The sequence below is a fragment of the Streptomyces sp. NPDC002144 genome, assembly GCF_053593695.1.
On sequence record NZ_JBSFDB010000017.1, the window covers coordinates 114,731 to 170,819 of the forward strand.

Consider the following 56,089-nt stretch of genomic DNA (forward strand, 5'->3'; position numbering starts at 1 on the left):
CGACGAAGTTGCGCATCTGGCGGGCGCGCAGCTCCAGCACCGCCGGATCGTCGGTCTCGCCCTCCACCCCGCAGTTCCACGACCGGTTGTGGCTCTCGCCGTCCCGGTTGTCCTCGCCGTTGGCCCGGTTGTGCTTGTCGTTGTAGGACACCAGGTCGTGCAGGGTGAAGCCGTCGTGGCAGGTGACGAAGTTGATCGAGGCCAGCGGGCGCCGCCCGTCGTCCTGGTAGAGGTCCGAGGAGCCGGTCAGCCGGGACGCGAACTCGGCGAGCGCGCGCTGCTCGCCCCGCCACAGGTCCCGTACCGTGTCGCGGTACTTGCCGTTCCACTCCGTCCACAGCGGCGGGAAATTGCCCACCTGGTAGCCGCCCTCGCCGACGTCCCAGGGCTCGGCGATCAGCTTCACCTGGGAGACCACCGGGTCCTGCTGCACCAGGTCGAAGAACGACGACAGCCGGTCCACCTCGTGGAACTGCCGGGCGAGGGTCGCCGCGAGGTCGAAGCGGAAGCCGTCGACATGCATCTCGGTGACCCAGTACCGCAGCGAGTCCATGATCAGCTGCAGCACGTGCGGGGACCGCATGAGCAGCGAGTTCCCCGTCCCCGTGGTGTCCATGTAGTAGCGGGGATCGTCGGTCAGACGGTAGTACTGCGGGTTGTCGATGCCCTTGAAGGACAGCGTGGGGCCCAGGTGGTTGCCCTCGGCGGTGTGGTTGTAGACCACGTCGAGGATGACCTCGATGCCGGCCTCGTGCAGCGCCCGGACCGCCGACTTGAACTCCAGGACCTGCTGGCCGCGGTCGCCCCAGGAGGCGTACGCGTTGTGCGGGGCGAAGAAACCGATCGTGTTGTAGCCCCAGTAGTTGTTCAGGCCCATGTCGACCAGCCGGTGGTCGTTCACGAACTGGTGGACCGGCATCAGCTCCAGCGTGGTGACGCCGAGCTCCACCAGGTGCTCGATGATCGCCGGGTGCGCGAGCGCCGCGTAGGTGCCGCGCAGCTCCTTCGGCAGCCCCGGGTGCCGCATGGTCAGGCCCTTCACATGGGCCTCGTAGATCACCGTCTCGTGGTAGCCGCGCCGCGGCCGGCGGTCGTCGCCCCAGTCGAAGTACGGGTTGACCACCACCGACGTCATGGTGTGCGGCGCCGAGTCCAGGTCGTTGCGCTCCTCGGGCGCGTCGAAGTGGTAGCCGTACACCTCCTCGCCCCAGCGGACCGAACCGCTGATCGCACGCGCGTACGGGTCGAGCAGCAGCTTCGCCGAGTTGCAGCGCAGTCCGCGTCCGGGGTCGTACGGCCCGTGCACCCGGAAGCCGTAACGCTGTCCGGGCATGATCCCGGGCACGTACGCGTGCCGTACGAACGCGTCGCTCTCGCGCAGTTCCACCGCCGTCTCCGAGCCGTCGTCGTGCAGCAGACACAGCTCTACTCGGTCCGCGGCCTCCGTGAAGACCGCGAAGTTGGTGCCGGCGCCGTCGTACGTGGCACCGAGCGGATACGCCTCGCCAGGCCAGACCTGCATGGATACGACTCTTTCAGGTGCAGAGCGCCCTCGTGGCGCCTTGGCGTCGAGTCTCCCGGAAACTGATGGAACCACCTATGACTTACGTCCCTCTTACCTCCCGACCAGTGCATAGGCGGTATGCCTGTTCCAAGGCTTACCTGTGGGGCAATCGAATACTCCCGTGACCGAGGGGGGAGTGGGGGAAATGTGCGCAAGATAGTGCACCGCCACCTGGGCAAGGTGGTGGCCGGTGCGGCAGTGGCGGTGGCCGGGACCGCCGTGATGGTCGGAATCACCCTTCCGGGGACCGCGGGGGCCGACGAGTCCGGAGGGGCCGCGGGCACGCGGACCGCCAGCCAGGCGGCCCAGGCGGACGGCACACCCGCGCCCGGGGTCGTCCAGCAGGCACCGGCCGAGGGGGACAAGGGCAAGGGCCTCGACCCGCTGACCGACGACGAGACCAAGCGGGTCGAGAAGATCGCGCTGAGCCCGCAGCCGCTCAACACCGGCGAGAACGTCCGGGGAGCCCGCGGACCGCAGCGCCTCACCGTCGAGCTGGCCGAGCCCGACACCGACCAGCCGGACAGCCTGACGGCGCCCCGGCGGGCGGACGTGACCTTCTACGACTACCGCGACGACAGTGTCGTCACCAAGACCGTCAACCTGGACACGGGCAAGGTCGAGGGGACCAGCACCCAGCACGACGTCCAGCCGCCGCTGAGCATCGCCGAGCAGACCGAGGCCGCCCGGCTGCTGATCGCGGACCCGCTGGGCGCGGGCCTGAAGGCCGACTACAAGGACGCCACCGGCAAGGAGCTCACCTCACCGGACCAGCTGACGCTGACCAGCATGGTGTTCCGGGCCACCCCGGGCATCCGGCCGGCCGCGCTCGACAAGTGCGGCGCGCACCGCTGCACCCGGCTGTTCCCGAAGGTCAAGAACGGCGCCTGGATCGACGCCCGGGACTTCGTGATCGACCTCAGTGCCCGCAAGGTCGTCAAGATCGGCTGACCCGGCCTCCGTCCACTTCTCAAACCCACATCTCCTGTAAGGGAGCCATTTCTTCATGCGCGTCAACAGAGACAGCCGTGCCCGCCAGGGGGCGCTGCGCAGGCGGGCCATGGTCGGCCCGCTCGCCGTCGGACTCGCCCTCGGCGGCACGGCGTCCGCCCCCGCCTTCGCCGACCACAAGGAGGCCGCCGCTCCGGCCGCCGCCCCGGCGTGCAGCGCGGCCTACCAGATCGAGCAGAAGCTCTCCACCGGGACGACCTGGCGCATGTGCTGGCGCTTCGAGAGCCGGTCCGGGGTCATCCTGGACGACATCTCCTACCAGCCGCCCGGTGAGTCCAAGCCGATCAAGGTGCTCAACAGCGCCAAGCTCGCCCAGATCGACGTGCCGTACGACGACGGCAGCATCGAGTACAACGACGTCACGGACTACAGCTTCGGCAACGGCCTGCTGAACCTCACGCCCGCCGAGTGCCCGGGCGGCACCATCAAGACCGTCAAGGTGCCCGAGCCCTTCTACTCGGACTCGCCGAACATCAAGGGCCTGTGCGCCACCACGCGCTCCCGCGGACACGCGTACCACATGCTCTCCGACGCCAACAAGACCTACCAGGCGCAGGGCAAGGACCTGCTGCTCTACACGGTCAACAAGGTCGGCTGGTACGAGTACATCACCGAGTGGCGCTTCCAGGACGACGGCACGATGACCATGAACGCCGGCGCGACGGGAAGCCTCTCGCCCGACGACTACGACGCGGGCGACGGCCGCGGCTGGCCCATCGGCAAGGGCGCCCGGGCGTACGCCACCAGCCACAGCCACAACATCTTCTGGCGGCTCGACTTCGGCCTCGACGGCTCCTCCAAGGCCAACGTCGAGCAGTACGACTCGGTCGTCAGCCCGCCGGTGGGCGGCCAGCAGGCGCCGACCAACAAGACGACGATGACCAAGGTCACCAAGGAACTGGCGGGCGACGCCAAGGACATGCGCTGGTGGCGGGTGGTCAGCACGGCCGGCAAGAACAAGGACGGTCACGCGCGCTCGTACGAGCTCGTGCAGGGGCCGACGGCCAAGTACCCGGGGCACAACTTCACCAAGCACGACTTGTACTTCACCGAGTACAACCCGTGCGAGCAGTACGCCAGCGGCAACCCGCTCAACTGCGGTGCCGGACACGGCAAGTCGGTCGACACCTGGGTGAACGGGCAGACCCTGACCCACCCGATCGTCTGGGTCAACGTGGGCTTCCACCACATAGCCAGGGACGAGGACCAGCAGCCGATGCCGGTCCACTGGCAGGGCTTCTCCATCGCCCCGCGCGACGTCACCGCTATGAATCCGCTCACTCCGGCCGCCCTCGCCGGTGAGAACGGGCACTGGCACTAACCCAGTTGAGAATCGACCTGCCCATCCGGCTGCACCGCCGCCCGCTCGCGGAGTACGCTTCCTTGATCGTTGACATGGGGTGTGCTCGGGGGAGTGGAAGGCGGTGCTTGGGTGGGCTCGGGAGGGCTGGAGCTGCCCCCTGGTGACGAGGGTCACGAGGGGAACTCCGCAGACGTCCCGCCCGGCACGGTGTCCCTGGCCAGGCCCATGGAGACCGGTTCCATCGGGCCGGAGCTGGACTGGAACGCCGAGGCCTGGCGTGAGGTGCGTACGCGCGCCCAGCGAGCCGGCCGCGCCTACATCTGGCTGAACCTCGTCGAACAGCGGCTGCGCGCGGTCGTGGCCGCTGTTCTGCGCCCCATCTACGAACCCGTCCACGGCGACGAGTGGGTGATCGCCGCAGCCGGACCGGCCGGCCAGGAGTGGGTGCAGCGGGCGGTCGCCGTACGCGAAGTCAGCCGCCGCAAGGGCTACTTGCTGGACCCGGCCGACGACAATGTCCTCAGCTTCCTCACCCTGCCCCAGTTGCGCGAGCTGATGGTGCAGCACTGGCCGTGCTTCGAGCCGTACATAGACGACCGCCGCGACGTCGAACTGGCCCTGGACGAGCTGGAGGTGACCCGCAACGTCGTCTCCCGCAACCGGGCCCTGTCCGAGGCCGTCCTGAACCAGGCCGAACGGGCCTCGGCCCGGCTGCTGGACATGCTCGGCGCGGCCGGCGACGTGCCCTCGGCCCGCCGGCTGCCCGTGGACGCGGTGGAGGACCTGGTCGGCGACCGGTACGCGGACGTGGTCGCCGTGCACCCCGACCGGGTGCGGCTGCTGCGCCAGTTCCCCGCCGAGGACATCTTCGGCGGTGCCCGCCGCCTGGACGCCGTGGGCATCGGCCTCAACCTGCTCGTGCAGAACTTCTCCGGCCGCCGACTGGTGCGCCTGGCCGAGGCGGGCTGCCGGGTGCGGCTGCTGTTCCTCAACCCGGCCTCCAGCGCCGTCAAGCGCCGCGAACGCGAACTGGGCATGAAACGCGGCGAGTTGAGCCGCTCGGTCGAGATGAACATCCTGCACATGCGCCGGGTGCGCTCCCGGCTGCGCGACCCCGGCGCCTTCGAGATCCAGGTCTACGACGAGACACCGCGCTTCTCCGCCTACCTCGTCGACGGCGACGGCTCGGACGGCATCGCCGTCGTGCAGTCCTATCTGCGCAGGTCCCGGGGGATGGAGGCGCCGGTGCTCGTGCTGCGCAATGGCGGCCGCGTGGTCAAGTCGGACGAGAAGAACGAAGGGGTCGACAACGGCCTCTTCCCGACATACCGCGAGGAGTTCGAGGCGACGTGGGCGGATTCGCGCCCGGTGTCGTGAACTGTCCCGAACGGTAAGCGGAACGCGGTCCCCTGATTGTCAGTGGCCCATGGGAAGGTGGAGACCACTGGGGGAAAGCACCACCAAGAAGGGGGGCCGCCCATGGGCTGGCACCGGGAGCTGCTGATCGGCTTCGACCTGGAGACGACCGGGACGGACCCGCGCGAGGCGCGCATCGTCACGGGGGCCGTGATCGAGGTCAGGGGCGGGCAGCCCCTGGGGCGCCGGGAGTGGCTGGCGGACCCGGGCGTGGAGATCCCGGCGGACGCGGTGGCGGTCCACGGGATCAGCAACGAACGGGCGGCCGCCGAGGGCCGGCCCGCCGACCGCGTGGCGGACGCCATCGCGGACGTCCTCACCACCTACTGGAAGAACGGCGTTCCGGTCGTCGCCTACAACGCGGCCTTCGACCTCAGCCTGCTCTCCGCCGAACTGCGGCGCCACGGACTGCCGTCCCTGCGCGACCGCCTGGGCGGCCTCGATCCCGCCCCCGTCGTCGACCCGTACACCATCGACCGCTGGGTGGACCGCTACCGCCGCGGCAAGCGCAACCTCGAAGCCGTCTGCACCGAGTACGGCGTCGCGCTCGACGCCGCTCACAACGCCTCCGCCGACGCCCTCGCCGCGGCCGGACTGGCCTGCGCGATAGCCGACCGTCACCCCAAGATCGCGGCCCTCGGCCCGGCGGAACTGCACCGCCGCCAGATCGAGTGGTACGCGCAATGGGCGGCGGACTTCCAGAGCTTCCTGCGCGGCAAGGGCGACGCCACCGCCGTGGTCGACGGCACATGGCCCTTGCGGGAGTTGACGGACGAGCCGGTGTGAGGGCCGCTCGGACCGGCGGGGGTCCCGAGACCGGCACCGGTGTGGGGGCCGCTCGGACCGGCGTGGGTCCCGAGACCGGCACCGGTGTGAGGTCCGTTCGGACCGGCGTGGGTCCCGAGACCGGCACCGGTGTGAGGTCCGTTCGGACCGGCGTGGGTCCCGAGACCGGCACCGGTGTGAGGTCCGTTCAGGCCGGCGCGGGTCCCGAGACCGGTACCACACGGGGCCGCGCGACCCGCTCGTAGTCCGCACCGGACATGCACAGCGACCGGTCCAGCCGGGCCGCGTTGAAGTACAGCCGCGGCCGCTCGACGACCTCCGGGTCGGCGACCAGCTCCAGTTCGGGATCGAAGCTGAACGGCAGCACGGTACCGGGCACCGCCCGCGCCAGCCGCTCGGCCGTCCCCGCGTCGCTGAAGCCGGCGTACCGGGCCGCGAACAGTGTCCGGACGGCGTCCAGGTCCACGCGCCGGTCCCCGGGAACCACCGCCAGGACGTGCCGGGTGGTGCGGCGGTCGACCTTCACCCGCAGCACGATGCACTTCGCGGCCTGCGACACCGGATGCCCGCGCAGCGCGCTGACGGTCTCGGTGGTGCCCTCAGGGGCGTGGTCGATCAGCGTGTAGTCGACGTGGGAGGCGTCGAGAAGGTCGATCAGACGCTGGTAGGTGTCGTGGTCCGGCATCGGATGTCCTTGTCGGGTACGGGGAGTCCGGTTTCGGGCGGGGCGGCGGCGGTGCGATGGGCGCGCTCGATCGCCTGACCCCAGTAGGTTCCGAAGACCATCAGGGCCGCGCCGAGCGCGGTGAGGGCGGTGAGCCGCTCGCCGCCGAGGGCGATGCCCACCGCGAAGGCCCAGACCGGCTCCGTGCCCAGCAGCAGGCTGGCCCGGCTGGCGGAGGTGCGCTGCACGGCCCAGGTCTGCGCGAGAAAGGCGAACACACTGCAGAACAGCGCGAGATAGACGAGCTGGAGCCAGGTCGCCGTACCGGCCCGGGCCAGGTCCGGCATGCCGGGGACGGCGACCGGCAGGAACAGGGCCGTGCCGACGAGGGTCTGCACGGTCGTCAGGTGCAGCGGACGCACGGCCCGGCCGACGGTCAGCCGACCCACGAGCGCGACATGCCCGGCCCGGACCACCGCGGCCCCCAGCATCAGCACATCGCCGAGCCGCGGGGCGTGAAACCCGTGACCGGACATCAGCAGCCCGACGGCCACGACACACACCCCGGCGGCGGCGAAGAAGACGGGAGGCGGCCCGCCGCGCCGACGGTCGAGGAGCGGGGTGAGCACGATGGTCAGGCTGATGATCAGCCCCGCGTTGGCGGCGCTGGTGTGGGCGACGCCGTACGTCTCCACGACCAGCACCGCGGCCTGCGTCAACCCCAGCGGCACGCCGAGCCGCAGCTCGTCGCGCGTCCACCGGCGCGGCCCCGGGCCCACGGCGACCAGGCCGAGACAGGCGAGCGCGGACAGGGCGTAGCGCGCGAACAGCACCACCAGCACGGGCAGGGCGGAGGTGGCCGTCTGGGCGGACAGATAGCTCGAACCCCAGACGACGGCGACCAGGAGAAGGACTGCATCGGTACGGCGGATGTCGGACATGGGCCCACGGTGCACCGGAACCGTCCATGAAGCCCAGTACCAGTTTCTTAAACGATCTTTTAGGAATCCTACATCGTGCTCCTAGACTGGACGTATGGACGAACGGCAACTGCGGATCCTGCGGGAGCTAGGCGAACTAGGCAGCGTCACCGCGGTCGCCGAGGCGCTGCTGGTCACCCCGTCGGCGATCTCCCAACAGCTGCGGCTGCTGCAGCGCGCGATCCCGGTGCCGCTCACCGAGCGCCAGGGCCGCCGGCTGGTGCTCACCGACGCCGGGCAGACCCTGGCGGGCGCGGCGATCGAGGTCGAGTCGGCACTGGAGCGGGCCCGGCACAGTGTGGAGGAGTTCCTGAACCGGCCCGACGGTGAGGTGTCGGTGGCCGCGTTCCACAGCGCGGGCGCGGCGTTCTTCCCGCTCCTGCTGCGCGCGCTCGACGGTCCGGACAACCCCGTCCTGGCCCTCGGGGACGAGGACGTGACGCAGAGCGACTTCCCCCGGCTCACCCGGGAGTACGACCTGGTCCTGGCCCACCGCCTGGACCACGCCCCGCCCTGGCCGGCCACGGTGATGGCGACGACGCTCCTGCGCGAACCCCTCGACGTCGCGATGCCGGCCGACCACCCACTCGCCGCCGGAGACCGGGTGACCCCTCGCGACGTGGCCGACCAGCCCTGGATCACCGTGCACGACGGTTTCCCGGTCATGGCCACCATCGAGGCGATCGGCGCGGCAGCGGGCCGCCGCCTCCACCTGGCCCACCGCATCAACGAGTTCGCGGTGGCGGCGGAGGCCGTGGCGGCGGGCGGGGGCCTGGCCCTGATGCCCCGCTGGACGACGCGCCCACATCCGGACCTGGTCCTCAAGCCCCTCAGCGGCGTACAGGCCAGACGCCACATCGACGCGCTCCACCGCCCGGAACGCACGGCCAGGGCGGCGGTCCGAAGAGTACTGGTCGAGCTGAGGCAGGCGGCGGGAACGATCCGGAACAGCGACGGAGACCCGCACTCGCCCCATGACGGACACCACCCCACCCATTAGGCGCTCAGAACGAATACCACCGCACCGCCTCGTCCCCGTCCCGCAACGACGCCACCCGCCGCTCGAACTCGGCCAACGCCGCCGGATTGCTCGGCGCATGCTGAGCCACCCACGCACAACTCGCCGTCTCCCGAGCCCCCCGCAGCACCGAGCACCCCTCCCACTCCCGCACATCCCACCCGTAAACAGCCACGAACCCGTCATAAGCCGCGGCAGGCAACCCGTACCGGTCCCGCGACAGAGCCATCACCACCAGATCGTGCTCCCGCAGATCCGCCGAGAACGTCTCCAGATCCACCAGCACGGGCCCGTCCGGCCCGACGTACACGTTCCGGGGCAACGCGTCCCCGTGGATCGGCCCCGGAGCCAGCCGCGGCGTCAACGCGGCCGCGGCCGCCGCGAACCCGTCCCGCCGCTCGCGCAGATACGCCGCATCCGCCGGATCGATGGCATCCCCCGCCAGCCGCAGCCACCGCTCCACCCCGCCCAGCAACTCCCGTGGCGGCAGGGCGAACGGGGGCGAGGGCAGTGCGTGCACCACCCGCAGCAGTTCGGCCAGATCCCGTGGTTCGGCGGGCCGTACGGGATCCGGCAGACGGTGCCACACGGTCACCGGATGCCCCTCGACCAGCAACGGCTTCGGCTCCGCCACCCGCACGGCCGCGACCCCTGCCTCGGCCAGCCACAGCGCGACGTCCACCTCCCGCCGCGCCCGCTCCAGCAGCTCCGCGTCACGGCCCACCTTGACCACCAGGTCACCGTCGGCGAACACCGCGTTCTCGCCCAGGGCGAGCAGCTCCGCCGTCGCGGGCAGCACCCCCGCCGCGCTCAGTACGTCCCGCGCCGTCGCCTCGTCCATCGCCCGCCTCCGTGTCCGCCGTGGTGTGGCGTCGGGTTCCAGCCAACCGCAGGTCAGTCTCGCATCCGCACAGGTCCGGGACGTGTGCCCGTGCCCTTGACGGGATACCGGGCCTTCACGACCATGACCGGGCCCGATCGTCCCGTACACAAAGCGCGTCCCGTACACGAAGAGCGTCCCGTACACGAAGAGCGTCCCGTACACAGAGGGGTACCTGTGGCAGCGGAGATCGATGCGGGAAAGGTGGTGCGGCGCCCCGCCGACCGTGCCGTCTGGTTCCTCGTCCTGCCCGCCCTGATCCCCATCCTCGTCCTGAGCGTCGGCCCGCTTCTCTACGGCATCCTGCTGGCCTTCACCGACTCCCAGTCCGGCCGGACCGAGCCGACCCGGTGGATCGGCGGCCTCAACTTCCATGATCTGCTGCACGACACGCTGTTCTGGGAGTCGTTCCGGATCGGGCTGGTGTGGGCCGTGGCGGTGACCGTGCCGCAGTTCCTGCTCGCCCTCGGTCTCGCGCTGCTGCTCAACGAGGACCTGCGGCTGCGCTGGCTGGCCCGCGCCCTCGCGATCGTCCCGTGGGCGATGCCCGAGGTCGTCGTCGGCATCATGTGGCGGCTGGTGTACAACCCGGACGCGGGGGTCCTCAACGAGACCCTGCGCCACCTCGGCCTGGGCGACGGCCACGACTGGCTCAGCGGCCTCGCGACCGCGCTGCCCGCCGTGGTCGTCGTCGGCGTGTGGGCGGGCATGCCGCAGACCACGGTCGCACTGCTCGCCGGACTGCAGAACACCCCGCGCGAACTGCACGAGGCGGCCGCGGTGGACGGCGCGGGCGCCTGGCGCCGCTTCCGCACGGTGACGTGGCCCGCGCTGAGACCCGTCGCCCTCGCCATCACCGCCCTCAACCTGATCTGGAACTTCAACTCCTTCGCGCTGGTCTACGTGCTGACCAACGGCGGACCGGGCGGCCGTACCCGACTGCCGATGCTCTTCGCCTACGAAGAGGCCTTCCGGTACGGCCAGTTCGGGTACGCGGCGGCGACGGGCTGCGTGATGGTCGCGGTGATCTCGGTGCTGCTCGCGTTGTTCCTCGCGGGCCGGCTGAAGGGAGGGGACGACACATGAGGGCCAACTCCCGTACCCGGGCAGGGCAGTACGTCGCCCTGCTCGCGTATCTCGTCTTCCTCGCCTTCCCCTTCCTCTGGTTGCTCTCCACCGCCTTCAAGTCCCCTCGGGAGCTGGGCAGCCTGCATCCCACGTGGATCCCACGCCACCCCACCCTCGACAACTTCCGCCAGGCCTTCGACGAGCAGCCCCTGCTGCACGCGGCCCTCAACTCCCTGCTCGCGGCGGCCGGCGCGGCCGTCGTCGCCGTACTGATCGCCACTCCGCTCGCCTATGTCGTGGCCCGGCGCCGCACCGCACTGACCCGGGCCGCCACCGGCTGGGTCGTGGTCAGCCAGGCGTTCCCGCTGGTTCTGGTGATCATCCCGCTGTTCCTCGTGCTGAAGAACCTGCGGCTGATCAATGCACTGGCCGGTCTCACCCTCGTCTACGTCGTGTGGGCGCTGCCCTTCGCGCTGTGGATGCTCGTCGGGTACGTCCGCGCGGTGCCGACGGAGGTCGAGGAGGCGGCGGCGGTCGACGGGGCCGGACGGGTGCGGACCCTCGTCCTCGTGGTCGCCCCGCTGCTCGCCCCGGGCATCACGGCGACGGCCCTGTTCGCTTTCGTCACCGCGTGGAACGAGTTCTTCTTCGCCCTCGTCCTGCTGAAAACGCCGGAGAAACAGACGCTGCCGGTGGTGCTCACCCATTTCATCGGCGCCGAGGGCGTCGCCGACCTCGGCCCGCTGGCGGCGGCCGCGTTCCTCGCGACGGTGCCCTCCCTCGTCGTCTTCGCCCTCATCCAGCGGCGGATCACCGGCGGGATGCTCACCGGGGCGGTGAAGAACTGATGCGCGGCAAGGCGGTCTGCCTCCTCGTCCTCGCCCTGCTCCTGTCCGGCTGCACCGGCGGCGGCAACGGCACCGCGCACGGCCGTATCACCCTCCGCTTCCAGTCCCTGGCCTGGCAGCAGGAGTCGGTCGAGGCCAACAAGCAGCTGGTGCAGGAGTGGAACGCGAGCCACCCGGACGTCAAGGTCGAGTATGTCCAGGGGAGTTGGGACAGCGTCCATGACCAGCTCCTCACCGCCTTCGAGGGCGGCGAGGCCCCCGACATCATCCACGACGCCTCCGACGACCTCGCCGACTTCGCCTACGGCGGCTACCTCGCCGACCTGCGGGGCCTGCTGCCCGCCCGGCTCAAGGCCGAGATCCCCCAGCGCAGTTGGCGGACCACCACCTTCGGCGACGGCGTCTACGGCGTGCCCTTCCTCCAGGAGCCACGCGTCGTCGTCGCCAACGCGACCTGGCTGAAACGGTCCGGCGTACGCATCCCGACCCCCGAACACCCCTGGTCGTGGCCGGAGTTCAGGGCCGTCACCCGGCAGCTCAGCGGCAAGGGCAGGTACGGCGTCGCCTGGCCGCTGAAGGAACCGGTCTCGGCGACCCTCAACCTGTCGCTGTCGACAGGCGGCCGGCTCTTCCACCGGGGAGCCGACGGCAAGGTCACCATCCGCTTCGGCGCGGGCGACGAAGTCGTGCCCCGCACCATCCACGACCAGGCGAACACCGACCACAGCGCCTCACCCACGACCCTCGGCAGCGGAGGTTCGGACACGCTGCCCGGTTTCTTCGGCGGCAAGTACGCGATGGTCCCGCTCGGGTTCTCCTACCGCCAGCAGATCGCGCAGCAGGCGCCGAAGGGTTTCCGCTGGCAGGTGCTGCCCGCCCCGGCCGGCGCCGACGGCCTCGCCCAGGGCGTCAGCCCGCAGACCCTCTCCATCGCCGAGGACAGCCCGCACAAGAAGGAGGCCGCCGCGTTCCTCGACTTCCTGCTGCGGCCGAGGAACATGGTGCGGCTGGCGCTCGGGGACTGGATGCTGCCGACCGGCACCGAGGCCCTGCGGGACCCGGCCCTGCACACCACCAAGGACGGCTGGGCCACCGGCACGGCCCTGGCCGCCGACCTGCGCTCGGCGCCCGCACAGTCCGTACGCGGCTACCCCGAGTGGAAGGACAAGGTGGCCACACCCGCCTTCCAGGAGTACTACAGCGGCGCGATCGACCTCGACGAACTGCGCGACCGCCTGCAAAACGACGGAAACCTGGTGCTCGCCCGTTACCAGCGGTGACCGCGACACGGGAAACCCAGCTGCCCTTCTCACCGTGCACGGAAGACAAGGACCGCCGCGCGGACGACAGGCACCCCTGCTGCTCGAAGCCGGCGCGGGAAGAGGCGCGTTGACAGACGTCTCGCCCCGCGGCCGAACTCCTCCGGCGCCGGGCGTGATCGAGGGCCCGTTGGTTCCCCCGGGGATACCAACGGGCCCTCTGTCAGGGGGAGTCGTCAGACTGGCAGTCGTTCTCCGTGCTCCGGTGCCGAGTGGGCGATGGCCTCCGGTGACTCGTCGTGCGTGAGGTCGGGCATGCGGTTCAGCCACTTCGGCAGGTACCAGTTGCGTTCGCCGAGCAGGGCCATCACCGCCGGGAGCAGCACGCCCCGGATGATCGTCGCGTCGATGAGCACCGCGGCCGCCAGGCCCACGCCCATCTGCTTCATGGACTGCATGGACAGCGTGCCGAAGATCGCGAACACGGCGACCATGATGACCGCGGCGCTGGTGACGACACCGGCCGTGGTGACCACGCCGTGCTGGATCGCGTCCCTCGTCGTGCGCCCCCGCATCCGCGCCTCGCGGATCCGCGAGACCACGAACACGTGGTAGTCCATCGACAGGCCGAACAGGATCACGAAGAGGAACAGCGGCAGCCAGGTGATGATCGCGCCGACGCCCTCCGCGCCCACCAGCGAGGCGCCCCAGCCGTGCTGGAAGACGGCGACGAGGATGCCGTAAGCGGCGCCCACGGACAGGAGGTTGAGCACGATCGAGGTGATCGCGATGGTCAGTGAGCGGAACGACAGCAGCATCAGCGCGAAGGCGAAGACCACGACGAACGCGAAGACCGGGACGACGGCGCCGCCGAGCTGGTCGTTGAAGTCCTTCGAACCGGCCACCTGCCCGGTGATCGGGGCCTTGAGGCCGTCCACCTTGCCGAGCGTGGCGGGCCGCACCTCGTCGCGAAGCTTCTCCAGACTGGCGCCCGCCTTGTCCAGGTCGGAGCCGCCGACCAGGGGGACGTAGACGTAGGCGATGTTCTGCGCGTCGTGCAGGGTGATCTGGACCGGGCCGCGCGAGGCGCCCGAACTGATCGCCCGCGCCTTGAAGTCGGCGAGCGCGGACTTCACCTCGGGGGCGTTGATGTCCTTCGCCTTGACGACCACCTCGGCCGGCTCGGAGCCGCCCGGGAAGGCGTCGTTGACGCGGTTGTACGTCTGCACGATCGGCAGCGAGTCACCGAACTCCTGGTCCAGCGTGAGGTTCTGGGTCTTCATGCCGAGGGCGGGGGCCGCCACGGCGAGCAGCACACCGGCGGCGATCACCACCGACACCAGCGGCCGGGCGAGCACACCCCTCAGGACAGCTCCCCAGAACCGGCTCTGGCCGCCCGTGCGGGCGGCGCGACGCTCCATGGCCTTGGCCAGGAAGGGGACGCGGCCCTTCTCCACCCGCTCGCCGAGCAGCGACAGCAGCGCCGGCAGAACGGTCACCGAGCCGACCATGGCGACGGCGACGACCATCAGCGAGGCCAGACCCATGCCCTCGAACGTGGCGAGCCCGGTGAACAGCATGCCCGCCATCGCCACGCACACCGTGATGCCCGAGACGATGATCGCGCGGCCACTGGTCGCGGCGGCGACCCGCAGGGCCGTGTGCGCGTCGCGTCCCGCGGCCCGCTCCTCGCGCTCGCGGCGCAGGTAGAACAGGCAGTAGTCGACGCCCACGGCCAGACCCACCAGCAGCATCACGGAGTTGGCGGTGTCGGTCATCGGCTGGACATGGCTGACGATGCCGATCAGCCCCATCGTCGCCATGATCGCGGTGATCGACAGCGCGACCGGGAGCAGCGCGGCCACCAGCGCGCCGAAGGCGATCAGCAGGATGCCGAGGGCCACCGGGACCGCGGAGTACTCGGCCTTCTTGAAGTCGTCGCCGAACGCGTCGTCGAAGGTCTTCCGCATGCTCGCGCCGCCGATCTCCTCGATCCGCAGCGTCTGATGGTCCTTCTGCACCCCGGCGACGGCCTTCAGCACGGGCTCCACCCGGTCGCCCGCGGTCTCGGAGTCGCCGCGCATGTCGAACTGCACCAGCGCGCTGCGCCCGTCCTTGGAGATCGTGTCCGTGGTGTACGGCGACTTGACGTCCGAGACCTTGCCGGTCCCGTCGACGGCCTTGACGACGGCGCCGACGGCCGCCCTGAACTCGCTGTCCGTGGCCTTGAGCCGGCCGTCCTTCGCCTGGATCAGGACCGTCTCGCTCGCCGGTTCCTTGATCCCGGCGTCATCGATGATCTGGGCGGCGGTGTGCGTCTCGCCCTTCAGCTGGTCGCTGTCCTTCAGATCGACCCGGCCCGCGGCGGAACCGATCCCCATCGCCAGGACGACGAACAGCACCCAGATGCCGACGGCAGCCCATCGGTGGCGGGCGCTCCAGCCGCCGGCCCGGGCGGCTATGCCCCGTACCCGTGTTTCTCGGTTCCCCATGACGGGCTTGCCCCCTTGTGCGCGGTGGCAGCCCCCTGCCGCCACCTTTCGTTACGAAGGTATGGGCCGTGTAAGAGCAACTCGTCGTGCTGCCCGGTGAGGTGCCGTGGCCCGGACTCATCCCCTCGTACCCGGGCGCCTCACCGTTGGGGAGGACGACGGCCCCTTACATCTATCCGGGCTACTCGTGAGTAGTGATCGGGGTGGCGGCCCGCTGTCCGGTCCGTCGCCATCGCTCCGACTTTGTCATTACGAAAGCTTGTTGAGTAAGTAACGGCTGCGTGTTGGGGTTGCTCACGGCCGCGCTCGTCCGTCAGAGTTTCGCGCAGTCCGCCCCCGGGTGGACGCCGGCCGTCGTGCCCACCCCCACGGGGCACGACGGCCGCCCTATGGTGTCCGCCATGACGACGACGTATGCGGCGCTGCTGCGCGGGATCAACGTGGGCGGCAAGAAGAAGCTGCCGATGGCCGAGCTGCGGCAGCTGATGGACGGCCTCGGGTACGACCGCGTCCGCACCCATCTGCAGAGCGGTCAGGCCGTCTTCGCCTCGGGCCACGGCGACGAGGAGTCGCTGGCCGCCGAACTCACGGACGCGATCCAGAAGCACTTCGGTTTCTCCGTCGACGTGATCGTCCGCGACCACGCCTATCTGAAGGCGGTCGTCGAGGCCTGCCCCTTCCCGGCCGCCGAGCTGGAGGCCAAGCAGCTGCACGTCACCTACTTCTCGGCGCCGGTCGACGCCGCGCGGTTCGCGGAGATCGACCGGGAGGCCTACCTGCCCGAGGAGTTCCGGCTCGGCGAGCGGGAGCTGTATCTCTACGTGCCGCAGGGGCTGGGCCGCTCCAAGCTCGCCGAAGTGCTCTCCAGGCCCCGCATCAACAAGGGCGTGATCGCCACGACCCGCAACTGGAACACCGTCGTGAAGCTGGTCGAGCTCACGGCAGAGTGACCTTGCGCGGGCCGAGGTAGGGGGCGAGGGAGAGGATCTCGCGGGGCGGGGTCAGGCGAGGGTCCTCGAACAGGCGCCCGGCCTCGTCGTCGGTGGCGGCGGCGACCGCGTCCAGCAGGGCCAGCTCCTCCTCGGAAGGGGACCCCGGTTCCTCGACCCCGGCCAGCGGGAGCCAGCCGTCCCACGGGAGGGTCTCTACGCCGCCCCGGCAGGCCAGGTCCAGGACGAGGCTGTGCCGGACGAACCAGGCACCTCGCAGGGACTCGTCCCACGACAGCCCGAACGTCGCCGGATCCGCGGCCCCGCCCCGGACGGCCCGCCACGCCTCGCCGGCCACGAGAAACCGGTTCCGCGGCACATCCAGCGGATCGAAGTCCAGGTCGTGCCCCGCTCGCACGACCTGCGGGTCGGCCAGCCGCCAAGTCCCGTCCGGCAGGCGGTACTCGGTGATCCAGTGATCCTCGTGGAAGCCGTCGACGAAGTACGTGGCGAAGCCCCCGCGCACCCGGGCCGGCGTCCCGGTGGCCCGCAGCAGCGAGACGTGCAGCAGGGCGAAGTCCCGGCACGTGCCGACGAACCGCTCCTCGTACGGCCGGGCTTCGGTGAGCGGCCGGTTGGAGCGTGCGCGCAGGATCCGCAGGATCTCGGTGACGTACCGCGACTCGGCGTCGTGGTGCAGCCGCTCCGGCGGGATCCCGTACCCGAGGGGTTCGCCCTCGCCCCGGTGGATGATCAACCCCCGGACCAGTCGGGCGAGTTCACCGGGTTCGCGCGGCAGCACGCCGGTGTCCAGGCCGCCGGGATCGCTGTACGGCGTCTGCTTCAGCCAGGTGTCCATGCCGGGACGCTCGACCCTGCCCCAGGGGCAGGGTCAAGGGCTGTGCGAGGCTCGTCCCATGCGCTACATCATCATCGGAGCAGGGGCCGTCGGCGGTGCGATCGGCGGGCGGCTCGCCGGTTCGGGGCACGAGGTCGTCCTGGTCGCGCGGGGCGCGCACCTGACCGCGCTGCGGGAGGGCGGGCTGCGGCTGACGGTGCCCGACGGGCGGTACACCCACCGGCTGCCCGCGGTCGAAGGGCCGGGCGAGCTCGGCGAGTTGAGGCCCGACGACGTACTCGTCCTCGCCGTCAAGGTGCAGGACACCGTGGCCGCGCTGCAGGCCTGGGGCCCGGCCCCGGTCGCGGGCGGCGGCACGGCCGCCGAGCGGCTGCCGCTGCTGTGCGCGCAGAACGGCGTGGAGGGCCAGCGACTCGCGCTGCGCGTGTTCCGCAACGTCTACGGGGTCTGCGTCTGGCTGCCGTCCACCTATCTGGAACCGGGTTCCGTCTCCGCCGGCGGCGCCCCGCTCACCGGCATGCTCCACCTCGGCCGCCATCCCCACGGCACCGACGAGACGGCCCGGCTGATCGCCGCCGACCTGGAGAAGTCCCACTTCGAGGCGCCGGTCGTGCCCGACGTGGCGCGCTGGCAGTACGCCAAGCTGCTGTCCAACCTGGGCAACGCCCTGGAGGCCGTCTCCGGTCCCGTCGCGGGCGAGAAGGCCGGCGCGCTGTACCAGGGGGTGCGGGCCGAGGGCATGGCCGTGCTCGACGCCGCCGGGATCCCGTACGCGAGCGTCGAGGAGCAGCAGGCGCTGCGCGGCCACAAGGTGGACCTGGTGCCGCTCGAAGGCGCCCCGCGCGGGGGTGGTTCCTCCTGGCAGTCCCTCAGCCGCGCCACCGGCACCATCGAGGCCGACTACCTCAACGGCGAGATCGGTCTGCTGGGCCGTCTGCACGGCGTCCCGACCCCGCTCAACGACCTGCTCCAGCAGCTCGCCAACACCTTCGCGCGCGAGCGCCGCGCGCCCGGTTCGATGCCGATCGAGGAGCTGGCCCGGCTGGCCGACGACGCTGTCGCGTTTGTTCAAGAGTCCTGAGCGCGCCCTTCCTAGCGTGGGGCGCATGACGTACGACGACCCCAAGCACCTGCACGCGTACATGACCGAATGCGCCGCCGAGGCGGCCCGTGTGGCACGCGGTGTGCCCGCGGACCGGCTCGGCGAGCCCACCCACTGCCCCGACTGGGACGTCCGCGCCCTGGTCAACCACTGGGTCCTCTACACCTCCCACGGCCTGGAGCACCGGGCCCTGCGCAAGCAGCTCCCCGAGGAGCTGACCGCCCGGGACTTCACCGCCGACCCCGACTGGCCCGCGGCCTACGCCGCCCAGCTGGACCGGGCCGTGGCGGCCTGGGCCGACCCGGCGGTCTGGGAGGGCGAGGTCGACCTGGGCATGGCGAAGATGCCCGCCGTACAGATCGCCTCGATGGTCATCAAGGAGATGGCCGTCCACGGCTGGGACGTCGCCACCGCCACCGGCCAGGAGTACCGCGTCTCGGACGACGCGGCCCGGTTCGTGCTGCACGTGGTCGAGGAGCACGGCGCCCTCTACCGCCAGTACGACGGTTTCGCCGACCCGGTGCCGGTCCCCGACGACGCCCCCGCCTTCGACCGCGCGCTCGCCTCCAGCGGCCGCGACCCCCAGCTCGCCCGAGCCTGATGTACCCACTCTGATGTACCCAAGGAAACCCCGAGCCTGATTGGGCCAAGAAAACAGTGCGCGATTGGGTCAGGAAACTGAACCAATCCCTGACTATCGTCGACCGCATGACGAACAGCGCTCCCGTCCGCGTCGACTTCTGGTTCGACCCCGCCTGCCCCTTCGCCTGGATCACCTCCCGCTGGCTGACGGAGGTCGAGCGCGAGCGTCCGCTCGACCTCCGCTTCCACGTCATGAGCCTGTATCTGCACAACCTCGGCAACGAACTCCCCGACTGGTACCGGGACCTGGTCGACCGGTCGATCGGTCCGGTGCGGGTCGCGGTGGCCGCGGCGGAACGGCACGGGGAGAAGGTCCTGCGCGATCTCTACACCGCTTTCGGCTCCCGCATCCACGAGCGCAAGGCCGAGGACTTCGACGAGGTGATCGCCGAGTCGCTGGCCGAGCTGGGCCTGCCCGACGATCTCGCGGCCGCCGCGCACGACCCGTCCCACGACGAGGCCGTCCGCCGCAGCCACGAAGCCGGCGTCGAGCCCGAGTCCGGTGGCTATGTCGGCACCCCGACGCTGCACGTCGACGGAACCGTGTGGTTCGGGCCCGTGCTCAGGGCCGTTCCGCGCGGCGAGCGGGCGGCCGAACTCTTCGACAGTTTCCGGGTCCTGGCCTCCCATCCCGACTTCTTCGAGCTGAAGCGCACCCGGACCGGCTCTCTGTGCTTCGACTGATCCGATGAATCTACCTTGAGGGTCGGGTGATCGCGTCAATTTCCGTCCCGTTCATTGACTGGGGCACCCAAATGCTCCTACCTTTCCCGGCGTTGGGTACCGGCTTATCCCACGGGAGGGGTACATGCCCACGCACCGAAGAGCCGCCCTGGTCACCCTTGTCACCGCCGTGCTCGCCCTCGGGGTCCCGGGCCTCGTGGCCCCGGCCCAGGCGGCCGCGCCCTTTGACCTCTATGTCTCACCCACCGGCGACGACCATGCCGACGGCAGCGCACGACATCCCGTGCGCACGCTCCAGCACGCCCGCGACCTGGTTCGCGCCAGGACCGCCCACCTGAAGTCCGACCTCACCGTCCACCTCGCCTCCGGCACCTACCGCCAGTCCGGACCCCTGGTCCTCGACGCCCGTGACTCCGGCACCAACGGTCACCGGGTGATCTGGCAGGGCACCGGCGCCACCGTCGTCAGCGGCGGCCGCCAGGTCGTCGGCTGGCACCAGGTCCCCGGCCGCAAGGGACTGTGGGCCGCCCGCGCCCCCCAGGGGCTCACCGACACCCGCCAGTTGTACGTGGACGGGGTGCGCGCCCAGCGGGCCCGCGGGGCCGTGCCGGTCACGCTCACCCAGACCGCGACCGGCTACACCGCCTCCTCGGACACGATCGCCCACTGGAAGCACCCGTCCGACGCCGAGTTCGTCTACACCAGCGGCGAGGCGTTGTGGAACATCGAGCGCAACGGACTCGGCCAGTGGACCGAGCCGCGCTGCCGGATCGCCTCCGCCGAGGGCACCACCATCACCATGGCCCAGCCCTGCTGGGACAACTCCAACAAACGGGTCGAGTTCCCCGACATCCCCGGCCGCACGGTCAGCATGGTCGGCCCGGGCCATCTGACCAACAACGGCAAGGCGACGTACGTCGAGAACGCCTACGAACTCCTCGACCAGCCCGGTGAGTGGTACCTCGACAAGAGCGCCCGAACCGTCTACTACCTGCCGCGCAAGGGCGAGAGCCTCGCCCGCGCCGATGTGGAGGCGGCGGCGGCCGAGAAACTCGTCGACGGCCGTGGCACGTCCGACGCACCCGTGCACGACATCGCCTTCCGCGGCATCCGGTTCAGCTACGCGACCTGGCTGACGCCCTCGCAGCCCGAGGGCTTCTCCGAGATCCAGGCCGGCTACACCATCACCGGCGACAGGGGCTGGGCCACGCAGGGCCTGTGCCAGTACGTCGAGGGCGGCACCTGCCCCTTCGCCTCCTGGACGAAGATGCCCGGCAACGTGTCCTTCGCCTACGGACAGCGTATCCAGTTCGCCGACGACGTCTTCGCGCATCTCGGCGCGTCCGGACTGGACCTGGGCACCGGCAGCAAGGACTCCTCCGTCAGCGGAAGCGTCTTCACCGACATCTCCGGCAACGGACTGGAGATCGGGGGAGTGGATGGCCAGACCCCCGCCTCCGGCGTCCAGGTGACGGACAACCACCTCTACGCCCTGCCCCGCGAGTACCACGGCGCAGTGGCCATCCTCAACGGCTACACCCAGCACAACACCATCGCCCACAACCAGATCGACCACGTCGGCTACAGCGCCGTCTCCATGGGCTGGGGCGGCTGGCCCGACAAGATCGGCGACCCGGCCACCCCGAACCCGAGCCACGACAACGCCGTGCGCGACAACCTGATCTTCGACTACATGCAGGGGCTCGACGACGGCGGCGGCATCTACACCCAGGGGCTGACCGGCACCTCCATGGCCGACGGCGAGAAGGTCACCGGAAACGTCATCCACGACCAGTGGGGCCTGGGCAAGAACGTCTACACCGACAACGGCTGCACCTACGAGACCGTCGAGGGCAACGTCCTCTACAACGCCTCCTACGCCAACGTCGCCTCCCGGCACACCGACTACCGCGACGCCCTCGGCAACAACGACCCGACCCTCGTCAAGGACAACTGGTGGGAGGAGGGCACGGCCGACGGCGACAACAAGGGGCTGGTGACGACCGGGAACCACATCATGAGCGCGCTGTCCGACGTGCCGTCGGCGATCCTCGCCAACGCGGGACTCGAGCCCGCCTACCGGGGTGTGCTCAGCCGCCGGGTCGCAGCCCCGTCGGTGCCGGAGGCGCCGACCCGCGTCGGCACCAGCACCGCGGGCGCGGACGCGCTGTACGTCACCTTCAACCCGGCCTTCGTGGACAACGGTTCACCGGTGACGTCGTACACGGCACGGGCGTACGACGCGACGGGTCGGCAGGTCGCCCAACAGGGTGTCCCGGCAGCCGAGTTCAAGCGGACGGCGCTGGTGCGGATCGGTGGACTGCCGTCGTCCGGCGGGCCGTTCACGGTGACGGTCACCGCGAGCAACAAGTACGGCAGCAGCGAGCCGTCCCTCGCCTCACTGCCGCTGGCGCCCACCGCGGCGACCGCCCTGCCGGGCGCGCCCACCGGCCCCAAGCTGCGCACCTCGGCCACGGCGGCCACCCTCGCCTGGACCCCGCCGACCGCGACCGGGGACGCCAAGGTGGTCGGCTACCGGGTGACCGTCTCCGACGGACGTGACCCGATCGAGGTCACCGGCCGGGACGTCCTGGTCACCCAGCCCTCCGCCAAGGGCATGTTCCGGGTCATCGGCGGACTGAGGCCGGGCACGTCCTACACGGTCACCGTCGCCACGGTGACGGCCGCCGGGGTCGGCCCCGCGGCCACGGTGACCGCGACGACGACGTCCTGAGCCGACCGTCCCGGGTCACGGCCGGCCACGACGGCCACCGTGACCCGGGACCAGGCCCGCCCGTCGTCACCCCGCGCCGGCCAACGGCACTTCGCCGATAGGCTCCCCTTCATGACCACGACCGAGGACTGGTCCAACACCCGCCTGTGGGTGGAGCGGAGTCTGCGGCCGGGGGAGCGTATCCGGGACGTCGGCGCGCTGCGGGGCGGCTGGACGTCGAGGATGCGGCGGCTGGAGATCGACGGCCCTGGGGAGCCGTACACGCTCGTGCTGCGGTCCTTCGTCAAACCCTTCTATCTCAGGGCCGCTTCGGGACTGCTCACCCGCGAGGCCGACATCCTCCGTCTCCTCGCCCCGACGAGCGTCCCGGCCGCCCGGCTGCATGCCGTCGACGCGGCGGGGGAGCACTGCGACCATCCGTCGCTGGTGATGTCGCTGCTGCCGGGGGGCCTGCGGCTGGACGACGACGGCGACGAGGACGTGGAGCGCAGAAGCCGGCTGCTCGCCCGGCAGTTGGCCGCCATCCACGGGCTGCGGGTGCCGGAGGCGGACCGGCCGCGGACGTACGAGGCGTGGACCGCCCCGGATCGGGTGCGGATTCCCGAGAACACCTCGCGGCCGGGGCTGTGGCGCCGGGCCGTGGACGTGATCCGGCGTCCCGCTCCCGACCACCGACCGTGCTTCCTGCACCGTGACTTCCATCCCGGAAACGTGCTCTTCACGGGGTCCGGAACGGATCTCGCCGTCACGGGTGTCGTCGACTGGGTGGAGACGTCCTGGGGGCCGGCCGACCTCGATGTGGCGCACTGCTCGTCCGCGCTCACCCTGCTGCACGGTGTGCCCGCCGGCCTGCGCTTCGCCGACCACTACCGGGCCGCCGGCGGCACCCTCACCGACGATCCGGAGGCCCGCCGCTACTGGCGCGTCCTGGACGCCCTCGGCTTCGCCCCCGACGCCGAGAAGGTCGCCGTGCCCTGGCGGGAACTCGGCCGCACGGACCTGACGCCGTCCGTGCTCACCCGACGCCTTGAGAACCATCTGCTTGCCCTGCTCGACTAAGCGGACATGGTGAAGTCCGGAGCGGTTCGGCAGCGCCCCCGAAGGGGCGCGGGGCTGCGGTCGATTGCGGCTCCGCCGCGCGGGCGCGATCGGCCACGACGGCGCCGCGGACGGCCGACGGCACAGCGCGGCACTTCCAGCGGAGCGCTTAGGCGCCGATCGCGGCCAGTCGGGGCATCCGTGCCCCGTCGTACCGCTCCAGCAGTACCCGTGCCACCTCCGGCGCCGGACCCAGCACGTCGGCCAGGACGTCCGCCTCCATCGCGCCCCGGGCGATACGGTCCGGAAGGAAACCGGGGGCCAGGACGTACGGAGCGACCGCCACCCGCTCGCAGCCGAGCGCCCGCAACTCCCGTACCGCGTCCTCGGTCCGGGGGAGGGACGCGGAGGCGAACGCAGGTCGCACGGCGCACCAACCGGTGTGCCGCCACTCCCGCGCGATGTCGGCGATCACTGCGATCGCCTCCGGGTCGGACGACCCGGCCGAGGCCAGGACGACCCCGGTCGAGGACTTGTCGGCGGGCGTCAGCCCCGCCTCGTACAGACGCCGTTCGAGGGCCCGCAGCAGGAGCGGGGACGGGCCGAGCACGTCCGCCTGGCGGATGCTCAGCTGCGGCGGCGCCTCGCGCAGGACCGCCGGGATGTCGGCCTTGGCGTGGAAGGCGCGGGTCAGAAGGAGGGGGAGCGCCACGACGTCGCGGACGCCCTCCGCCGCCAGGGACTCCAACACCCCGTGCACGGACGGGACGTTGAAGTCCAGGAAGCCCGTCTCCACGCGCAGCCCGGGCCGCAGCGACCGTACCCGGCGCACCAGGGCGTGCACGGTCGCCGCATGCCGCGGATCGCGGCTGCCGTGGGCGACGACGAGGAGAACGGGCTTGTCGTACACGGGCGTTCAGCTCTTCACGAGAAGGCCGCGGCTGCGCAGCACCCAGCGCTCCAGCGGGCTGAAGATCAGCAGGTCGATGGCGATGCCGACGAAGAGGATCAGGATGATGGCCTCGAACACCATGGCCATGTCGCTGTTGGTGCGCGCGTTCTCCAGCAACTGGCCGAGGCCCACGCCGAGATCGGGGAAGCTGGCGATGATCTCCGCCGCCATCAGGGAGCGCCAGGAGAACGCCCAGCCCTGCTTCAGACCAGCCACATAGCCGGGCATCGCGGCCGGCAGGACGACGTGCCACACGCCCTTCACGCCCGTCGCGCCCATCGTGCGGCCCGCCCGCAGGAACAGCGGCGGCACCTGGTCGACGCCGGACACCAGACCGTTGGCGATCGAGGGGACCGCGCCGAGCAGGATGACGGCGTACATCATCGAGTTGTTCAGACCGAGCCAGATCACGGCCGGCGGCACCCACGCCACCGACGGCAGCGACTGCAGCCCGGACAGGATCGGGCCGATCGCCGCCCGCACGAACCTCACCCGCGCCACCAGCAGACCCAGCGGGGTGCCGATCAGCAGCGCGAAGAAGAAGCCCAGCAGACCGCGCGAGACGCTGGTCCAGATGTAGCCGAGCAGATCGCCCTTCAGCCAGGCGTCCTTGAACGTGCTGCCCACCGCACCGGGCGAGGGCAGCTTCGTCGGGTCGTCGACGATCGGGTACAGGACGAACCAGGCGGCCAGCACCACGCCGAGCGCGATGAGCGGCGGCAGGACTTTGTTGACGAGGGTCTGCCGGAGCGTCGGGCGGCCGACGGCCGCGGTCTCCAGTGCGTCCAGGCCGGCCTCGACGCTCCCGGCGTCCTGGGCCGGTGTCGTCTCAGTGCTGGCCATGACGGCGGATCTCCCCACGCAGTACATCGGTGATCTCAAGGGACAGTTCGGCCACGGGCGCGTCCTCGATGCGCCGCGGCTGCGGGATGCCGACCGCCCACTCGCGGGCGATCCGGCCCGGACGCGACGACAGCAGCACCACCCGCTGGGCCAGCCGCACCGCCTCACGCACGTTGTGCGTCACGAACAGGACGGACACGCCCGTCTCCGCCCAGATCCGGGTCAGTTCGTCGTGCAGCACGTCCCGGGTGATGGCGTCGAGCGCGGAGAACGGCTCGTCCATCAGCAGCAGGTTGCTCTCCTGGGCGAGCGCCCGCGCCAGCGCCGCGCGCTGGCGCATACCGCCGGAGAGTTCGTGGACGCGCTTGCCGTACGCGCCCTGCAGCCGGACCAGTTCGAGCAGGCGCTCCGCCTTCTCGCGGCGGTCGGCCTTGGCGACTCCCCTCAGCTTGAGGGCGAGTTCGATGTTCTTGCCCGCGGTGAGCCACGGGAACAGGGCGTGCTCCTGGAACATCAGGGCGGGGCGCCCGTCCGTCGTGATGGAGCCCGCGCTGGGCGCGTCCAGTCCCGCCACCAGGTTCAGCAGCGTGGACTTTCCGCAGCCCGAGGCCCCCAGGAGGGTGACGAACTCACCCGGCGCGACATCGATGCTGATGTCGTCCAGGACGAGCTGCTGCCCACCGGGTGTCGCGAAGGACTTCGAGACGTGCTCGAGGCGCGCCGCGTATTCGACGGACTCGTCGGCCTTGGCGAGCGTCGTGGTCGTGGCCATGGTCGTCACCTCCTGGGAACAGTTCGGGGCGTGCGTCAGCTGGTGCCGAGACCGGCGGCGTCGACCGTGGGCTCACCCTCGGCCTTGAGGACCTTGTTGAGGATGGTCAGGTCGTAGATGCCCTTGAGGTCGGGCTTCGCCAGCAGACCGGCCTTGACTGCGTGCTCCGCCTCCGTGTTGAGGGTGGAGGCCAGCGGGTCGTCGGTGAACTGGATCGACTTCCACGCCGGGTCCAGGACGTTCGGCTTGAGCGCCTTGCCGGAGTCCGCCTCCAGCTGCTTGTTTGCCGCGGCCTTCGCCTGGTCCGGGTTGGCGTTGATCCACTTGTTGGCCTCGACGGAGGCCTTCAGCACCGCCTCGACGGCCTTCGGGTGCTCCTTGAGGAACTGCTGGCGGACGATGATGTTCGTGATCACGAACTTCTTGTCGGGCCACAGCGAGGCCTCGTCCAGCAGGACCTTGCCGCCCTCGGCCACCAGCTTCGACGCGGTCGGCTCCGGCACCCACGCGCCGTCGATCGAACCGGCCTTGAAGGCGTCCGGCGTGATCTTGTTGTCCGTGCGGACGACCGTGACGTCGCCCTTGCCGCTCTGCGCGTCGACCTTCCAGCCCTGGTCCGCGGCCCAGTTGAGGAACGCCACGTCCTGCGTGTTGCCCAGCTGGGGCGTCGCGATCTTCTTGCCCTTGACGTCCTTCAGGGACGTGATCTTCTTCGGGTTCACGACCAGCTTCACACCGCCGGAGGCCGAACCACTGATGATCTTCAGGCTCTTGCCGTTGGACTTGGTGTAGCCGTTGATCGACGGGGAGGGACCGATCCAGCCGATGTCGATGGAGCCGGAGTTGAGCGCCTCGATCTCGGACGGGCCCGCGTTGAAGGTCGCGTAGTCCGCCTTGGTGGCGCCGAGCTCCTTCTGGAACAGGCCCTGCTCACGGGCGACCAGCGCGGTGCCGTGGGTCAGGTTGCCGAAGTAACCGATCTTCACGGAGTCCAGACCGTCGATCTTCGACGACCCGGCGGCGACCTTCTGCTTGGAGGAGGAGTCGCTCTTGCTGGAGTCGGACCCGTAGCCGCAGGCGGCGAGAGTGAGAAGGGGAAGGGCGGCGACCACGGCGGCTCCGCGGCGCAGGAAGGTGGAGCGGTTGACAGGCACGGGAGGCTTTCCTCTCGTTGGCCCGGCGGTCACGGTCTCTCAGGTCGTGGCCGGGAGTTCGGCAGGGGTCTTCGTCGCTTCCGGGACGTCGGGTGGGGGGACGGGGCGCGCAGGCAGTGCGCGTACGTCAGCGCACACATCGCGCCACTCCGCCCTGCCCGCTGCCGAGGGCACCGCTGCCGACGCGGCCGCCCTCCTTCGCGAACGTGGAGTAGAAATCGGGGGAGTTCATGTCAGAAGTCCCACCCGTCGTCCTCGGCCTCGTCCTTGACGGGCTCGGGGGAGGCGAACGACTCGCCGACCATGCCCGCGGTGAGCGTGGTGCCGTCGCTCGGGTCGATCAGGATGAACGAACCCGTGCGGCGGGAGTCGGCGTAGGAGTCCACCGGCAGCGGCTCCGCGGTGCGGATCTTCACACGGCCGATGTCGTTGGCGACGAGCTGTCCCGGGTGCGGGTGCAGGGACAGGTCGTCGAGCGTGAGCCGGGAGGGGATGTCCTTGACGATCGCCTTCACGGTGCGGGTGCCGTGCTTGAGGAGCACGCGGTGGCCGACGGTCAGCGGCGCGTCGGCGACGTGGCAGACGGTCGCCTCGATGTCCTGCGTGGTGGGCGGAGCGTCCTTGCTGGGCACGATCAGGTCGCCGCGCGAGATGTCGATGTCGTCCTCCAGCAGGATCGTCACCGACTGGGTGGTCCAGGCGACGTCGACCGGCTCGCCGAGCAGGTCGATGCCGGAGATCCGGGAGGCATGGCCCGAGGGCAGCACGGTGACCGCCTCGCCGACGTGGAAGGAACCGGCGGCGATCTGGCCGGCGTAACCGCGGTAGTCGGGGTGCTCGGCGGTCTGCGGCCGGATCACGTACTGCACCGGAAGCCGGGCGTGGCAGTGGCTGAGGTCATGGCTCACCGGAACGGTCTCGAGGTGTTCCAGGACCGTCGGGCCGCCGTACCAGTCCATGTTCGCCGACGGCTCCACCACGTTGTCGCCGGCCAGTGCGGAGATCGGGATCGCGGTGACCTCGGGGACGCCGAGCTCGGTCGCGTACGCCGTGAACTCCTCGGCGATCGCCGCGAAGACGGATTCCCGGTAGTCGACCAGGTCCATCTTGTTGACGGCGAGGGCCACGTGCGGGACGCGCAGGAGCGCGGCGATCGCCGCGTGCCGGCGGGTCTGCTCGACCACGCCGTTGCGGGCGTCCACGAGGATCACCGTCAGCTCGGCCGTCGAGGCACCGGTGACCATGTTGCGGGTGTACTGCACATGGCCCGGGGTGTCGGCGAGGATGAACCGCCGCTTCGGCGTGGCGAAGTAGCGGTAGGCCACGTCGATGGTGATCCCCTGCTCGCGCTCGGCCCGCAGGCCGTCCGTCAGCAGTGCGAGGTCCGGGGCCTCCTGGCCGCGGTTGCGGGAGGCGTGCTCGACGGCCTCCAGCTGGTCGGTCAGCACCGACTTGGAGTCGTGCAGCAGCCGTCCGACGAGCGTGGACTTGCCGTCGTCGACCGAACCGGCCGTCGCGAAGCGCAGCAGGGTGGTCTCGGAGAGCTCCGTGGTCGTGGTCATCCTAGAAGTACCCCTCGCGCTTGCGGTCTTCCATCGCGGCCTCGGACAGCTTGTCGTCGGCGCGGGTGGCACCCCGCTCGGTCAGCCGGGACGCGGCGATCTCCGTGATGACCTGCTCCAGCGTCACCGCGTCGGAGTCGACGGCACCGGTGCAGGACATGTCACCGACGGTCCGGTAGCGCACGAGCCGCTTCTCGACCTTCTCGCCGTCCTTCGGGCCGCCCCACTCGCCGGCGGTCAGCCACATGCCGTCGCGGCTGAACACCTCACGCTCGTGCGCGAAGTAGATCTCCGGCAGCTCGATGCCCTCACGGGCGATGTACTGCCACACGTCCAGCTCGGTCCAGTTGGACAGCGGGAACACCCGCACGTGCTCGCCGGGCGCGTGCCGGCCGTTGTAGAGGTTCCACAGCTCGGGGCGCTGGCGGCGCGGGTCCCACTGCGAGAACTCGTCCCGCAGCGAGAACACCCGCTCCTTAGCGCGGGCCTTCTCCTCGTCCCGGCGCCCGCCGCCGAAGACCGCGTCGAACCTCTCCGCCTGGATCTTCTCCGTCAGCGGCAGGGTCTGCAGCGGGTTACGGGTGCCGTCCGGACGCTCCTTGAGCACGCCCCGGTCGATGTAGTCCTGTACGGAGGCCACATGGAGGCGCAAGCCATGTGCGGCCACCACACGGTCCCGGTACTCGAGGACCTCGGGGAAGTTGTGTCCGGTGTCCACGTGCAGCAGCGAGAAGGGCACGGCGGCCGGCGCGAAGGCCTTCAGCGCCAGGTGCAGCATGAGGATGGAGTCCTTGCCGCCGGAGAAGAGGATCACCGGCCGCTCGAACTCGCCCGCCACCTCACGGAAGATGTGCACCGCCTCGGACTCCAGCGCGTCCAGGTGGGACAGCGCGTACGGGGCGTCCGTCCCCTCGTGCACGGATGCGACGGTCGTCATGCCAGTCCCCTCTCGGTGAGCAGCGCGTGGACCGCGGCCGCGGACTCCTGGACGGTCTGGTGCTGCGACTCGATGCGCAGATCCGGCGACTCGGGCTCCTCGTAGGGGTCGTCCACACCCGTCAGCCCGGTCAGTTCACCCGCCGCCTGCTTGGCGTACAGACCCTTCACATCGCGTACGGAGCACACCTCGACCGGGGTCGCCACATGCACCTCGATGTACGCCGCCCCGCTCTCCTGGTGCCGCTTGCGCACCGCGTCCCGGCTGTCGGCGTACGGCGCGATGACCGGGACCAGCGCCTTGACGCCGTTGCGGGCGAGCAGTTCGGCGAGGAAGCCGATGCGCTGCACGTTGGTGTGCCGGTCCTCGCGGCTGAAGCCGAGGCCCGCGGAGATGAACTCGCGGATCTCGTCGCCGTCGAGCACCTCGACGCGATGGCCCTCGGCGCGCAGCCGGCCGGCCAGTTCGTACGCGATGGTGGTCTTGCCGGCACTCGGCAGACCCGTGAGCCAGACGGTGGCTCCGGTCGTCACCTGCAACTCCTCGGTCGTCGTCATTCGTGCAGCCCGCACTCGGTCTTGCCCCGGCCCGCCCAGCGGCCGGCCCGCGCGTCCTCGCCCTCGAGCACCCGGCGGGTGCAGGGGGCGCAGCCCACGGAGGCGTAGCCGTCCATCAGCAACGGGTTGGTCAGGACGCCGTGTTCGCTCACGTAGGCGTCCACGTCGTCCTGGCTCCAGCGGGCGATCGGGGAGATCTTGACCTTCTGCCGCTTCTCGTCCCAGCCGACGACCGGGGTGTTCGCCCGGGTCGGGGACTCGTCACGGCGCAGGCCGGTCGCCCAGGCCGTGTAGTTCCTCAGGCCCTGCTCCAGCGGCTGGACCTTGCGCAGCTTGCAGCACAGGTCGGGGTCGCGGTCGTGCAGCTTCGGGCCGTACTCCGCGTCCTGCTCGGCGACCGTCTGGCGCGGGGTGAGGGTGATGACGTTGACGTCCATCACGGCCTCGACCGCGTCACGGGTGCCGATGGTCTCCTCGAAGTGGTAACCGGTGTCGAGGAACACGACGTCGACGCCGGGCATCGCGCGGGAGGCGAGGTGGGCGACCACCGCGTCCTCCATCGACGAGGTCACGCAGAAACGCTTGCCGAAGGTCTGCGCCGCCCACTGGAGGATCTCCAGCGCGGAGGCGTCCTCCAGATCGCGGCCCGCCTGCTCGGCGAGCGCCTTGAGCTCCTCGGTCGTACGGTCCTGCGTCACGGCGTTCATATCTCGTCTCCCGCTGCCTCGGAGTGCTGAAGGCCCCGGGCGAGCAGCCCGAGGAACTTCAACTGGAAGGCCCGGTTGCACGCCGCGCATTCCCAGGCGCCGTGGCCCTGCTCGGCCGGACGCAGGTCCTCGTCGCCGCAGTAGGGGCAGTAGAAGGGGGCGGCCCGCTCGCTCACGACAGGGCCTCCTCGGAGGCGCGCGCGGCCCAGGCGGCGAACCGCTCGCCGTCCTCGCGCTCGTCCTGGAAGCGCTTCAGAACGCGCTCGACGTAGTCGGGCAGCTCCTCGGCGGTGACCTTCAGGCCGCGCACCTTGCGCCCGAACCCGGCCTCCAGGCCGAGCGCGCCACCGAGGTGCACCTGGTACCCCTCGACCTGGTTGCCGTCCTTGTCGAGGACCAACTGCCCCTTGAGACCGATGTCCGCCACCTGGATACGGGCGCAGGCGTTCGGGCAGCCGTTGAGGTTGATGGTGATCGGCTCGTCGAACTCCGGGATGCGGCGCTCGAGTTCGTCGATCAGCTGGGAGCCGCGGGCCTTGGTCTCGACGATCGCCAGCTTGCAGTACTCGATGCCGGTGCAGGCCATGGTGCCGCGCCGGAACGGCGACGGCTTGGCCGTCAGGTCCAGCGCCTCGAGCGCCTCGACCAGCGGCTCCACCTGCTCCTCCTCGACGTCGAGGACGATCATCTTCTGCTCGACGGTGGTGCGCACCCGGCCCGAGCCGTGGGCCTCCGCCAGGTCGGCGATCTTGGTGAGCGTGGTGCCGTCGACACGGCCGACGCGCGGTGCGAAACCGACGTAGTAGCGGCCGTCCTTCTGCCGGTGCACACCGACGTGGTCACGCCAGCGCTGCAGCGGCTCGGCGGGCGCCGGACCGTCGACGAGCGTCCGCTTGAGGTACTGCTCCTCCAGCACCTGCCGGAACTTCTCCGCGCCCCAGTCGGCGACCAGGAACTTCAGCCGGGCCCTGGTGCGCAGGCGCCGGTAACCGTAGTCGCGGAAGATCCCGACGACGCCCGCCCAGACCTCCGGGACCTCCTCCAGCGGCACCCAGGCGCCGAGCCGGACGCCGATCTTCGGGTTGGTGGACAGGCCGCCGCCGACCCAGAGGTCGAACCCGGGGCCGTGCTCGGGGTGTTCGACGCCCACGAAGGCGATGTCGTTGATCTCGTGGACCACGTCGAGGAGCGGGGAACCGGAGATCGCCGTCTTGAACTTGCGCGGCAGGTTGGAGAACTCCTTGCTGCCGATGTAGCGGTCGTGGATCTCGTCGATCGCCCAGGTGCCGTCGATGATCTCGTCCTCGGCGATGCCGGCGACCGGCGAGCCGATGACGACACGCGGGCAGTCGCCGCAGGCCTCGGTGGTCGACAGCCCGACCGCCTCCAGGCGGTTCCAGATCTCCGGCACGTCCTCGATGCGGATCCAGTGCAGCTGGATGTTCTGCCGGTCCGTGATGTCCGCGCTGCCCCGCGCGAACTCCTCGGAGACCCCTCCGATCACCCGCAGCTGCTGGGTCGTGAGGCGGCCGCCGTCGATCCGCACCCGCAGCATGAAGTACTTGTCGTCCAGCTCCTCCGGCTCCAGGATCGCGGTCTTGCCGCCGTCGATCCCGGGCTTGCGCTGGGTGTACAGGCCCCACCAGCGCATCCGCCCGCGCAGGTCGTTGGGGTCGATGGAGTCGAAGCCCCGCTTGGAGTAGATCGTCTCAATGCGTGTCCGCACATTGAGACCGTCGTCGTCCTTCTTGAACTGCTCGTTGCCGTTGAGGGGGGTGTAGTGCCCCATCGCCCACTGGCCCTCACCGCGGTGACGGCTCACCTTGCGGCGGACTGGCGCGGCGGCGGGCTTCTGCGGGGTGGCGGCCATGGTGGTTACGTCCTTCGGGACAGGCGGGGATTCGGCTCTGACCTGCGCGTTCGGGCGCATGGGCATACGTGCGCGGCGTTGCGCGAAAGAGAGGGAATGTCAGGAGATGTCGGGCTTCGCTGTGGCTGTCAGCTCGCCGGACAGATGGCGCTGGACATGCGGCCGAGGTCGACGTGCCGCCGACTCACCAAGGCAATTCCAGTTCCAGACATGACGGAAGCGTGTCATGGCAGTCTGGACACAGTCCAGCTTCGTCCGCCATGCGGACATCCTTGTCTCGTTTGATGAGACAAGGGTGTCGTCGATCACATGCGTCGTACGTGCTCTTGTCCGCGCAGGTCAGACGCGGTATGCCCCCGGCCAGGGGCCCGGCGCGGCCACCTCCGGCTGCTCCTCGACCTTGGTGTCGAAGAGCCTGAAGCCCCGCCGGAGGTAGTTGTCCATCGCATGCTCCCCGTCCAGGCTGCACGTATGCAACCAGACCCGCTTGGTCACGGCCAGCCCTGGCCAGCGGTCCGCGAGGTCCCAGGCGCGGGCGGCGCCGTACGACAGCAGGTGCCCGCCGATGCGCCGGCCGCGGAATGCCGGGATGAGCCCGAAGTAGACGATCTCCACGACCCCGTCGTCCTGCGGCTCCAGCTCCACGTAACCGGCGGGCGTGCCCCGGTCGTGGGCGACCCAGGTCTCCACGCCCGGCCGCCGAAGGTGCTCCAGCCACCGCGCGTGGCTCCAGCCGAGCCGGTCGATCCAGCGGATGTCGCCGCCGACGGACGCGTACAGGAAACGGCTGAACTCGGGGGAGGGCACCTCGGAGCGGACGATCCGCACGTCCCCCTCGGGCGCGGCGGCCGGCAGGAGGTCGGTCGGGGCTGTCTGCTCCAGCGACCAGGTGGTCACGGGGATGTTCGTCATGCCCGCCAGAAAATCATTCGGCCAGGGATCTGTCGATCGAGCTCAGCGGCAGTGCGTACAGCATCCGCCCCGACTGGGACCAGACCTCGCCGGTCTCCTCCCAGAAGGACAGCGAGCCCGCCCGGCCGCCCCAGCAGTGGTGCGAGTCGTCCGAACCGCACTCGGTGGCCTTCGCGCCCTGCCGGTTCTGCCGCCAGAGGGTGCCCCGATCGTCTCGACTGTCGGACGGCCGGTCCAGATACCAGTCGGAGCCGTACGACAGGACGCCGGCGATGCCGGTCGTTTTCGTCTCGTACGCCTCACTGGCGACCGCCCGTCCCTCGGCGTCGGTGGCCAGCAGGCCGGCGCGGGCGGGATTGCTGCTGAAGCGGTAGCGCCACAGCCGGGTGGGCCGGTCGCTGTTCGCGGGCACCGACTCGCTCGCCACCAGGCTGTCGGGCGCGGTGCTGCGGTCGAGGGAGACGGCCGCCGGACGCGGGGTGCCCCGGCCGAGCGTGTACGACCCCACGGCGGGCAGCACATAGCGGGCGCCGTACGCCGACCAGCCGCCGCGGACCCTGCCCACCCGGTCGCTGTCCACGGAGGCCCGCTGGACGCGGCGCAGATCGTAGACGTACAGGCCCTTGGCGGTGGTGACCAGGAGTTTGTCCTGGTACCAGACCAGTCCCGAGACGGTGGAGGCCAGGCCCGTGTAGTTGCGGCCGCCGTCGGTCGGCACGGCCAGCAGCGCCCAGGTGTAGGTGAGGTGGTCCGGGTCGTCGGCGTTGACGAAGGCGACCCGGGCCTGGCCCGGCCTGCCCGCGCGGCCGGGGTGGCTCCAGCCGGAGAGGATCACCCGGTCGTCGCCCCAGTGGCCGTCGTCGTCGGCGTCCCCGGAGGTCGTCACCGCGCCGGCCCGCCAGCCGCGGGTGTCGGCGGAGTCCCAGCAGTACGCGCGCGTGGCCGCCGGTTCGACCGGCAGCGCCGAGCGGTCGGCGGTCGTGCAGTCGGCCGGGGTGCGCAGCGCGCGGTCGGTGTCCGCGAGGACGGAGCGCACCCCGACGGGTCTGCCCATCGCCGAGGCGAGCCGGTCCAGGGTGGCCCTCGGGACCAGGTGCTCCTGAAGCGGGAACCCGGAGGTCCCGGCCGTGTCGAGCGCCTTCAGACCGCCCGGGTCCTCACTCACCGAGGCCTGCGAGGCGCTGATCATGGTGGCGGCCGCGGTGAGCGCGAGGGCGGTACCGGCGAGGAAAGCGCGCAGCGCGCGGCCACGCTTCTGCCGACGGTGCCTGCCACGACTCTTCATAGGTCCTCCCGAGGCGAGCCAACTGCGGCCAATGGTCCTTGTGTTGACCAAAGGCGCAGGTGGGGTGGCCCGTAGAGGGATGCTACGGCAGTCAAGGGCGGCTCGGCACGAAGACCCTGCAAATATGCGGAAGATGGTGCGTCACGGTCACTCCGTGATACCGGAAGGACACATTCGGGGCATCCCGTCCGTCATCCGCGCGCCCACGACCGCGGGCGCCGTCGAGTGCGGCAGCAGATCGCGCGGATCGTCCGGCAGCACCACGTCCACCTCCGAGTCCTCCCCGAAGCGGTACGGCCGGTGCTCCAGCACACCGCCCAGGTAGCGCCGCACCCGGGACATCTCGGCGCGCACGGTCACCGTGCGCGCGGGGTCGCCGAACACCTCCTCGGCCAGCCCCGCGGCACTGTGCCCGCCCCGCCGCAGCGCCAGCAGGTACAGCAACTCGGCATGCCGAGGACTCAGTTCCCGGCTCCAGGAGCCGGCGCTCCCGGACACCGTCACCGACCAGCGGCGCGGCTGGGAGAGGTCCAGCACGACCCGGGTGGCCGTCCGCGGCTCCGGCTCGGCCGAGGCGCGCACCAACCAGCCCCCGGCCAGCGGCTCCACCGAGCACAGCCCGAGCGGCGGCAGCCACCGGCGGCCCGCCGACAGGGACTTGGGCAGGGCGATCCGACCGGTGTAAGGCATCCCGGTGACCGCGGCCGTCCAGCCGTCCCGGTCCACCACCAGGGCCTGTCCGCTCAGCCGGGCCAGCACCGGGGCCGCCGTGGCCCGCAGCCGCTCCAGCGACCCCAGATGCAGCTCGCGCAGCCGGGACTCGGCGAGCTTGGCCACCGAGTCGACCCAGGCTAGCGTCGCCGGGTGCATCGTCTCCAGCGGCCCGCTGACGTCCACCACGCCGAGCAGCCGGCCGTCGCGCGGATCGGTGATCGGGGCGCCGCTGCACGTCCAACTGGTCTGCGAGCGCACGAAGTGCTCCGAGCCGAAGACCTGCACGGGCCGCCGTACCACCGCCGGGGTGCCGATGCCGTTGGTGCCGACGACGTCCTCCTGCCAGTCCGCGCCCAGTTCGAAGCCGAGCCCGTCGGCCCGGCGCAGCACCGCGGGGCTGCCCTCCCGCCACAGCACCCGGCCGTCCCGGTCGGCGACCACCATGATGTGGTGGGCGACGTCCGCCACCGACAGCAGGCCCTCCCGCAGCACGGGCAGGACGTGCCGCAGCTCCGTGGTCTCCCGGCGCCTGCGCACCTCCTCGGGCGAGAGCAGGCCGGAGCGCCGGTCCCGGTCGGGATCGATGCCGCCGCGCAGCATGCGCTCCCAGGACTGTTCGATCACCGGGCGCGGGGCGACGGGCCCGCGCCCGCCGGCGAGCGTGGCGGAACGGACCTCGCTGAGTACCCGCGCCGCACGCGCCGCGTCGACCACGGCGAGCTGCGCCACGTCCGTCGGCGAGAGTGCCACTGGTCCTCCCCGGGGTCGTCTTGACTGTCCGTCTCATAGTGCCGGTCCCGGTTGACGGACGGACACAGTCCGGCCACAGACAGCAGCAAGTTGCAACCCCTTGCAACCCTGGTGAACGCTCCGAGCTTGTTTGAATATTGAGCGACGCCGTCCCGAGCGGCGTTCACGGCCTCGAACGGGCCAGTGCGGCGGGGGTGGTGCCGTGTCGGCGCAGCACCACCTCCGCCTTCGGTGACTTGGCCGACTTCGCCATCCGGGGTGCGGCCTGGTGTGCGTCGGCGGGTGCGGGTTGGGTCGTGGCTGGTCGCGCCCGCGCGGCGGAGCCGCAAATCGACACAGCCTCGCGCCCCTTCAGGGCGGTTTGCCCTGGGTCAGTTGACGGGGAGGGCTCGGTTCACCACCGCAGCCAGGTCCAGGGTGGGCGGCAGGGTACCGAAGGTTGGGCCTCCGTCGGCTCCCAGGCGGGAGGCGCAGAAGGCGTCGGCCACTTCCGGTGGGGCGAAGCGGGCCAGGAGGGAGCCCTGGAGGACCAGGGCGAGGCGTTCCGTCAGGCGGCGGGCGCGAGCCTCGACGCCGTCCAGGCCGGAGAGCTCGGTCAGGAGGTCCTTGATCGCGCCGTCGAGGCGGTGGTCGGCGCCACGGGCCTTGCCGACCTCCTGGAGGTAGGCGTTCAGGGCGTGCGGCTCGCGTCGCAGCGCGCGCAGCACGTCAAGGGCCTGGATGTTTCCGGCGCCCTCCCAGACCGAGTTCAGCGGTGACTCGCGCACCAGCCGGGGCATGCCGGACTCCTCGACGTAGCCGTTGCCGCCGAGGCACTCCGCGGCCTCCACGACGACCGGGGCGCACCGCTTGGTCACCCAGTACTTGGCGGCCGGTACGGCGATCCGCAGCAGCGCCCGCTCCTGCTCGCCGCCCTCGTCGCAGGCGGCCGCGAGCCTGAGCGCGAGGGTGGTCGCCGCCTCCGACTCCAGCGCCAGGTCGGCCAGCACGTTGCGCATCAGCGGCTGGTCGGCGAGCTTCGCGCCGAACGCCTCCCGGTGGCCGCAGTGGTGCACGGCCTGCGCGACCGCCTGCCGCATCAGGCCCGCCGAGCCCAGCACGCAGTCCAGCCGGGTCGCGGCCACCATGTCGATGATGGTGGGCACCCCGCGCCCCTCCTCACCGACCCGGCGCGCCCAGGTCCCGTCGAACTCGACCTCGCTCGAGGCGTTCGAGCGGTTGCCGAGCTTGTCCTTGAGCCGCTGGATGAGGAAGACGTTGCGGGAACCGTCTTCCAGCACCCGCGGTACAAGGAAACAGGTCAGTCCGCCGGGCGCCTGCGCGAGCACGAGGAACCCGTCGGACATGGGCGCCGAACAGAACCACTTGTGCCCGGTGAGCTCGTACTCGCCGTCCGCGGCGAGCGGCCGGGCGGCCGTCGTGTTCGCCCGTACGTCACTGCCGCCCTGCTTCTCGGTCATGCCCATGCCGAACAGGGAGCCGGCCTTGAGCCGGGCCGGCCTGAGCTCACGGTCGTAGATCATCGACGTCAGCCGCGGCTCCCACTCAGCGGCGAGAGCGGGATCGGCGCGCAGGGCGGGGACGGCGGCGTGGGTCATCGACAGGGGGCAGAGGTTGCCGGCCTCCACCTGGGTCCACACCACGAACGCCGCCGCTCTGCGCACATGGCCGCCGGGCCGGGTCCAGGCGGCGGTCAGCCCGGCCGCGACGCCCTTGCCGAGCAGCCGGTGCCAGGCGGGGTGGAAGTCGACCTCGTCGACACGGTGGCCGTAGCGGTCGTGCGTACGCAGCCGGGGTGGGTTGTCGTTGGCCTGGGCGCCCCACTCCTGCAGCTGTGCCGACCCGGCGGACTGCCCGAGCGCGGCCAGCTCGGCGTGGACCTCGTCGAGCAGACCGGGGGCGAGGTGGCGCTCCACGGCCGCGGTCAGGGCATGGTCGGCGCCGTAGACGTCGTAGCCGGTCAGAGGCGGGGGCTGGTTGGTCACGGTGTGCGTGGTGCCTGCCATGCCGCGAAAGTACCCCGTACCGGCGCCGGTCAGCACACTTCAGTGCGCCGGGCGGTGCGTCACGCGAGCCGGGCCATCGCCGGCTCCCGCTCCAGCGCGTCCGACGGCCACCCCTCCCGGTACACCGTGTCCAGGTAGCGCTCGCCGAGGTCCGGGGCGATCGCCACCGCCGTGAGGCCCTTGCGGCCGTGTTCCGCCAGCCACTGGCCCGCGCCGCTGATCACCGTGCCGGTCGAGCCGCCGAACAGGAAGCCCCGGGCGGCGAGCCGCCGGCACGCCAGCACCGTGTCGCTCTCCTCCACCCGGACCAGGTCGTCGACGTACGACTCGTCGAGCAGCCGCGGCGGCACGCTCGTGCCAAGGCCGGGGATCATCCGGCGCCCGGGCGCCCCGCCGAAGCTCACCGAACCCACGCTGTCGACGGCCACGATCCGCACCCGGTGCCGCCACTGCCAGAACCAGCGGGCGCAGCCCATCAGCGTCCCGGTCGTGCCGGCCCCGACGAACAGGACGTCCAGGTGCGGGAAGCGGCGGCCGATGGCCGGCGCGGTCGTCCGGTAGTGCGCCTTCCAGTTCCCGTGGTTGGTGTACTGGTTGAGCCACACGTATCTGTCGTCGGACGCGCACAGCGCTCCCACGTACGCCATCCGGGCGCCGAGGAAACCCCCGCGCGGATCCGGCTCCTCGATCACGTGCACCTCGCTGCCCAGCGCCTCCATCAGCCGGACCGTCGGCTCGTTGCAGCGCGCGTCGGTGACGCACAGGAACCGGTGTCCACGGCTGGCCGCGATCACGCTGAGCGCGACGCCCAGGTTCCCGGACGACGACTCGACCAGTACCGATCCGGGCCGCAGCAGCCCGTCCCGCTCGGCGGCGTCCACCATCTCGGTGGCCGCCTTGATCTTGATGGAGCCGGCGAAGTTGAACCCTTCGCACTTCAGGTACAGCGGCAGCCCCAGCGCGGCCCGCAGGTCGACATAGAGCTCCTCCTCGTTGAACTGAACAGGGTCGGAAATGACGGGCATGATGTCCCCTTCTCATGCGTCACGCAGCCGGGCCGGTCAGCCGTACCGGCGCAGCTCGTGGAAGAACCCCTCGACGACGTTGAGCCCGCCCCGACGGGCCACCTCGTCGTGGACGAACCTGCCGACCGCCAGGTCGAGCACCCCCAGTCCGAACGGCGAGAACACCACCGTCCGGTCGCCCGGGACGCTCGCCCGCCCGGTCAGCACGTCGTGGAGCGTGCCGTCCAGGAAGTCGCGGCCCCCGGTGAGCTGTTCGGCCAGGTGCGGCGAGGTCTGTGCCTTCAGGCAGTGCTCGACGTCGTCCACGTAGTTGGCCGAGTCGAGCAGGATCCTCGGGTCGAGGTCCCGCAGCGACACGTGCAGCACCAGCGGACGGTGCGCGAACCACGACGGGTCGTGGACGTGCGGCTCGGCGGCGACCGTCGCGAAGACCAGCAGGTCCGAGGCGCGGACCAGGGACTCGGCGTCCTCGTGCACACCGATCCTCCCCTTCGCGCCCGTCCGCTCCAGATAGCCGCGGAACCCCGCCGCGCTGCGCGAGGACACGTCGTACACGCCCGTCTCCTCGAACTCCCAGCCGGTGGCGGTGAGATGGGTGTGGATGTAGCGCGCGATCAGGCCGGTTCCCACGAAGCCCACCCGCGTCGGCCGCGGTCGGCTCCGGCTCAGCCGGTCGGCCGCGAGCGCGGCCGAGGCGGCCGTGCGGGTGGCGCTGATGACCGAGCTCTCCAGACAGGCGAACGGGTAACCGGTTTCGGGATCGTTGAGGATCAGCACCGCCGAGGCGCGCGGCAGACCGGACCGCGTGTTGTCCGGGAAACTGGAGATCCATTTCAGTCCGTCCACCCGCAGCGGTCCGCCCAGCGAGGCGGGCAGCGCGATGATCCGGGACGCCGGACGGTCCGGGAAGCGCAGGAAGTACGACGGCGGGTTCACCGACTCGCCCGCCCCGTGCAGCAGGTACACGGCTTCGACGAGCTCGGCGATGTCGGACTCCCGCCCGTGCAGGGCCTGCTGGACCTGCTCACCGGAGATGACGGAGAAGGACGGTGCGGTGGCGGCGGTCATACGGTCCTCACCTCGAAAGCCGGCGCGCAGTCGGTCAGCCGTACGGGATCGCCGAGCGCGGCCAGCACCTCGCGCGGGCCCTCGAAGGGCTCCCGGCCGTGCGCCGTGCGGATGTTGTCGACGAGCAGCAGATCGCCGGACCGCCACGGCTCGCGCAGGGTGTGCGCCTCGTACACCTCGTTGATGGCGCGTACGACGCCCTCGTCGAGCGGATCGCCGTTGCCGTGGCGGGTGTTGAAGGGCAGCCCGTCAGGGCCGTACACGTCGACCAGGTACTCGCGCACCTCGGGGTCCATGGTCCACTCGTTGAGGAAGGCGATCTGGTTGAACCAGCAGCGCCGGCCGTCGGCCGGGTGCCGGACCACCGCGGCGCGGTGCTGCCGGGTGCGCAGGGAGCCGTCGTCCTGCCAGGCGAACTCGATGGCGTGGGCGCGGCAGTGGCGTTCGACCGCGGCCCGCTCGTCGGTGCCGAAGGCCTCCTCGACCGTGGCGCCGATCTCGTCGTTGTACGTCCGGGTCAGCAGCCAGCCCTCGCGCGCGAACCGTTCGGTCAGCTCGGCGGGCAGCGCCTGAAGCACGGCCGGTCCGTCGGCGAGGGCGGTGGCCCCGCCCGACTCCGGCGCCTCCAGGCAGGCGAAGAGCAGCAGACCCGGGAACTCGAGGGAGTAGCTGAGCTCGTGGTGCATGCACATCTGCTGGTTGGGCGGCCACTTGGAGGAGGAGTACACGCCGTCCCCGTAGGAACGTCGGGGCGCGAACGGCTCACGGTCGGCCATCAGGGCGTCGGTGAGCTGCCGGAACACCGCCCCAACGGCGGCCGGTTCGGTCAGGCCGAGCCCGCGGACCATCAGGCTGCCGTGCTCGGCGACCGCGGCACGCAGCGCGTCACGGTGTTCGGCGGCCCAACTCGCCACGCCCGTCTCGGGCTTGGCGTTCTCGGGCTCGGCGTGCAGAAGCGGTGGGCGGCCGGGGGCTGTGTCGATGTCGGGCGAAAGAGCCGGGTACACGTGCGTCATTGCACCTGTTCCTTTCCGTGGCGCTGGTCCAGCAGGCCCGCCAGGTCGGCGAGGACCGGGTGGCGGGTGACGTCGTCGATGGTGACCGCCCGGTCCAGGGCGATCGCGAGCTTCACGGCGGACAGCGAGGTGCCGCCGCGGTCGAAGAAGTGGTCCCGGCGGCCGATCCGGTCCGCGGGAATGCCGAGCACCTGGGCCCAGGCGGCGGCCATGCGCCGCTCCCCGGGGCTGTCCGGGCCGGGGGCGTCACCGTCCGGCCGCCGGTCCGTGGAGGCCTCGCGGTCCAGTCGCCCGGCAAGACGGTCGAGGGCCTTGCGGTCGGTCTTGCCGTTGCCGGTCAGGGGCAGCCGCTCCCGCCAGTGCACGACCGCCGGCACCATGTACTCCGGCAGCGACTCGGCCAGCCGAGCCCGCACCCGATCGGCGTCCACCGGCTCCGGGCCCGTGCAGAACGCCACCAGCCGCGCGCCCCCCACGACGACCACCGCGCCGTCGCGCACCCCGTCCACCCGCAGCAGCGCGTTCTCGATCTCGCCGATCTCCACCCGGAATCCGCGCACCTTGACCTGGCTGTCCCGGCGCCCGAGGAACTCCAGCTTCCCGTCCGGCCGCCAGCGCCCGTGATCCCCGCTGCGGTACAGCCGTTCGCCGGGCCGGTACGGGTCGTCGGTGAAGGCCGCCTTGGTCCGCTCGGGGTCGTTGACGTACCCGCGGCCCACGCAGACCCCGGAGAAGACGATCTCGCCGGGCGCGCCCAGCGGCACGGGCACCAGGTCCTCGTCGACGACGTAGACGCGGACGTTCGCGATCGGCCGCCCGAGCGGCACCCGGGGTCCGTCCGGCGCCCGGTCCATCACCTCGTGGTTGGTGTCGTCCGAAGTCTCGGTCAGGCCATAGGCGTTGACCAGCCGGATGCCGGGCTCGACGGTGAACCAGCGCTCGACCAGCTCCCGCTTCACCGCCTCCCCGGTCACCGAAACGCAGCGCAGGTCCGGCAGTTCGCGCGGCCGCTGCTCCACCTCGGCCAGCACCGCCTCCAGATACGACGGCACGACCTGCAGCACGTTCACCCGGCCCCGCGCGATCGTGTCCACGAACCGCGGCACGTCGAGGATCGTCTCCTGCCCGACGATCAGCGTCCGCCCGCCGACCAGCAGCGCGGAGACCAGCTGCCACAGGGAGATGTCGAAGCACTGCGGCGCGGTCTGCGCGACCGTCCGCCCGGCGCCGACGCCCAGGTCGGCGATCTTCGCGAGGACGTGGTTGACGAACCCGGCGTGCTCGCACATCGCGCCCTTGGGCTCACCGGTGGAGCCCGACGTGAAGTAGATGTAGGCGAGCTGGCCGGCGGTGACGGGCAGGCCGAGGTCGCGCTCGGAGTGCCCCTCGCCGTACGCCATGTCCACGAACAGCTTCCGGACGCGCCCGCCCACCCGGGTGTCGCTGCCGTGCTCGGTGAGGACCAGGGCGCACTCCGCCCGCTCCAGGGTCCGCGCGATCCGGTCGGCCGGGAAGTGCGGCTCGACGGGCAGATAGACACCGCCCGCCTTCAGGACGCCGAGCACGGCCGCCGCCCAGTCCAGGTTCCGCTCCATCACCACGGCGACCACGCCCTCGTGCCGCAGGCCCCGGGCGAGCAGCGCCCGCGCTATGCGGTTGGCACGGGAGTTCAACTCGCCGTACGTCCAGCGCCGGCCGTCCTCGACGACGGCCACCGCGTCCGGGTGCAGCGCCGCCCGCTCCTCGAACAGCTCGTGCACCCGCCGGTCCGGCAGCTGGCGGCGAGGACCCGCCAGCTCGTCCAGCTGGAAGCGGAGTTCCTCCTCGGAGAGCAGGGTGGGCCGGTGCGGGTCGGTGAGCGCGGTGAGGTGGTATCCGGCGACACGGGCGGCGGCCGTGGCGTCGAGAAGGTCGGTGCGGTAGCGCAGCCGCAGGGTGCGGCCCTGGAGGCCGACCTGCACACCGGGGTCGGCGAGGGCCGGTGCTCCGCGTTCGCCGGAGAGTTCGGCGAGCACCCTGAGGTGGGCGGCCGCGAGGGCCGACGGATCGCTCGGCACACTCTCCGGCAGTGCGATGTCGTACTCCGCGACGCCCGGTACCGGCTCGAGCGTCCAGCGCGGGATGATGTCCATGGATCTTGTTCCCCCTGTTTTCTTTCCTTGCCGTCCGGTCAGCCGTGCCGTGGCGCGACCGCCGGGTTTCCGCCCCACCGCGCCCCGGCCGGCATCTCCTCGCCCTTCATCAGGAAGGAGTCGGGCGCGAGGACGGCCCCGTCGCCCATGGACACGCCGTAGTGCACGAGCGCTCCGGTGCCGAGCGTGCAGCCGGCCGCGATGGTGATGTGGTCGGACTTGAAGGTGCCGTCCTCCTGGGAGTGGGCCTGCACCTTGGTGTGCGCGGCGAGCGTGCAGTCGTCGCCGATCGCGGCGAGGGAGCGCTCGGTGATGTAGCAGCCGTCGTCGAAGACCCGCCGTCCGAGCCGGACCCCCAGCGCCCGCCAGACGAGGTTCTTGAACGGTGTCCCGTTGAAGACGGCCAGATGGTTGTCGGGCACCTTCCAGAGCCGTTCGTGCCACCAGAAGTACGGGTCGTAGATCGAGCACAGCTTCGGCGTCAGCGGCCGGAACCGGCCGATCAGCCGCTCCACGAGCACGTAGTAACCGGTACTGAAAGCGAGTCCGACGATCAGGGACGCACCGATCAGCAGGCCGCCGGCCGTGCCGTGGGTGCCGTACAGGTCGAAGGCGGCGAAGCCGATCACGCCGAGCACGAACCAGTCCAGCCAGCGCAGAAACAGGAACAGGCCCATGGAACGGAGGTTGAACCGGTTCTTCAGGGCGAGCCGGCGGTGCAGTTCGGCCCCCTCGCGCAGATGGTCGAAGCGGCTGTCGCGCTCCACCGAGCGCGGGATCTCGAAACAGGGGGAGCCCAGCAGGCCCACCCCCTGACGGATCTCGCCGTCCAGCGGGACCATCACCTTGGTCGCCAGCAGGCAGTTCTCGCCGGTGCGGCCGCCGCTGGGGTAGGCGATGTTGTTCCCGAGGAAGTTGTGCCCTCCGATCGTCGCGCGTGAGACACGGAACGACGTGCCGGAGAAGTCGGCGTTCACGATCGACAGCCCGTCGGCGACCATGGTGCCGCTGCCCACGGTGGCCAGGTAGGGCGTCTCGTGCTGCACCTCCGTGCCGAAGTTGGAGCCGGTCTGCTCCACCCGCGAGAGGTCGTAACCGATGGCGCGCAGGTAGGGGACGATGTACGAGCTGTCGCCGCACAGCCACGTGAAGAACTTGATGTTGGTGACGCGGGCGATGCCACGCTGCACGGAGTAGTGGAAACCGTAGAGCGGATAGACCCGGTCGGGGCGCAGCAGCGGGCTCAGGGCCCGCGGCAGCAGGGACACGGCGGCGAGACCGAGGACCAGGTAGCCGGCGTAGGCGGCGAGCGACAGGCCCAGTGCCTCGCCGTAGAAGCGCGCCGTGGTCAGGTCCTGGGAGCTGGGGTCGAGCAGGGCGCCCAGGGCGGGGACCGCGGTCAGCAGCAGGTAGCTCCCGCCCACCGCAAGCGGGACGTAGAGCAGCAGCGTCCGCAGCAGGCCGGCCAGTGCGTAGACCGCGCGACGCGCGGCGGAGCAGGGGGCCGGCGGCACGCGGACGTAGTCCACGTCGGTGGGCTGGGCGGGGGAGCCGTGCCACCGCTCGCCCGGCGGGACCGCCGTGCCGTCGTACAGGGCGGAGGAGTGGCCGAGCTGGGCGCCGTCGCCCATCGTCGTGCCGATCTCCAGGACGGTCTTCTCGCCGACGTACACCTCGCTGCCGAGCGTCACCCGGCCCGTGCGGATGCGTCCGGCACGGGCCTGGTAACAGAGGTAGAAAGCGTCCTTACGGATCACCGAACCGGCGCCGACCGTCAGCAGGTCGGTGCAGACCGGCACCGAGCGGGACAGGATCGTGACGCCCCTGCCGATCCTCGCGCCGAGGGCGCGCAGATAGAGGACGTACAGCGGGCTGCCGGTGAACAGGATCATCGGGCTGGCGTGCAGCAGCGCCTTCACCGTCCACAAACGCACATAGGTGAGGCTCCAGACCGGGAAATCGGTCTCCTTCCACCGCCCCACCAGCAGCCATTTCGCGGCCACCGGCAGCAGGCACGCCCCCGCGAACACCGCCGCGCCGAACACCAGCGAGCGGACATAGACGTCCACCACCCCGTCCACGGCGGAGATCCACTCGTAGCCCCGGCTCAGGACCACCCCGGCGAGCAGGCAGTACCCGGCGAAGAACAGGAACTGCAGGGTGCCGCACAGGAGGTAGCGCGGAGTGCTGCCCGGCAGGGGCGCCTCGGCTTCCGCTTCGGCCTCGGCAAGGGCGGGGGCGGGTGCGGGCACGGTGTCGAGGGCCGCCGCGAGCCTGCGGATCGTGGGATGGCCGTACACGTCCTTCATCGACACCGACGGCAGGTCCGGCCGTTTGCGGACCCGGGCGCAGAAGTGCGCCATGACCAGGGAGTTGGCTCCGAGATCGTCGAAGAAGTGACTGTCGACGGGGATGTGTTCCCTGCGCACGACACCCGCCAGCACCTCGGCCAGGACGTTTTCGGTGACGGTCTCGAGTTTTCCCACCACGAGCGCTCCTTACGGTTTTACATGCCTTACGCCTTTTGCGGCTCGCTCGGTTCCCATGGGAATTTCCCGGAGAGGAGTACGGTGTCGTCCCGCCCGCCGTTCACGACAGGGTCCGAATTGGTGCGGAAGTGAAATGAGTGGTCAGATGAAAGGAATGAGTTTTGTTCGTGACCACTGATGTCCCCCGTGTCGTGTGCGCCTGAGCCGTCCTCGGCATGCACAACGAATACGGTCCGAATTGTTTCGGAAAGTTCATGCACGCTTCAAGAGGGTTCGGGTCATTGGCGACTTCCGGACCTGGTGGAAAGGTCGATCAACGGGGCGACGTGTGCGGTTTACAAAGACGGCGGAATGATGGGGGAACAATCCGGCCAACGCGGACATGACAGAAAAAGGGTGATCTGTCGCCGATCGGTTTCCGGCGTGTTGCCGGTGCGAACCCCGGGGCCAGGGGATGAGTGGACCCGCGCACGGCGGATACCGTTAGGTCGTGCAGCCAGCAAGTGAACCTTCCGAGCGGCCCTCCGGCCGCCTCCACCGGGCGCGTGCCCTCTACCGGAACGTCTCCAAGCGCCGGACCGCCTGGCTGCTGCTCAAGGACACCGTCAACTCCTGCATGGAGTACCGCATCCTGGGCCTCGCGGCGGAGGCCGCGTTCTTCACGCTGCTGTCCGTTCCGCCGCTGCTGCTCAGCCTCATCGGCCTGCTCGGCTACGTCGACGACTGGACCGGCACCGACACCATCAGCAGCCTCCAGAGCAACATCCTGGACGCCTCCCGCACCGTGCTCTCCGACAAGGGCGTCACCGAGATCGCCCAGCCGATCCTGCACGACGTGGTCAGGGGCGGCCGCCCCGACGTCATCTCGGTCGGTTTCCTCTTCGCCCTGTGGTCGGGATCGCGCGCGGTGAACGTCTTCATCGACACCATCACCGTGATGTACGGCCTCGACGGGGTGCGCGGAATCGTCAAGACCCGGGTGATGTCGTTCCTGCTGTTCATCGTGGGCCTGGTGATCGGCTCGATCGCGCTGCCGCTGATGGTGGCGGGTCCCGACGCCGTCGTACGCATCGTGCCCTGGTCGGAGACGCTGGTGCAGGTCCTGTACTGGCCCGTCGTCATCGTCCTGTCGATCGTTTTCCTCACCACGCTCTACCACGTGTCCGTGCCCGTGCGCTCCCCCTGGATCGAGGACGTGCCCGGCTCCCTGGTGGCACTGGCCATGTGGGTGCTGGGCAGTTTCCTGCTGCGCATCTACATCACGCACACCATCGAGGGAGCCACCATCTACGGCTCCCTCGCAGCCTCCGTCGCCGTGCTGCTGTGGATCGGCGTGGGCGCCTTCGCGGTGCTCGTCGGGGCCGCGGTCAACGCGGCGATCGACCGGGTCTGGCCGGCCGCCGCGACGGCCGCGGCCCGCGCCGCCAACGAACGCCTGCGCGAGGCACAGCTGGCCGAGCACGTGGCCCGTACGGCCGCGGGCCTGGAGAGCGACCCCGACGACCCCGACATGCCCTCGGAGTTCCCCGAGCGCTGGTCGCGGTTCCTGCCGCCCGAGGACGTCACCTCACGTCTGCGCACCCACGTCAAGAGCACCCACCCGCCGCACAAGCCCGAAGGGTCCTGAGCGCTCACACCTTCCAGGTGCCCGCCGCCGCTGCCTCCCCGGCGAAGTCCGCGAAGTCGCGCGGCTCGCGCCCCAGCACCCGCTGGACCCCGTCCGACAGATACGAGTTCCGCCCGTCCAGCAGCGACTCGAACAGTTCGACCAGGAACTCGACCTCCTCCGGCGGCACCCCGAACCCGGCCAGACGCGCGCCGTAATCCCGCGCCGGCACCGCCCGGTACGACAGCTCGCGCCCCGCCGCCCGCGCGACCTCCGCGACCGCCTCCCCGAAGGTCAGCAGCCGCGGCCCGGAAACGGCCAGGGCCTGCCCCACGTACCGCTCACCCGCCGTCAGCGCCGCCACCACCACCTCCGCGACATCGCGCACGTCCACGAACGGCTCGCGCACCTCACCCCCCGGAAAGACCAGCTCCCCGCTCTGCCGCAGCTCCTCGGCCGGCGGCCCCTCGCTGAAGTTCTGCGCGAACCACGCGGCCCGTACGACCGTCCAGTCCGCCCCCGACTCCCGCAGCGCCTCCTCGGTGGGCCGGGCCCGCTCCTCGCCCCGCGCCGACAGCAGCACCAGCCTGCGCACACCGAGCCCGACCGCCTCGTGCGCGAACAGCCCGACGTTCCGCGCCGCCTCGGGCGAACCGACGTCGGCCGGGCAGACGAGATACGCCGCGTCCGCGCCCCGCAGCGTGTCCGCCCACGTCGACCGCTCCGTCCAGTCGAACCCCTGCGCCCGTGAGGCCGCCCGCACGGTCAGCCCCGCGGCCAGCGCGGCCTCGGCCACGCGCCGTCCCGTACGACCGGCGGCACCGGTCACCACAACCGTCGTGTTCCGCGAGTTCTGTGTCATGGCAGCCAGTGAACTGCCCCGCCCGACGAGCGACCATCGCTGAACGGCTCATTCCCATGTGCCCGCGTCTACGCTGACCGCATGGACGCTCTCGCCGGCCTGCTGGAAGGCCCACGCGCGCGTGGCGCCTTCATGATCCGTGCCTGTTTCGACCCGCCGTGGGCCGTTCGTGTCGAGGACCGCGCTCCGCTCACGGTGATGCTGATGGTCCGCGGCGACGCCTGGATCACACCCGAGGAAGGCAATCCCCTGCGGCTGCGGGCGGGCGACCTCGCCATCGCCCGCGGACCGGACCCGTACACCTGCGGCGACGACCCCGCCACGGAGCCGCAGGCGCTGATCCTGCCGGGCGCCGAGTGCTTCTACCCCGACGGGCGGCCGCTGAACGGCTCCATGGACCTGGGCGTGCGCACCTGGGGCGACCGTCCCGACGGGGCGGCGGTGATGCTGATCGGGACGTATCTGATGCGCGGCGAGATCAGCGGGCGGCTGCTGGCCGCACTGCCGCCGCTGCTCTCGCTCACCGCCGACGTGTGGGAGTGCCCGCTGACGCCACTGCTGATGCAGGAGGTCGTACGGGACGAGCCGGGGCAGGAGGTGGTCCTGGACCGCCTGCTCGACCTGCTGGTCATCGCCGCGCTCCGCGCGTGGTTCTCCCGGCCGGACGCCCAGGCCCCCGCCTGGTACCGGGCACTGGCGGACCCGGTGGTCGGGCGGGTGCTGCGACTCGTGCAGGACGATCCCGCCCATCCGTGGACAGTGGCCTCGCTGGCGGCGAAGGCCGGGGTGTCACGGGCGGGGCTCGCCCGGCGGTTCGGCGAGCTGGTGGGGGAGCCGGTGATGGCCTACCTCACGGGGTGGCGGCTCGCCCTGGCGGCGGACGCGCTGCGCGACGGCGACGGAACGCTGGAGGCGATCGCCCGGCGGGTGGGCTACGGCAGCGCGTTCGCCCTGTCCAGCGCGTTCAAGAGGGTTTACGGGGTGAGCCCGGCGGAGTTCCGGCAGCGGGTTTCCCCTTAGCCTCGATCTTGCATGGCGGTCCGCCGACGGAGTCGGTGGACCGTTTTGCTTTCGGTGACTGATGTCGGGCAGGACGACAGCCCGAGTGTCGCGTCGGGTGGGCGCCGGGTTCCACTGCTTCGGGTGGGGTAACGCTGCTCGCAGGACAGGGAAGGCTGCTGGTCAGCCGGGGCTCGGTAGGAGTGCGAGTCGTGCGAGGGCTTCTGTGATCTTGCCGGCCCAGGGCCAGTGGGCCGCGAGGCGGAGGATGCGGCGCCGGCCGGTGGTGACGAGCTGGGCGGCCGCGGAGAACAGGCGGAACCGGAGACGGCGGGGTTCCCAGCGTCGGGCCCTGCCGGTCAGGGCGAGCATGGGCATCCAGGCCAGCAGGTCGAGAGCGAGCTGGACGGTCTCCAGCCACACCCTGTTCTGCGCGGTGTCGTGCAGGGGAAGGTTCCGCAAGCCCGTCGCGCGGGCAGCTCGGATGCGGTCCTCGGCCCGGGCTCGCAGCCGGTGGCGGAACTCGAGTTCGGCGATGGGACGACCGGCGGTGTTGGTGGCGAAGCAGGTGATCCGCATGCCGTCCGCATCCGTGATCCTCAACTGGGCGCCGGGATGCGGCCGTTCCTTCCGGACGATCAGCCGCATGCCCTTCGGCCAGCCCTCAAGGATGTCGCCGGTGAGTTCGGCGACCCAGGCCCCGTCGCGGACCTCGCCGCCCGTCTCGACTGCCGGCGTCCAGGCCGACGCCGGGATCTTCAGCACATGCTGGTGGATGGCCTCGGTGATCATCATGCCGACCGAGTAGGACAGCCAGCGGCCGCGCTGGGCGAGCCAGGCGACGAACTCGTGGGTGCCGCCGCCGGAGTCGCAGCGGATCAAGGTCTGCCGGCCGCGCCGGTACTTCTTGGGCAGCTGGGCGAGGGCGAGTTGTGCGGCGGTGATGTGGTCGGTGGCGGTGTTCGAGCCCGCGTTGCCCGGCCGTAGAAGGGAGGCGACAGGTTCACCAGTGCCACCGGGGCCGTGGTCGACGAAGCCCATCAGGGGGTGGTGGCCGTAGGTCTTCTTCCAGGTCGGGGCGGCGTCCTGCTTGTCCGAGTGGGCGATGACCAGCACTCCGTCCAGATCCACGGTCACCTGCCCACCGGCGTCCGGAGCCCGGTCGCGGGCCAACGCCCAGACGCGGGAACGGACTTCGGACCGGGCTTTGCGGATGGCGACCAGTGCCTTCTCACCCGAGGCGGCAAGGGTGTCGACCAGGCGTGAGACCGTCGGGTCGGAGGCGACCGGACCGAACACGGCCGGCTCGGCCCGCAGCATCGCGATGTCGGCGAGACAGTCCCCGCCGAGTGCGACCGCCAGCGCGAGGTCCAGGAGGATCTTGCCGGGGTCGTGGACGGCCCGCGGTTTGCGCCACGGAGCGAGCGCTGCGGACAACGCCCGGTCGAGACCGGTCTTGCGGACCGTTTCGACCAGCAGGACCGAGCCAGCCTGAGAGACGACCTGACGGCCGTCACCCTGGACACGCACACGGGGATAGGAACCTATAGGCTGCTTCACCTGGAAAGTGCCTCTGGTTTCAGCGGGAACAAGGACCTCGACAATCCCCATTCTTGCTGGTCAGGGGCACTTTCAACTGAGCTGATCACCTGCTGGACAGCCCGCTTCATGAAAGCACGAGGTTAGAGGCGCGGATCGCGAGCGCGTAGGCTGATCCCCATGTACCGGGAGAGGTCGTCTTCGTTCAGTGGGGCGGTTCTCTGGACGAATACCCCGTCCGAGGCCGGCGTGGGACGCGTGCTGCCCGACGGATGTATGGATCTGCTCTGGCACGAGGGACGGATATGGGTCGCGGGAGCCGATACCCGCGCCTATGTCACCGAGGGTTCCGCCGGAATATGGTCGGGAATCCGTTTCTACCCCGGCACCGCACCCGCTCTACTCGGCGTACCCGCGCATGAATTGCGCGACCGGCGCGTTGAACTCGCCGATCTGCGCCCCCTTTCCGAGGTTCGTCGGCTCACCGACCTGGTTAATGCGGCCGATGACCCCGAAAACGGTCTCGAAAAACTCGCCCGGAGCATGGCGGCGGACAAAGAACCGCCCGATCCGCTGCTACGGCACCTCGTCATCGCCCTCGACGCGGGACGGCCCGTAGCCGCCGTCGCCGATGAACTCGGCTTCGGCGCACGGCAGTTGCATCGACGGGCGCTGACCGCCTTCGGATACGGACCCAAGACCCTCGGGCGGGTGCTGCGCCTGCAGCGGGCCCTGAAGCTCGCCCGGCGAGGCGTGCCGTTCGCGGAGACGGCCGCACTCGCCGGGTTCGCGGACCAGGCCCATCTGGCGCGGGACGTACGGGAGTTGGCGGGACTGCCGCTCGGTGAGCTACTGGGGTAGCCGGGCGAACAGGTCGACGCCGTTGCCGTCCGGGTCGTGGACGACCGCGTACCGCATGCCCCAGAACGCGTCCCACGGCTTGAGTTCGCCGTGGTGACCCGCGCCGACGAGGTCCTCGTACAGAGCGTCCACCTCGGCCGGTGACCCGCACCGGAAGGCGAGCGAGATCCGGCCGCCGCCGCTGGGCGGCCGCCATCCGGCGTGGAAGGAGCGGATGGTCTCCTCGGTGTCCAGGGCGAGGGTCAGCCCACCGGGCAGCCCGGCCTCGACATGGGGCTGCTCCTCGGCACCCTCCGGGAAGACGAGGCCGAGGCGACGGTAGAAGGCGAGCGAGGCCGCCATGTCGGAGGCGACCACGCCGATCACGGCGAAATGTGGAGTCATGGGGTCACCGTAGGCAGCGGGGGCGCCGACGGTCTTGAAGGAATCGGACACCGTGGGGGGCGGCTCACGGCTCACGGCTCACGCGAACGTGACCGGGCCGAGGGGTGTGTCCACCGTGAAGGTGATGCCCAACGGGCCCTGGATAAGCGGGAGTTCGGTGTTGAGAGCGGAGAGCAGCGGGCGGATCTCGTCCGGGTCGGGGGCGCTGGCGGACAGCTCCAGCAGGGGAGCGGTGGGCAGGTCCGTGGCGGTCGGGTGGACGGACGACCCCCAGTCGATCAGGAACGGCACCAGGCCTGAGGGGTGCTGGGTGTCGCCGTCGGTCAGGCGCCACCGCAAAAGGGTGCCGTCGGGGCGGCGACGGCTCATCGGGCGGATGTCACCGGGGTCGTAGCCCCGGGCCCGGGCCGCGGCCACCGCCGCGTCCAGGTCGGGCGGGCTGATGGCCCAGGTCACCGTCCGGGCCGAGGCCAGCTCGTCGACCGCGAACGGGCGGGGGCCGTCCGGCCGCATCTGCTCGGGATCCGGGCCGATGATCTCCAGATAGCGCGAACCACCCAACGACACGAGGTGGTTGCGGGTGCCCCGCCCGACGTGCGCACCGCCGGGAGCGGGCTCCACACCGGTGCGCTCGGTGAAGTCGGCGACGGTCGCCGCCAGATCGGGGGTCGCGAGGACGAGGTGGTCCAGATGTGCGGGGATGGCGTTCATCGCAGCCGACACTACGCAGCACCGGCTCCGCTGTGGAACACCTGTGCGGCAGGATGGGGGCATGATCCGAGCCTGGCGCACCGTGCGCGTCCTGCCGCCGCTGCTGTTGTTGCCCGCGCTGCTGCTGACCGGCTGCGGCACCGAGAAGGCGTCGGCCGGCACCGGACCCGGCGGCGGCACCTCGACCGCGGCCGCCGACCCGGCCGAACTCGCCTCGCGCGCAAAGGCGTTGGGCATCGCCCCGGAACTCGTCTACGTCACCGAGTCCCCCGGCTACACCCTCGCCCAGCAGTCCGTGGGCGTGTCCGGCGACGACGGCTTCTCCGCCGCCTACTGGTCGCAGCGGACCGGCACCCAGTTCGAACTCCGCGTCGACCGGATCACGTTCACCTCCGGCACCTGTGCCGAGCAGCCGGTCGGCGGCAGTGACGCGTCCGCGGGCCGCACGAAGTGCACGCGCGACGGGGACGACTGGTACCGCACCGCCGGGTCCTGGCACGGCTACGCGGTGCCGAAGCAGGGCTACACCATCCTGCTCAGCGGCTCCGGCGTACCGCGCGACACCCTGCGCGAGGCCGCCCTCGCCGTCCACCGGCCCACCGCCGCCGAACTCGACGGTCTGCTGCCGCCCGCCCCCGCACCCGGCGCGACCACCTCGGAGCCGGTCAGACGTGGCGACCTGCCGCCGAACGGCGACGGAGCACCCGACAACAGCGTTCCCTGCGAAGGCTGTTGATCAGTCGTCGTAGGTGAGGTTGCCGTTCTCGTCCATCGACGGATGCATCTTCATGGGGCCGTACTCGTCCACATCCGAAGGGCGCGGCGGCTCCGGGCCGTCCGGTCCCATCCGCATCAGGCGCTCGATGCGGCAGATCCTGAACAGCCGGTCGTCGACGAGGAACTCGTCGGCGCGGCCGAGGGCCCGGAACTCCTCGGCCGCCTCGGCGTAACGGGCCTTCTTGGCCTCGTCGAACCCGAACAGCAGCGCCCAGGTCTCGGCCATGCCGTCGTAGAGCATCCGCCGGGCGGCGTGCGGGGTGGTCACGAGCGTGCCGCGCGGCTGCCAGCCGCCGTCGGCGTCCCGCTCGACCACACCGAAGCCCGTGGGCAGCAGCACCAGGTCGGGGTGGGTGGTCACGGACCGCTCGGAGTCCGTGATCACCTCGCCGGGGAAGCGGTCGCCGACGTAGACGAAGTTCCGCAGCCCCAGCCGCAGCGCACCGGCGGCCGGGCCGTCGGCGCGCTCCGGGTCGAGCACGAACCCGACCTCCCGCGACGAGGTGTCCCGCCCCTCACGCCCCCAGGACCGCACCAGCGGCTCGCGGTCGGTGGGCCGCGGCGGTTCCAGCCCCTCGTCACCGGCCCGGGTGAACTCGTCCCCGCGCACCACGCGGTAGCGCACCCCGCACACCTCGATCTCGTTCACCGACTCCCGCGTCAACACGTCGACCGCGGCCAGCAGTTCACGGCGCTCGACGCGGTCGTCGGTTTCGTCCTTGGCGCGGAAGAAGAGATACGACTGCAGCCCGTCCCGCGCCACCTGCGGCATCCCGTCCACCACCGGCTTCAGCACCCGCCACTCGGGTCCGGCCGCCGGATCCCGCACCGCCACCCCGAACACCGGTCCGCGCAGGGCGAAGTGCGGATACCGCAGCGAGGCCTCCATCGCGTCGTGCTCCCGCACCCAGGCCGCGGGGTCGTCACGACGGACCAGTTCCTCGTGGAGCGCGTCGATCTGTTGCCGCCAGTCGTCATTCATGCACGCATTGTCGCGGGGGCGGGTCCCGGCCTGAGGACGAAACGGCCCAACTAGTCGCTTTGTTGCGCGGGTTCACCGGTTCTGCAGGAGAATTGCGCGTCGATCCGCGCGGCGGTCCGCGGACCGCCGGTGTGTTCCTGAGGGTTCGCCAACGCGGGAGCCGTCGATGCGCCTGCCGACGAGGAACGATGTCGACGCGGCCGTCGTCTTCCTCTCCACCAGCGGTGACGTGCTCACCCCGGCGGGACGGGAGCGACTCTCGGGGTACGTGGAGTCGGGCGGCGGTTTCGTCGGGGTGCACGCCGCGGCCTGCACGGAGTACGAATGGCCCTACTACGGCGAACTGTTGGGCGCCCGGTTCGACCGGCACCCGGAGTATCAGCCGGGAAAGGCCGTGGTCGAGGACCGCGACCATCCAGCGACCCGACACCTGCCCGCCGTATGGGAGTTCACGGACGAGTGGTACGACTTCCGCGCCAATCCCCGCGGTTCGGCACGCATCCTCGTCCGCGCCGACGAGTCGGCGTACCACGGCGGCGGCATGGGCGACGACCACCCGCTGGTCTGGTGCCGTGAGCAGGGCGCCGGGCGGGTCTTCTACACGGCGCTGGGGCATGCCGCGGAGGCGTACGACGACACCGGTTTCCGCGCCCATCTGCTGGGCGGCATCGAGTGGGCGGCGCGGCGGGCCTGGCAACGCCGGCGGCCCCCGCGAGCCGCCGGCGCGCGTCAGCCGAACATGCCGGGCTCGTAGTCGCCGGCCGGCTGCTGGACGATGACGTTCAGCCGGTTGTAGGCGTTGATGAGGGCGATGACCGACACCAGGGCGGCCAGCTGGTCCTCGTCGTAGTGCTTGGCGGCGTTCGCCCAGGCCTCGTCCGTGACCCCGCCCGCCGCGTCCGCGATCCGGGTGCCCTGCTCCACGAGTTCCAGGGCGGCGCGCTCGGCCTCGGTGAAGACCTTCGCCTCCCGCCAGGCCGCCACCAGGTGGAGGCGCTGCGCGGTCTCACCCGCCGCGGCCGCGTCCTTGGAGTGCATGTCGGTGCAGAACGCGCAGCCGTTGATCTGGCTGGCGCGCAGCTTGACCAGCTCCTGGGTCGCGGCCGGCAGCGTCGACTCCGACAGCGCCTTGCCTGCCGCGTTGAGACTCCTGAGGACCTTGCCGGCGACCGGGTCGCTGAACATGCTCTGCAGGTTCAAGCGAGCTTCCATGATGAACTCCCTCTGCCGTTTCGGTGGTTACACCTCGTTGACGGGGTGGGGAGGCTTGGTGTGACAGCGGGGAGTGTGACGTGCGTCTCTCGCTCGAGGGGCAGTGCTATGTCACATAGCACCGGGCG

At 70.9% G+C, this 56,089-nt stretch carries 51 protein-coding genes (1 of these 51 only partly in view); 19 read left to right on the forward strand and 32 right to left on the reverse strand.

Annotation, left to right across the window (positions count from 1 at the left end; translation table 11 throughout):
- Window positions 1-1,522 carry the 5' portion of a glycogen debranching protein GlgX gene (glgX, locus tag ACWCQ1_RS25395; protein WP_133041628.1) on the reverse strand. The gene continues 611 nt to the left of window position 1, outside the view, so the window shows 1,522 of its 2,133 coding nt (coding positions 1-1,522); the start codon lies at window positions 1,520-1,522; its stop codon lies beyond the left edge, outside the window.
- A gap of 189 nt (window positions 1,523-1,711) precedes the next feature.
- On the opposite strand from glgX, the gene ACWCQ1_RS25400 reads away from it, so the two are divergent.
- The 4 genes from ACWCQ1_RS25400 (at window position 1,712) to ACWCQ1_RS25415 (ending at window position 6,080) form a co-directional block, all read left to right on the forward strand.
- The gene (locus ACWCQ1_RS25400) at window positions 1,712-2,515 is read left to right on the forward strand and encodes a Tat pathway signal sequence domain protein (RefSeq protein ID WP_451027451.1); all 804 of its coding nucleotides are present in this window, start codon (window positions 1,712-1,714) and stop codon (window positions 2,513-2,515) included.
- Window positions 2,516-2,570: 55 nt separating this feature from the next.
- On the forward strand, window positions 2,571-3,896 hold the full coding sequence (locus ACWCQ1_RS25405) for a copper amine oxidase (protein ID WP_358603253.1): 1,326 nt from the start codon (window positions 2,571-2,573) through the stop codon (window positions 3,894-3,896).
- Between the two features lie 111 nt (window positions 3,897-4,007).
- On the forward strand, window positions 4,008-5,255 hold the full coding sequence (locus ACWCQ1_RS25410; RefSeq protein WP_358603250.1) for an SAV2148 family HEPN domain-containing protein: 1,248 nt from the start codon (window positions 4,008-4,010) through the stop codon (window positions 5,253-5,255).
- 102 nt (window positions 5,256-5,357) lie between these two features.
- Window positions 5,358-6,080 (forward strand): 3'-5' exonuclease, encoded by a 723-nt coding sequence (locus ACWCQ1_RS25415; RefSeq protein WP_133041632.1) that lies wholly within the window; start codon window positions 5,358-5,360, stop codon window positions 6,078-6,080.
- A 187-nt stretch (window positions 6,081-6,267) separates the two neighbouring features.
- Here ACWCQ1_RS25415 and ACWCQ1_RS25420 read toward each other — a convergent pair whose 3' ends face one another.
- Both ACWCQ1_RS25420 and ACWCQ1_RS25425 read right to left on the reverse strand, forming a co-directional pair.
- Window positions 6,268-6,765, reverse strand: a complete 498-nt coding sequence (locus ACWCQ1_RS25420) for a YbaK/EbsC family protein (protein WP_133041633.1) — start codon at window positions 6,763-6,765, stop codon at window positions 6,268-6,270.
- Entirely contained in the window at window positions 6,735-7,685 is a 951-nt protein-coding gene (locus ACWCQ1_RS25425; RefSeq protein ID WP_358603246.1) for a DMT family transporter, read from the reverse strand. The genes ACWCQ1_RS25420 and ACWCQ1_RS25425 overlap by 31 nt, the downstream gene beginning before the upstream one ends.
- A 94-nt stretch (window positions 7,686-7,779) precedes the next feature.
- Between ACWCQ1_RS25425 and ACWCQ1_RS25430 the strand changes: the two genes are divergently transcribed.
- Window positions 7,780-8,724, forward strand: coding sequence for a LysR family transcriptional regulator (locus ACWCQ1_RS25430; protein WP_133041635.1), 945 nt, complete (start codon window positions 7,780-7,782; stop codon window positions 8,722-8,724).
- A 4-nt stretch (window positions 8,725-8,728) separates the two neighbouring features.
- Here ACWCQ1_RS25430 and ACWCQ1_RS25435 read toward each other — a convergent pair whose 3' ends face one another.
- Window positions 8,729-9,583, reverse strand: coding sequence for an aminoglycoside phosphotransferase family protein (locus ACWCQ1_RS25435; RefSeq protein ID WP_133041636.1), 855 nt, complete (start codon window positions 9,581-9,583; stop codon window positions 8,729-8,731).
- Between the two features lie 216 nt (window positions 9,584-9,799).
- On the opposite strand from ACWCQ1_RS25435, the gene ACWCQ1_RS25440 reads away from it, so the two are divergent.
- Genes ACWCQ1_RS25440 through ACWCQ1_RS25450 form a run of 3 tightly spaced genes read left to right on the forward strand, consistent with a single transcriptional unit; the run spans window position 9,800 to window position 12,818 of the window.
- Entirely contained in the window at window positions 9,800-10,708 is a 909-nt protein-coding gene (locus tag ACWCQ1_RS25440; protein ID WP_451027452.1) for a carbohydrate ABC transporter permease, read from the forward strand.
- Window positions 10,705-11,538, forward strand: coding sequence for a carbohydrate ABC transporter permease (locus ACWCQ1_RS25445; RefSeq protein WP_133041638.1), 834 nt, complete (start codon window positions 10,705-10,707; stop codon window positions 11,536-11,538). The genes ACWCQ1_RS25440 and ACWCQ1_RS25445 overlap by 4 nt, the downstream gene beginning before the upstream one ends.
- Entirely contained in the window at window positions 11,538-12,818 is a 1,281-nt protein-coding gene (locus tag ACWCQ1_RS25450) for an ABC transporter substrate-binding protein (protein WP_358603233.1), read from the forward strand. The genes ACWCQ1_RS25445 and ACWCQ1_RS25450 overlap by 1 nt, the downstream gene beginning before the upstream one ends.
- Before the next feature lie 215 nt (window positions 12,819-13,033).
- On the opposite strand, the gene ACWCQ1_RS25455 is transcribed toward ACWCQ1_RS25450, so the two are convergent.
- Window positions 13,034-15,289 (reverse strand): MMPL family transporter, encoded by a 2,256-nt coding sequence (locus ACWCQ1_RS25455; RefSeq protein ID WP_133041640.1) that lies wholly within the window; start codon window positions 15,287-15,289, stop codon window positions 13,034-13,036.
- A gap of 401 nt (window positions 15,290-15,690) precedes the next feature.
- Here ACWCQ1_RS25455 and ACWCQ1_RS25460 point away from each other — a divergent pair, with 401 nt between their 5' ends.
- A complete protein-coding gene (locus tag ACWCQ1_RS25460; RefSeq protein ID WP_358603230.1) occupies window positions 15,691-16,239 on the forward strand; it encodes a DUF1697 domain-containing protein in 549 nt (182 codons plus the stop codon).
- Here ACWCQ1_RS25460 and ACWCQ1_RS25465 read toward each other — a convergent pair.
- Window positions 16,226-17,077, reverse strand: coding sequence for a transglutaminase-like domain-containing protein (locus ACWCQ1_RS25465; protein WP_133041642.1), 852 nt, complete (start codon window positions 17,075-17,077; stop codon window positions 16,226-16,228). The two genes, ACWCQ1_RS25460 and ACWCQ1_RS25465, sit on opposite strands and share 14 nt — an antisense overlap.
- Before the next feature lie 58 nt (window positions 17,078-17,135).
- Between ACWCQ1_RS25465 and ACWCQ1_RS25470 the strand changes: the two genes are divergently transcribed.
- The 5 genes from ACWCQ1_RS25470 to ACWCQ1_RS25490 all read left to right on the forward strand — a co-directional run bounded on the left by ACWCQ1_RS25470 (window position 17,136) and on the right by ACWCQ1_RS25490 (window position 23,298).
- Window positions 17,136-18,158 (forward strand): ketopantoate reductase family protein, encoded by a 1,023-nt coding sequence (locus ACWCQ1_RS25470; RefSeq protein WP_451027453.1) that lies wholly within the window; start codon window positions 17,136-17,138, stop codon window positions 18,156-18,158.
- 25 nt (window positions 18,159-18,183) lie between these two features.
- The gene (locus ACWCQ1_RS25475; RefSeq protein WP_133041644.1) at window positions 18,184-18,780 is read left to right on the forward strand and encodes a TIGR03086 family metal-binding protein; all 597 of its coding nucleotides are present in this window, start codon (window positions 18,184-18,186) and stop codon (window positions 18,778-18,780) included.
- 107 nt (window positions 18,781-18,887) lie between these two features.
- Window positions 18,888-19,505, forward strand: a complete 618-nt coding sequence (locus ACWCQ1_RS25480; RefSeq protein ID WP_451027454.1) for a mycothiol-dependent nitroreductase Rv2466c family protein — start codon at window positions 18,888-18,890, stop codon at window positions 19,503-19,505.
- Window positions 19,506-19,629: 124 nt separating this feature from the next.
- Window positions 19,630-22,239, forward strand: coding sequence for a fibronectin type III domain-containing protein (locus tag ACWCQ1_RS25485; RefSeq protein ID WP_451027455.1), 2,610 nt, complete (start codon window positions 19,630-19,632; stop codon window positions 22,237-22,239).
- A gap of 111 nt (window positions 22,240-22,350) precedes the next feature.
- Window positions 22,351-23,298, forward strand: a complete 948-nt coding sequence (locus ACWCQ1_RS25490; protein WP_358603218.1) for a phosphotransferase family protein — start codon at window positions 22,351-22,353, stop codon at window positions 23,296-23,298.
- A gap of 148 nt (window positions 23,299-23,446) precedes the next feature.
- On the opposite strand, the gene ACWCQ1_RS25495 is transcribed toward ACWCQ1_RS25490, so the two are convergent.
- From ACWCQ1_RS25495 to ACWCQ1_RS25590, 20 genes are all read right to left on the reverse strand, one after another.
- On the reverse strand, window positions 23,447-24,187 hold the full coding sequence (locus ACWCQ1_RS25495) for a sirohydrochlorin chelatase (RefSeq protein WP_358603215.1): 741 nt from the start codon (window positions 24,185-24,187) through the stop codon (window positions 23,447-23,449).
- A gap of 6 nt (window positions 24,188-24,193) precedes the next feature.
- Window positions 24,194-25,072 (reverse strand): ABC transporter permease, encoded by an 879-nt coding sequence (locus ACWCQ1_RS25500; protein ID WP_133041649.1) that lies wholly within the window; start codon window positions 25,070-25,072, stop codon window positions 24,194-24,196.
- Complete coding sequence (locus ACWCQ1_RS25505; protein ID WP_451027456.1) at window positions 25,059-25,844, reverse strand: ABC transporter ATP-binding protein; 786 nt, start codon at window positions 25,842-25,844, stop codon at window positions 25,059-25,061. Before ACWCQ1_RS25505 ends, ACWCQ1_RS25500 begins: the two co-directional genes overlap by 14 nt.
- A gap of 35 nt (window positions 25,845-25,879) precedes the next feature.
- Window positions 25,880-26,998 carry an aliphatic sulfonate ABC transporter substrate-binding protein gene (locus ACWCQ1_RS25510; RefSeq protein WP_133041651.1) on the reverse strand — a complete coding sequence of 373 codons (1,119 nt, stop codon included), beginning with the start codon at window positions 26,996-26,998 and terminating at the stop codon, window positions 25,880-25,882.
- A gap of 233 nt (window positions 26,999-27,231) precedes the next feature.
- Window positions 27,232-28,560 carry a sulfate adenylyltransferase subunit 1 gene (locus ACWCQ1_RS25515; RefSeq protein ID WP_358603209.1) on the reverse strand — a complete coding sequence of 443 codons (1,329 nt, stop codon included), beginning with the start codon at window positions 28,558-28,560 and terminating at the stop codon, window positions 27,232-27,234.
- Window position 28,561: 1 nt separating this feature from the next.
- Window positions 28,562-29,497 (reverse strand): sulfate adenylyltransferase subunit CysD, encoded by a 936-nt coding sequence (gene cysD, locus ACWCQ1_RS25520; protein WP_133041653.1) that lies wholly within the window; start codon window positions 29,495-29,497, stop codon window positions 28,562-28,564.
- Complete coding sequence (cysC, locus tag ACWCQ1_RS25525; protein WP_358603295.1) at window positions 29,494-30,030, reverse strand: adenylyl-sulfate kinase; 537 nt, start codon at window positions 30,028-30,030, stop codon at window positions 29,494-29,496. Before cysC ends, cysD begins: the two co-directional genes overlap by 4 nt.
- Window positions 30,031-30,050: 20 nt before the next feature.
- Window positions 30,051-30,761 (reverse strand): phosphoadenylyl-sulfate reductase, encoded by a 711-nt coding sequence (locus ACWCQ1_RS25530; protein WP_133041654.1) that lies wholly within the window; start codon window positions 30,759-30,761, stop codon window positions 30,051-30,053.
- Entirely contained in the window at window positions 30,758-30,937 is a 180-nt protein-coding gene (locus tag ACWCQ1_RS25535; RefSeq protein ID WP_133041655.1) for a hypothetical protein, read from the reverse strand. The genes ACWCQ1_RS25530 and ACWCQ1_RS25535 overlap by 4 nt, the downstream gene beginning before the upstream one ends.
- Window positions 30,934-32,631, reverse strand: a complete 1,698-nt coding sequence (locus ACWCQ1_RS25540) for a nitrite/sulfite reductase (RefSeq protein ID WP_133041656.1) — start codon at window positions 32,629-32,631, stop codon at window positions 30,934-30,936. Before ACWCQ1_RS25540 ends, ACWCQ1_RS25535 begins: the two co-directional genes overlap by 4 nt.
- Window positions 32,632-32,759: 128 nt before the next feature.
- Window positions 32,760-32,843 carry a putative leader peptide gene (locus ACWCQ1_RS25545; protein WP_309486338.1) on the reverse strand — a complete coding sequence of 28 codons (84 nt, stop codon included), beginning with the start codon at window positions 32,841-32,843 and terminating at the stop codon, window positions 32,760-32,762.
- A gap of 127 nt (window positions 32,844-32,970) precedes the next feature.
- Window positions 32,971-33,543, reverse strand: a complete 573-nt coding sequence (locus ACWCQ1_RS25550) for a GNAT family N-acetyltransferase (RefSeq protein WP_133041657.1) — start codon at window positions 33,541-33,543, stop codon at window positions 32,971-32,973.
- A 13-nt stretch (window positions 33,544-33,556) separates the two neighbouring features.
- Window positions 33,557-34,828 (reverse strand): hypothetical protein, encoded by a 1,272-nt coding sequence (locus ACWCQ1_RS25555; RefSeq protein ID WP_451027457.1) that lies wholly within the window; start codon window positions 34,826-34,828, stop codon window positions 33,557-33,559.
- A 147-nt stretch (window positions 34,829-34,975) separates the two neighbouring features.
- Window positions 34,976-36,292: a GAF domain-containing protein gene (locus ACWCQ1_RS25560; protein WP_451027458.1), complete on the reverse strand. Its 1,317-nt coding sequence runs from the start codon at window positions 36,290-36,292 to the stop codon at window positions 34,976-34,978.
- 371 nt (window positions 36,293-36,663) lie between these two features.
- On the reverse strand, window positions 36,664-38,298 hold the full coding sequence (locus tag ACWCQ1_RS25565) for an acyl-CoA dehydrogenase family protein (protein WP_451027459.1): 1,635 nt from the start codon (window positions 38,296-38,298) through the stop codon (window positions 36,664-36,666).
- 59 nt (window positions 38,299-38,357) lie between these two features.
- Entirely contained in the window at window positions 38,358-39,323 is a 966-nt protein-coding gene (sbnA, locus tag ACWCQ1_RS25570; RefSeq protein ID WP_451027460.1) for a 2,3-diaminopropionate biosynthesis protein SbnA, read from the reverse strand.
- A 36-nt stretch (window positions 39,324-39,359) separates the two neighbouring features.
- Window positions 39,360-40,391 (reverse strand): 2,3-diaminopropionate biosynthesis protein SbnB, encoded by a 1,032-nt coding sequence (sbnB, locus tag ACWCQ1_RS25575; protein WP_358603192.1) that lies wholly within the window; start codon window positions 40,389-40,391, stop codon window positions 39,360-39,362.
- The gene (locus ACWCQ1_RS25580) at window positions 40,388-41,407 is read right to left on the reverse strand and encodes a TauD/TfdA family dioxygenase (protein ID WP_451027461.1); all 1,020 of its coding nucleotides are present in this window, start codon (window positions 41,405-41,407) and stop codon (window positions 40,388-40,390) included. The genes sbnB and ACWCQ1_RS25580 overlap by 4 nt, the downstream gene beginning before the upstream one ends.
- Window positions 41,404-43,539: a non-ribosomal peptide synthetase gene (locus ACWCQ1_RS25585; protein ID WP_451027462.1), complete on the reverse strand. Its 2,136-nt coding sequence runs from the start codon at window positions 43,537-43,539 to the stop codon at window positions 41,404-41,406. The genes ACWCQ1_RS25580 and ACWCQ1_RS25585 overlap by 4 nt, the downstream gene beginning before the upstream one ends.
- Window positions 43,540-43,577: 38 nt before the next feature.
- On the reverse strand, window positions 43,578-46,025 hold the full coding sequence (locus tag ACWCQ1_RS25590; RefSeq protein ID WP_451027463.1) for a Pls/PosA family non-ribosomal peptide synthetase: 2,448 nt from the start codon (window positions 46,023-46,025) through the stop codon (window positions 43,578-43,580).
- 493 nt (window positions 46,026-46,518) lie between these two features.
- Here ACWCQ1_RS25590 and ACWCQ1_RS25595 point away from each other — a divergent pair, with 493 nt between their 5' ends.
- Window positions 46,519-47,655, forward strand: coding sequence for a YihY/virulence factor BrkB family protein (locus ACWCQ1_RS25595; protein WP_133041666.1), 1,137 nt, complete (start codon window positions 46,519-46,521; stop codon window positions 47,653-47,655).
- Between the two features lie 4 nt (window positions 47,656-47,659).
- On the opposite strand, the gene ACWCQ1_RS25600 is transcribed toward ACWCQ1_RS25595, so the two are convergent.
- Complete coding sequence (locus ACWCQ1_RS25600) at window positions 47,660-48,496, reverse strand: NmrA family NAD(P)-binding protein (RefSeq protein WP_451027464.1); 837 nt, start codon at window positions 48,494-48,496, stop codon at window positions 47,660-47,662.
- 81 nt (window positions 48,497-48,577) lie between these two features.
- On the opposite strand from ACWCQ1_RS25600, the gene ACWCQ1_RS25605 reads away from it, so the two are divergent.
- A complete protein-coding gene (locus ACWCQ1_RS25605; protein WP_451027465.1) occupies window positions 48,578-49,516 on the forward strand; it encodes an AraC family transcriptional regulator in 939 nt (312 codons plus the stop codon).
- A gap of 162 nt (window positions 49,517-49,678) precedes the next feature.
- Here the strand turns inward: ACWCQ1_RS25605 and ACWCQ1_RS25610 are convergent, their stop codons facing one another.
- Window positions 49,679-51,055, reverse strand: a complete 1,377-nt coding sequence (locus tag ACWCQ1_RS25610) for an IS1380 family transposase (RefSeq protein WP_451027466.1) — start codon at window positions 51,053-51,055, stop codon at window positions 49,679-49,681.
- Between the two features lie 159 nt (window positions 51,056-51,214).
- On the opposite strand from ACWCQ1_RS25610, the gene ACWCQ1_RS25615 reads away from it, so the two are divergent.
- Window positions 51,215-51,895: a helix-turn-helix domain-containing protein gene (locus ACWCQ1_RS25615; RefSeq protein WP_451027467.1), complete on the forward strand. Its 681-nt coding sequence runs from the start codon at window positions 51,215-51,217 to the stop codon at window positions 51,893-51,895.
- Here the strand turns inward: ACWCQ1_RS25615 and ACWCQ1_RS25620 are convergent.
- Together ACWCQ1_RS25620 and ACWCQ1_RS25625 are read right to left on the reverse strand one after the other, a co-directional pair.
- Window positions 51,884-52,279, reverse strand: a complete 396-nt coding sequence (locus ACWCQ1_RS25620) for a VOC family protein (protein ID WP_133041670.1) — start codon at window positions 52,277-52,279, stop codon at window positions 51,884-51,886. The genes ACWCQ1_RS25615 and ACWCQ1_RS25620 overlap by 12 nt on opposite strands.
- A gap of 78 nt (window positions 52,280-52,357) precedes the next feature.
- Entirely contained in the window at window positions 52,358-52,990 is a 633-nt protein-coding gene (locus tag ACWCQ1_RS25625; RefSeq protein WP_451027468.1) for a VOC family protein, read from the reverse strand.
- 61 nt (window positions 52,991-53,051) lie between these two features.
- Here ACWCQ1_RS25625 and ACWCQ1_RS25630 point away from each other — a divergent pair, with 61 nt between their 5' ends.
- Entirely contained in the window at window positions 53,052-53,726 is a 675-nt protein-coding gene (locus ACWCQ1_RS25630) for a hypothetical protein (RefSeq protein ID WP_451027469.1), read from the forward strand.
- Here the strand turns inward: ACWCQ1_RS25630 and ACWCQ1_RS25635 are convergent, their stop codons facing one another.
- Entirely contained in the window at window positions 53,727-54,749 is a 1,023-nt protein-coding gene (locus ACWCQ1_RS25635; RefSeq protein WP_451027470.1) for a DUF5954 family protein, read from the reverse strand.
- A gap of 166 nt (window positions 54,750-54,915) precedes the next feature.
- Here ACWCQ1_RS25635 and ACWCQ1_RS25640 point away from each other — a divergent pair, with 166 nt between their 5' ends.
- On the forward strand, window positions 54,916-55,503 hold the full coding sequence (locus ACWCQ1_RS25640) for a ThuA domain-containing protein (RefSeq protein WP_451027471.1): 588 nt from the start codon (window positions 54,916-54,918) through the stop codon (window positions 55,501-55,503).
- On the opposite strand, the gene ACWCQ1_RS25645 is transcribed toward ACWCQ1_RS25640, so the two are convergent.
- Entirely contained in the window at window positions 55,479-55,961 is a 483-nt protein-coding gene (locus ACWCQ1_RS25645) for a carboxymuconolactone decarboxylase family protein (RefSeq protein WP_133041674.1), read from the reverse strand. The two genes, ACWCQ1_RS25640 and ACWCQ1_RS25645, sit on opposite strands and share 25 nt — an antisense overlap.
- Window positions 55,962-56,089 lie beyond the last annotated feature (128 nt).

Coding starts and splice junctions, on each gene's coding strand:
- ACWCQ1_RS25485 (WP_451027455.1), top strand. CDS start 19,630: ATGCCCACGCACCGAAGAGCCGCCCTGGTCACCCTTGTCACCGCCGTG.
- ACWCQ1_RS25420 (WP_133041633.1), bottom strand. CDS start 6,765: ATGCCGGACCACGACACCTACCAGCGTCTGATCGACCTTCTCGACGCC.
- sbnB (WP_358603192.1), bottom strand. CDS start 40,391: ATGACCGCCGCCACCGCACCGTCCTTCTCCGTCATCTCCGGTGAGCAG.
- ACWCQ1_RS25475 (WP_133041644.1), top strand. CDS start 18,184: ATGACGTACGACGACCCCAAGCACCTGCACGCGTACATGACCGAATGC.
- ACWCQ1_RS25550 (WP_133041657.1), bottom strand. CDS start 33,543: ATGACGAACATCCCCGTGACCACCTGGTCGCTGGAGCAGACAGCCCCG.
- ACWCQ1_RS25555 (WP_451027457.1), bottom strand. CDS start 34,828: ATGAAGAGTCGTGGCAGGCACCGTCGGCAGAAGCGTGGCCGCGCGCTG.
- ACWCQ1_RS25435 (WP_133041636.1), bottom strand. CDS start 9,583: ATGGACGAGGCGACGGCGCGGGACGTACTGAGCGCGGCGGGGGTGCTG.
- ACWCQ1_RS25460 (WP_358603230.1), top strand. CDS start 15,691: ATGACGACGACGTATGCGGCGCTGCTGCGCGGGATCAACGTGGGCGGC.
- ACWCQ1_RS25585 (WP_451027462.1), bottom strand. CDS start 43,539: ATGGACATCATCCCGCGCTGGACGCTCGAGCCGGTACCGGGCGTCGCG.
- ACWCQ1_RS25470 (WP_451027453.1), top strand. CDS start 17,136: ATGCGCTACATCATCATCGGAGCAGGGGCCGTCGGCGGTGCGATCGGC.
- ACWCQ1_RS25500 (WP_133041649.1), bottom strand. CDS start 25,072: ATGGCCAGCACTGAGACGACACCGGCCCAGGACGCCGGGAGCGTCGAG.
- ACWCQ1_RS25415 (WP_133041632.1), top strand. CDS start 5,358: ATGGGCTGGCACCGGGAGCTGCTGATCGGCTTCGACCTGGAGACGACC.
- ACWCQ1_RS25615 (WP_451027467.1), top strand. CDS start 51,215: ATGTACCGGGAGAGGTCGTCTTCGTTCAGTGGGGCGGTTCTCTGGACG.
- ACWCQ1_RS25480 (WP_451027454.1), top strand. CDS start 18,888: ATGACGAACAGCGCTCCCGTCCGCGTCGACTTCTGGTTCGACCCCGCC.
- ACWCQ1_RS25645 (WP_133041674.1), bottom strand. CDS start 55,961: ATGGAAGCTCGCTTGAACCTGCAGAGCATGTTCAGCGACCCGGTCGCC.
- ACWCQ1_RS25430 (WP_133041635.1), top strand. CDS start 7,780: ATGGACGAACGGCAACTGCGGATCCTGCGGGAGCTAGGCGAACTAGGC.
- ACWCQ1_RS25530 (WP_133041654.1), bottom strand. CDS start 30,761: ATGAACGCCGTGACGCAGGACCGTACGACCGAGGAGCTCAAGGCGCTC.
- cysD (WP_133041653.1), bottom strand. CDS start 29,497: ATGACGACCGTCGCATCCGTGCACGAGGGGACGGACGCCCCGTACGCG.
- ACWCQ1_RS25605 (WP_451027465.1), top strand. CDS start 48,578: ATGGACGCTCTCGCCGGCCTGCTGGAAGGCCCACGCGCGCGTGGCGCC.
- ACWCQ1_RS25620 (WP_133041670.1), bottom strand. CDS start 52,279: ATGACTCCACATTTCGCCGTGATCGGCGTGGTCGCCTCCGACATGGCG.
- ACWCQ1_RS25425 (WP_358603246.1), bottom strand. CDS start 7,685: ATGTCCGACATCCGCCGTACCGATGCAGTCCTTCTCCTGGTCGCCGTC.
- ACWCQ1_RS25450 (WP_358603233.1), top strand. CDS start 11,538: ATGCGCGGCAAGGCGGTCTGCCTCCTCGTCCTCGCCCTGCTCCTGTCC.
- ACWCQ1_RS25540 (WP_133041656.1), bottom strand. CDS start 32,631: ATGGCCGCCACCCCGCAGAAGCCCGCCGCCGCGCCAGTCCGCCGCAAG.
- ACWCQ1_RS25405 (WP_358603253.1), top strand. CDS start 2,571: ATGCGCGTCAACAGAGACAGCCGTGCCCGCCAGGGGGCGCTGCGCAGG.
- ACWCQ1_RS25455 (WP_133041640.1), bottom strand. CDS start 15,289: ATGGGGAACCGAGAAACACGGGTACGGGGCATAGCCGCCCGGGCCGGC.
- ACWCQ1_RS25635 (WP_451027470.1), bottom strand. CDS start 54,749: ATGAATGACGACTGGCGGCAACAGATCGACGCGCTCCACGAGGAACTG.
- ACWCQ1_RS25600 (WP_451027464.1), bottom strand. CDS start 48,496: ATGACACAGAACTCGCGGAACACGACGGTTGTGGTGACCGGTGCCGCC.
- ACWCQ1_RS25465 (WP_133041642.1), bottom strand. CDS start 17,077: ATGGACACCTGGCTGAAGCAGACGCCGTACAGCGATCCCGGCGGCCTG.
- ACWCQ1_RS25545 (WP_309486338.1), bottom strand. CDS start 32,843: ATGTCTGGAACTGGAATTGCCTTGGTGAGTCGGCGGCACGTCGACCTC.
- ACWCQ1_RS25580 (WP_451027461.1), bottom strand. CDS start 41,407: ATGACGCACGTGTACCCGGCTCTTTCGCCCGACATCGACACAGCCCCC.
- ACWCQ1_RS25630 (WP_451027469.1), top strand. CDS start 53,052: ATGATCCGAGCCTGGCGCACCGTGCGCGTCCTGCCGCCGCTGCTGTTG.
- ACWCQ1_RS25640 (WP_451027471.1), top strand. CDS start 54,916: ATGCGCCTGCCGACGAGGAACGATGTCGACGCGGCCGTCGTCTTCCTC.
- ACWCQ1_RS25625 (WP_451027468.1), bottom strand. CDS start 52,990: ATGAACGCCATCCCCGCACATCTGGACCACCTCGTCCTCGCGACCCCC.
- ACWCQ1_RS25515 (WP_358603209.1), bottom strand. CDS start 28,560: ATGACCACGACCACGGAGCTCTCCGAGACCACCCTGCTGCGCTTCGCG.
- ACWCQ1_RS25505 (WP_451027456.1), bottom strand. CDS start 25,844: ATGGCCACGACCACGACGCTCGCCAAGGCCGACGAGTCCGTCGAATAC.
- ACWCQ1_RS25565 (WP_451027459.1), bottom strand. CDS start 38,298: ATGGCAGGCACCACGCACACCGTGACCAACCAGCCCCCGCCTCTGACC.
- sbnA (WP_451027460.1), bottom strand. CDS start 39,323: ATGCCCGTCATTTCCGACCCTGTTCAGTTCAACGAGGAGGAGCTCTAT.
- ACWCQ1_RS25490 (WP_358603218.1), top strand. CDS start 22,351: ATGACCACGACCGAGGACTGGTCCAACACCCGCCTGTGGGTGGAGCGG.
- ACWCQ1_RS25445 (WP_133041638.1), top strand. CDS start 10,705: ATGAGGGCCAACTCCCGTACCCGGGCAGGGCAGTACGTCGCCCTGCTC.